Annotated in this window: 50 protein-coding genes (1 of these 50 cut by a window edge); 13 read left to right on the top strand and 37 right to left on the bottom strand. The window is 42.2% G+C overall.

Annotated elements, in window-relative coordinates; genetic code table 11:
- From B2863_RS03620 to B2863_RS03630, 3 genes are all read right to left on the bottom strand, one after another.
- The coding region (locus B2863_RS03620; RefSeq protein ID WP_296207573.1) for an ESPR-type extended signal peptide-containing protein at nt 1–2,301 on the bottom strand (2,301 nt) is incomplete at its 3' end.
- A 629-nt stretch (nt 2,302–2,930) separates the two neighbouring features.
- Complete coding sequence (pssA, locus tag B2863_RS03625; protein WP_296207575.1) at nt 2,931–3,845, bottom strand: CDP-diacylglycerol--serine O-phosphatidyltransferase; 915 nt, start codon at nt 3,843–3,845, stop codon at nt 2,931–2,933.
- Nucleotides 3,846–3,871: 26 nt separating this feature from the next.
- Nucleotides 3,872–4,759 (bottom strand): 23S rRNA (adenine(2030)-N(6))-methyltransferase RlmJ, encoded by an 888-nt coding sequence (locus B2863_RS03630; protein ID WP_296207577.1) that lies wholly within the window; start codon nt 4,757–4,759, stop codon nt 3,872–3,874.
- 141 nt (nt 4,760–4,900) lie between these two features.
- Here B2863_RS03630 and B2863_RS03635 point away from each other — a divergent pair, with 141 nt between their 5' ends.
- The 3 genes from B2863_RS03635 (at nt 4,901) to dapE (ending at nt 7,509) form a co-directional block, all read left to right on the top strand.
- Nucleotides 4,901–5,653 carry a 2OG-Fe(II) oxygenase gene (locus B2863_RS03635; RefSeq protein ID WP_296207579.1) on the top strand — a complete coding sequence of 251 codons (753 nt, stop codon included), beginning with the start codon at nt 4,901–4,903 and terminating at the stop codon, nt 5,651–5,653.
- Nucleotides 5,654–5,710: 57 nt separating this feature from the next.
- A complete protein-coding gene (locus B2863_RS03640; protein ID WP_296207581.1) occupies nt 5,711–6,175 on the top strand; it encodes a hypothetical protein in 465 nt (154 codons plus the stop codon).
- A gap of 134 nt (nt 6,176–6,309) precedes the next feature.
- Entirely contained in the window at nt 6,310–7,509 is a 1,200-nt protein-coding gene (gene dapE, locus B2863_RS03645) for a succinyl-diaminopimelate desuccinylase (protein WP_296207583.1), read from the top strand.
- Nucleotides 7,510–7,650: 141 nt separating this feature from the next.
- On the opposite strand, the gene B2863_RS03650 is transcribed toward dapE, so the two are convergent.
- The 6 genes from B2863_RS03650 to B2863_RS03675 all read right to left on the bottom strand — a co-directional run bounded on the left by B2863_RS03650 (nt 7,651) and on the right by B2863_RS03675 (nt 12,425).
- Entirely contained in the window at nt 7,651–8,154 is a 504-nt protein-coding gene (locus tag B2863_RS03650; protein WP_296207585.1) for a GyrI-like domain-containing protein, read from the bottom strand.
- A gap of 65 nt (nt 8,155–8,219) precedes the next feature.
- A complete protein-coding gene (iscX, locus tag B2863_RS03655; protein ID WP_021812734.1) occupies nt 8,220–8,429 on the bottom strand; it encodes a Fe-S cluster assembly protein IscX in 210 nt (69 codons plus the stop codon).
- Nucleotides 8,430–8,606: 177 nt separating this feature from the next.
- Nucleotides 8,607–9,143: an acyl-CoA thioesterase gene (locus B2863_RS03660; protein WP_296207586.1), complete on the bottom strand. Its 537-nt coding sequence runs from the start codon at nt 9,141–9,143 to the stop codon at nt 8,607–8,609.
- 279 nt (nt 9,144–9,422) lie between these two features.
- Nucleotides 9,423–10,823, bottom strand: coding sequence for an NAD(P)(+) transhydrogenase (Re/Si-specific) subunit beta (locus B2863_RS03665; protein WP_101204835.1), 1,401 nt, complete (start codon nt 10,821–10,823; stop codon nt 9,423–9,425).
- Nucleotides 10,820–11,158: a proton-translocating transhydrogenase family protein gene (locus B2863_RS03670; RefSeq protein ID WP_197707696.1), complete on the bottom strand. Its 339-nt coding sequence runs from the start codon at nt 11,156–11,158 to the stop codon at nt 10,820–10,822. The genes B2863_RS03665 and B2863_RS03670 overlap by 4 nt, the downstream gene beginning before the upstream one ends.
- 115 nt (nt 11,159–11,273) lie before the next feature.
- A complete protein-coding gene (locus tag B2863_RS03675; protein WP_296207588.1) occupies nt 11,274–12,425 on the bottom strand; it encodes a Re/Si-specific NAD(P)(+) transhydrogenase subunit alpha in 1,152 nt (383 codons plus the stop codon).
- 497 nt (nt 12,426–12,922) lie between these two features.
- Between B2863_RS03675 and yaaA the strand changes: the two genes are divergently transcribed.
- Nucleotides 12,923–13,735 (top strand): peroxide stress protein YaaA, encoded by an 813-nt coding sequence (gene yaaA, locus B2863_RS03680; protein WP_296207590.1) that lies wholly within the window; start codon nt 12,923–12,925, stop codon nt 13,733–13,735.
- Nucleotides 13,736–13,829: 94 nt separating this feature from the next.
- Here the strand turns inward: yaaA and B2863_RS03685 are convergent, their stop codons facing one another.
- The 4 genes from B2863_RS03685 to B2863_RS03700 form a co-directional block, all read right to left on the bottom strand.
- Entirely contained in the window at nt 13,830–15,434 is a 1,605-nt protein-coding gene (locus B2863_RS03685) for a glucosamine inositolphosphorylceramide transferase family protein (protein WP_296207591.1), read from the bottom strand.
- A gap of 487 nt (nt 15,435–15,921) precedes the next feature.
- Nucleotides 15,922–16,590: a glutathione S-transferase family protein gene (locus tag B2863_RS03690; protein WP_296207593.1), complete on the bottom strand. Its 669-nt coding sequence runs from the start codon at nt 16,588–16,590 to the stop codon at nt 15,922–15,924.
- A gap of 25 nt (nt 16,591–16,615) precedes the next feature.
- Nucleotides 16,616–17,794 (bottom strand): aromatic amino acid transaminase, encoded by a 1,179-nt coding sequence (locus tag B2863_RS03695; protein WP_296207596.1) that lies wholly within the window; start codon nt 17,792–17,794, stop codon nt 16,616–16,618.
- Between the two features lie 18 nt (nt 17,795–17,812).
- Nucleotides 17,813–18,730 carry a DMT family transporter gene (locus B2863_RS03700; protein ID WP_296207598.1) on the bottom strand — a complete coding sequence of 306 codons (918 nt, stop codon included), beginning with the start codon at nt 18,728–18,730 and terminating at the stop codon, nt 17,813–17,815.
- 147 nt (nt 18,731–18,877) lie between these two features.
- On the opposite strand from B2863_RS03700, the gene B2863_RS03705 reads away from it, so the two are divergent.
- The gene (locus tag B2863_RS03705; protein ID WP_057758867.1) at nt 18,878–19,333 is read left to right on the top strand and encodes an Lrp/AsnC family transcriptional regulator; all 456 of its coding nucleotides are present in this window, start codon (nt 18,878–18,880) and stop codon (nt 19,331–19,333) included.
- 250 nt (nt 19,334–19,583) lie between these two features.
- Here the strand turns inward: B2863_RS03705 and B2863_RS03710 are convergent, their stop codons facing one another.
- The 6 genes from B2863_RS03710 to groES all read right to left on the bottom strand — a co-directional run bounded on the left by B2863_RS03710 (nt 19,584) and on the right by groES (nt 29,948).
- Nucleotides 19,584–20,291, bottom strand: a complete 708-nt coding sequence (locus B2863_RS03710) for a M48 family metallopeptidase (RefSeq protein ID WP_296207602.1) — start codon at nt 20,289–20,291, stop codon at nt 19,584–19,586.
- Entirely contained in the window at nt 20,281–23,553 is a 3,273-nt protein-coding gene (locus B2863_RS03715) for a type I restriction endonuclease subunit R (protein WP_296207604.1), read from the bottom strand. The genes B2863_RS03710 and B2863_RS03715 overlap by 11 nt, the downstream gene beginning before the upstream one ends.
- The gene (locus B2863_RS03720) at nt 23,540–24,826 is read right to left on the bottom strand and encodes a restriction endonuclease subunit S (protein ID WP_296207606.1); all 1,287 of its coding nucleotides are present in this window, start codon (nt 24,824–24,826) and stop codon (nt 23,540–23,542) included. Before B2863_RS03720 ends, B2863_RS03715 begins: the two co-directional genes overlap by 14 nt.
- Nucleotides 24,819–27,593 carry a type I restriction-modification system subunit M gene (locus B2863_RS03725; RefSeq protein ID WP_296207608.1) on the bottom strand — a complete coding sequence of 925 codons (2,775 nt, stop codon included), beginning with the start codon at nt 27,591–27,593 and terminating at the stop codon, nt 24,819–24,821. The genes B2863_RS03720 and B2863_RS03725 overlap by 8 nt, the downstream gene beginning before the upstream one ends.
- A 291-nt stretch (nt 27,594–27,884) precedes the next feature.
- Nucleotides 27,885–29,534 (bottom strand): chaperonin GroEL, encoded by a 1,650-nt coding sequence (groL, locus tag B2863_RS03730; RefSeq protein WP_101204842.1) that lies wholly within the window; start codon nt 29,532–29,534, stop codon nt 27,885–27,887.
- Between the two features lie 123 nt (nt 29,535–29,657).
- The gene (gene groES / locus B2863_RS03735; RefSeq protein ID WP_057758860.1) at nt 29,658–29,948 is read right to left on the bottom strand and encodes a co-chaperone GroES; all 291 of its coding nucleotides are present in this window, start codon (nt 29,946–29,948) and stop codon (nt 29,658–29,660) included.
- A gap of 477 nt (nt 29,949–30,425) precedes the next feature.
- Between groES and B2863_RS03740 the strand changes: the two genes are divergently transcribed.
- Nucleotides 30,426–31,205 carry a DUF3108 domain-containing protein gene (locus B2863_RS03740; RefSeq protein ID WP_296207610.1) on the top strand — a complete coding sequence of 260 codons (780 nt, stop codon included), beginning with the start codon at nt 30,426–30,428 and terminating at the stop codon, nt 31,203–31,205.
- A gap of 110 nt (nt 31,206–31,315) precedes the next feature.
- On the opposite strand, the gene B2863_RS03745 is transcribed toward B2863_RS03740, so the two are convergent.
- Both B2863_RS03745 and wrbA read right to left on the bottom strand, forming a co-directional pair.
- On the bottom strand, nt 31,316–31,765 hold the full coding sequence (locus B2863_RS03745; protein WP_296207612.1) for a hypothetical protein: 450 nt from the start codon (nt 31,763–31,765) through the stop codon (nt 31,316–31,318).
- Between the two features lie 154 nt (nt 31,766–31,919).
- The gene (gene wrbA / locus B2863_RS03750) at nt 31,920–32,537 is read right to left on the bottom strand and encodes an NAD(P)H:quinone oxidoreductase (protein ID WP_057758854.1); all 618 of its coding nucleotides are present in this window, start codon (nt 32,535–32,537) and stop codon (nt 31,920–31,922) included.
- Nucleotides 32,538–32,793: 256 nt separating this feature from the next.
- Between wrbA and B2863_RS03755 the strand changes: the two genes are divergently transcribed.
- The 3 genes from B2863_RS03755 to B2863_RS03765 all read left to right on the top strand — a co-directional run bounded on the left by B2863_RS03755 (nt 32,794) and on the right by B2863_RS03765 (nt 37,414).
- The gene (locus B2863_RS03755; RefSeq protein ID WP_296207614.1) at nt 32,794–34,377 is read left to right on the top strand and encodes a YihY/virulence factor BrkB family protein; all 1,584 of its coding nucleotides are present in this window, start codon (nt 32,794–32,796) and stop codon (nt 34,375–34,377) included.
- Nucleotides 34,370–35,986, top strand: a complete 1,617-nt coding sequence (locus B2863_RS03760) for a DUF2254 domain-containing protein (protein ID WP_296207616.1) — start codon at nt 34,370–34,372, stop codon at nt 35,984–35,986. The genes B2863_RS03755 and B2863_RS03760 overlap by 8 nt, the downstream gene beginning before the upstream one ends.
- Nucleotides 35,987–36,139: 153 nt before the next feature.
- The gene (locus tag B2863_RS03765; RefSeq protein ID WP_160022600.1) at nt 36,140–37,414 is read left to right on the top strand and encodes a cation:proton antiporter; all 1,275 of its coding nucleotides are present in this window, start codon (nt 36,140–36,142) and stop codon (nt 37,412–37,414) included.
- Nucleotides 37,415–37,492: 78 nt separating this feature from the next.
- Here B2863_RS03765 and B2863_RS03770 read toward each other — a convergent pair whose 3' ends face one another.
- From B2863_RS03770 to B2863_RS03780, 3 genes are read right to left on the bottom strand one after another with little or no spacing between them, the layout of a single operon-like run.
- Nucleotides 37,493–37,978, bottom strand: coding sequence for a DUF2127 domain-containing protein (locus B2863_RS03770; protein WP_414706879.1), 486 nt, complete (start codon nt 37,976–37,978; stop codon nt 37,493–37,495).
- A gap of 55 nt (nt 37,979–38,033) precedes the next feature.
- Nucleotides 38,034–39,245, bottom strand: coding sequence for a dihydroorotase (locus tag B2863_RS03775; protein WP_179799546.1), 1,212 nt, complete (start codon nt 39,243–39,245; stop codon nt 38,034–38,036).
- Between the two features lie 58 nt (nt 39,246–39,303).
- A complete protein-coding gene (locus B2863_RS03780; protein ID WP_296207622.1) occupies nt 39,304–40,377 on the bottom strand; it encodes an aspartate carbamoyltransferase catalytic subunit in 1,074 nt (357 codons plus the stop codon).
- A 389-nt stretch (nt 40,378–40,766) separates the two neighbouring features.
- Here B2863_RS03780 and B2863_RS03785 point away from each other — a divergent pair, with 389 nt between their 5' ends.
- Both B2863_RS03785 and B2863_RS03790 read left to right on the top strand, forming a co-directional pair.
- Nucleotides 40,767–41,750: a class 1 fructose-bisphosphatase gene (locus B2863_RS03785; RefSeq protein WP_296207623.1), complete on the top strand. Its 984-nt coding sequence runs from the start codon at nt 40,767–40,769 to the stop codon at nt 41,748–41,750.
- A 105-nt stretch (nt 41,751–41,855) separates the two neighbouring features.
- Entirely contained in the window at nt 41,856–42,650 is a 795-nt protein-coding gene (locus B2863_RS03790; RefSeq protein WP_296207625.1) for a TrmH family RNA methyltransferase, read from the top strand.
- A gap of 206 nt (nt 42,651–42,856) precedes the next feature.
- Here the strand turns inward: B2863_RS03790 and B2863_RS03795 are convergent, their stop codons facing one another.
- The 8 genes from B2863_RS03795 to B2863_RS03830 all read right to left on the bottom strand — a co-directional run bounded on the left by B2863_RS03795 (nt 42,857) and on the right by B2863_RS03830 (nt 50,643).
- Complete coding sequence (locus B2863_RS03795) at nt 42,857–43,789, bottom strand: electron transfer flavoprotein subunit alpha/FixB family protein (RefSeq protein ID WP_057758839.1); 933 nt, start codon at nt 43,787–43,789, stop codon at nt 42,857–42,859.
- A 152-nt stretch (nt 43,790–43,941) separates the two neighbouring features.
- A complete protein-coding gene (locus B2863_RS03800) occupies nt 43,942–44,691 on the bottom strand; it encodes an electron transfer flavoprotein subunit beta/FixA family protein (protein WP_057758837.1) in 750 nt (249 codons plus the stop codon).
- A 449-nt stretch (nt 44,692–45,140) separates the two neighbouring features.
- Complete coding sequence (locus B2863_RS03805) at nt 45,141–45,710, bottom strand: DUF421 domain-containing protein (protein WP_296207628.1); 570 nt, start codon at nt 45,708–45,710, stop codon at nt 45,141–45,143.
- A gap of 267 nt (nt 45,711–45,977) precedes the next feature.
- Nucleotides 45,978–46,190, bottom strand: a complete 213-nt coding sequence (locus tag B2863_RS03810) for a cold-shock protein (protein ID WP_057758834.1) — start codon at nt 46,188–46,190, stop codon at nt 45,978–45,980.
- A 363-nt stretch (nt 46,191–46,553) separates the two neighbouring features.
- Nucleotides 46,554–46,985: a hypothetical protein gene (locus B2863_RS03815; protein ID WP_101204855.1), complete on the bottom strand. Its 432-nt coding sequence runs from the start codon at nt 46,983–46,985 to the stop codon at nt 46,554–46,556.
- Nucleotides 46,986–47,282: 297 nt separating this feature from the next.
- Nucleotides 47,283–48,299 carry a ketol-acid reductoisomerase gene (gene ilvC / locus B2863_RS03820; protein ID WP_101204856.1) on the bottom strand — a complete coding sequence of 339 codons (1,017 nt, stop codon included), beginning with the start codon at nt 48,297–48,299 and terminating at the stop codon, nt 47,283–47,285.
- A gap of 134 nt (nt 48,300–48,433) precedes the next feature.
- Entirely contained in the window at nt 48,434–48,931 is a 498-nt protein-coding gene (gene ilvN, locus B2863_RS03825) for an acetolactate synthase small subunit (RefSeq protein WP_057758828.1), read from the bottom strand.
- Nucleotides 48,931–50,643, bottom strand: a complete 1,713-nt coding sequence (locus B2863_RS03830) for an acetolactate synthase 3 large subunit (RefSeq protein ID WP_296207644.1) — start codon at nt 50,641–50,643, stop codon at nt 48,931–48,933. Before B2863_RS03830 ends, ilvN begins: the two co-directional genes overlap by 1 nt.
- 989 nt (nt 50,644–51,632) lie before the next feature.
- Here B2863_RS03830 and B2863_RS03835 point away from each other — a divergent pair.
- Complete coding sequence (locus B2863_RS03835) at nt 51,633–52,130, top strand: DUF4124 domain-containing protein (RefSeq protein ID WP_296207630.1); 498 nt, start codon at nt 51,633–51,635, stop codon at nt 52,128–52,130.
- A gap of 21 nt (nt 52,131–52,151) precedes the next feature.
- Here the strand turns inward: B2863_RS03835 and B2863_RS03840 are convergent, their stop codons facing one another.
- Entirely contained in the window at nt 52,152–53,984 is a 1,833-nt protein-coding gene (locus B2863_RS03840) for an NAD(P)H-hydrate dehydratase (protein WP_296207632.1), read from the bottom strand.
- A 243-nt stretch (nt 53,985–54,227) separates the two neighbouring features.
- Here B2863_RS03840 and queG point away from each other — a divergent pair, with 243 nt between their 5' ends.
- Nucleotides 54,228–55,385, top strand: a complete 1,158-nt coding sequence (queG, locus tag B2863_RS03845) for a tRNA epoxyqueuosine(34) reductase QueG (protein WP_296207634.1) — start codon at nt 54,228–54,230, stop codon at nt 55,383–55,385.
- A gap of 146 nt (nt 55,386–55,531) precedes the next feature.
- Here queG and lysM read toward each other — a convergent pair whose 3' ends face one another.
- From lysM to fabD, 4 genes are all read right to left on the bottom strand, one after another.
- Nucleotides 55,532–56,041: a peptidoglycan-binding protein LysM gene (gene lysM, locus B2863_RS03850; RefSeq protein ID WP_296207637.1), complete on the bottom strand. Its 510-nt coding sequence runs from the start codon at nt 56,039–56,041 to the stop codon at nt 55,532–55,534.
- Between the two features lie 282 nt (nt 56,042–56,323).
- Nucleotides 56,324–56,560: an acyl carrier protein gene (gene acpP, locus B2863_RS03855; RefSeq protein ID WP_057758815.1), complete on the bottom strand. Its 237-nt coding sequence runs from the start codon at nt 56,558–56,560 to the stop codon at nt 56,324–56,326.
- A gap of 270 nt (nt 56,561–56,830) precedes the next feature.
- On the bottom strand, nt 56,831–57,559 hold the full coding sequence (gene fabG / locus B2863_RS03860; protein ID WP_057758813.1) for a 3-oxoacyl-ACP reductase FabG: 729 nt from the start codon (nt 57,557–57,559) through the stop codon (nt 56,831–56,833).
- Nucleotides 57,556–57,671, bottom strand: partial view of an ACP S-malonyltransferase gene (gene fabD / locus B2863_RS03865; RefSeq protein ID WP_191114795.1) — the 3' end only. It continues 853 nt past the right edge of the window; only the last 116 of its 969 coding nucleotides appear in the window; its start codon lies off the right edge, out of view; it ends in the stop codon at nt 57,556–57,558. Before fabD ends, fabG begins: the two co-directional genes overlap by 4 nt.

Genomic DNA, 57,671 nt, shown 5'->3' on the forward strand with positions numbered 1-57,671 from the left:
TGGACCTTGCGGACCGATTGCTCCTGTATCACCTTGTTCGCCTTTAGGTCCGGGTGTTAGCTCAATCGTATTTATCTGTGTTTGCAAATCTGTCAGCTTGCTATCAACTGCAGTAAATGCAGCACCCACGTTATTGTAGTTCGCATTGCTTATTTTATATGTGGGTGCTTGGAATACACCTGTATTACTGAACTGTGCACCCCCACCTAAAGTGGTTGCTACATTACTGAAATAAGAAATACCTGTTGTTTCTAACTTTTTTAACTGAGCAATATTCACTGCATCAGTATCGGATGTACCTGCTGCAACACCCGTAATTTGGCGAGTTTTCCAATTATTTGAGTCAACACTAGACGTATCGCCAACACTAAGTGCTGCCAAAGTAGATTGCCACGTTGAACCAGTATTACCGTCAGCTGAATAACCTGCTACACCTGCGTCAACTGATGTTTTGCTTTGTGTGCCTAGAGCAATACTGTTACGAATATTAGCCGTTGATTCCGTACCCATCGCTACGCTGTCACGACCACTCGCCACTGATGTATTACCGATAGCGGTTGCTCGGATGCCGCTTGCTGTTGCGCCATTACCTAGAGCTTCATAGTCACTGTCCGCAAACTCAAAGATCTGACCACCATTACCATCATCTTTAAAACGTCGACCATCATTATCAGTCTGAACAGGGGTAACAGCGGCAGTAAAGTCCGCTTGTTCAGTAGCCCCCTCGATAGCAACCACTACAAACTCAAAGCCACTACCTATAGCAGTAGACCCGCTAGCCGTCGCTCTACTAAAACCACCTAGTGCGGAACTAACGTTACCTGAAGCTTCGTTACCAGCACCTACTGATGAGCTAGCGATACCTGAAGCCGTGTTACTTAAACCCATTGCTGAGCTAGCGACACCTGAAGCTGTGTTATAGCTACCTATTGCTAAACTAACTTCAGCTTGGGCAGCGTTATAACTTCCCATAGCAGTACTATTTTGAGCTGATGCTTCGTTATAAGCGCCGATCGCTGAGCTATCACCTCCTGAAACAGTATTATCGTAACCCAGTGCTGAACTACGTTCGCCACTTGCTTCATTGGTATGACCAACCGCAGCGCTTGCAATACCTGATGCGATGTTAGTAAAACCCAATGCTGAACTATTAAGACCTGTAGCAGAGTTGGCACGGCCCATCGCTGAGCTGTCACTGCCTAAAGCTCTATTTCCCGTACCCAACGCTGAGCTATTGTTAGATGAAGATTGATTAGCAACACCTATCGCTGTGCTAGCAATACCAGAAGCTGTGTTACTACGGCCGAAAGCTGAGCTGTCTACTCCGGTTGATCTATTATTAGAGCCTACTGCTGAACTATCGTTACTTGATGCAGTATTACCATACCCCACTGCTGAGCTACGTTCTCCCGAAGCAGTATTATTAGAACCTAGCGCTGAACTACGCAACTTAGAAGCTACGTTTAGACTACCGACTGCGGTACTACGCTCCTCAGCGGTTGAGTTGTCGCTACCTATTGCCAAGCTACGAACTCCGGAGGCTGTATTTTCGTTACCTATTGCGGAGCTGGCTTGACCAATTGCCTTATTACTAAAACCTACAGCAGTACCAACATAGCCTTCAACCTGATTAAGGCGACCTGCTGCCAATCCAAAACCTTCTGTTATTCTATTTTCGTTACCAAATGCTGAGCTTCTAAAACCTACAACATAATTTTCTGAACCTATAGCTGAACTGGAATTCCCTAATGCTCTATTGTAAGCACCTATCGCTGAGCTACTTTCACCAGAGGCAGTATTAGTGTTGCCTACCGCTGAGCTATATAGACTTGATGCTTCATTTCTATGGCCCATTGCTGAGCTAAAAGGACCTGAAGCAACATTGTCATAACCTATTGCTGTTGCATTAGTATTCAAAGCTCTATTTTGGAAACCTACTGCTGAGCTAGAAGGAGCTGAAGCAACATTGACATAACCTATTGCTGTTGAATTGGTATTCAAAGCTTGGTTTTGAAATCCACAAGCTATAGATGTATTTTGTGGGGCGGTACTGCCATTTGTTCCACTGGGTTGCGTTATACACACTTCCGCTTGGCTACTCATTGCCGTCAATCCTAGCACGCCAGCAATAGCAACCCCTATAGCACTCCGGCGTAGTGAGTTGCCTAGTTTCGCAGCTGGCACTGTGCCCACTTGACCTGATCTATTATTAGACTTTCCACCCGACTTGCTGATTTCACTAACGGCGGTATAGCAACCCGTAGAACGATTAAAAACAACGCGGTAAACATGGTTTAACATGAGAGTATCCTGTATATATAAAGTCGCTATTAAAGCAACTATATGATGGCTATATAAATAGACTGATAGTTAAGCTATCGCTATTAGACATAGACGTTAGTGTTGATAAATAGTTAAACAAGGAAGCTATTGGTTGAGTGTTTCTATGAACAGCCTGTCCACTAGAAAATTGAAATATTATTCTTAAAGTTTTGAGAGCTAAAACTCTCATCTCTAGAAATATTTCTGTGTAATTTTGATATAAAAGAGAACACTACAGATACATAATGAAATATTATATGTTAATTGTAAAGTTCTTGTTTTGAATTTGTAACTTAGAAATATATTCTTTAAAGAATATATTATGAGGCTGGAACAGAAAATACTGGCTGATATATGTGTTTGACGAGTATTAGTTTGATGGAGTTATCTATCACATGTAAATGAGATTACTCATTAACCTATGTATGACAGTATGCAAGTCATTAAGAGAATAATGATTTTTTATCAGACACAAAAAAGCCGCTTATCAATAGATAAGCGGCTCTTGTAAGATATACTTAGAGTTAGTTTAGTATTAACTAACTTAAATGGTTAAAATTTGAAAATAACTCATAGCAATCTAAAATAGCATATGGAAGACATTAAATTTAGTGTTTAAAATTTGCTTTTATCGTAGTCACGATACCTGATAACGCATAGATAATGCCGATGGCTAAGATACCAACAGGAATATCATAGAGCACGATGCTCATGACTAGCACCCCAATGATAAGCACTACAAAAGGTACTTTCTTTTTATCAAATTCTTTAAAGCTATAGTATTTGACATTGCTGACCATCAGTAGACCGCAAGTCACGACCCAAGCTGCAAACAGTAGCATGACGGCTGTATCGTATTGACCAATCCACTCGTTATGATCGACTGCAACCATCACAGCAGATGTCACCAATATAGCAGCAAGCGGACTGGCCAAGCCAACAAAGTACTTTTTATCGACGATGCCAACCTGAACATTAAAGCGTGCAAGACGAAAAGCAGCACAAGCGGTAAAGACAAACGCACAGCCAATGCCGATACGACCCAAAGCTTCTAAAGCGAAACTATAAATCAAAATAGCAGGGGCAACACCAAACGCTAACATATCTGCTAAAGAGTCGTACTGCTCACCAAATGGACTTTGCGCATTGAGCATACGTGCGACACGTCCATCTGCGCCATCAAGAATAGCGGATAAAAAGATAGCCAAAGCTGCTTTATAGAACTCGCCTTGCGTACTCGCCAAAATCGAGTAAAAGCCTGACAGTAGCGATAAGGTAGTGATCAGATTGGGTGCCAAATAGACACCGCGACTAACCACTCGCTTACCTTCGGCTACTTCAGCTTCAATCACCTCAAATGTCAAACCATCATAGCTGTCGTTATCCGCTAGGCGGATATTAAACTCGTGCTCATCAATAAACGGCGGCTGAGTCGCTGCATTATCTTGCAGCGAGCCGTCGTTTAAGGACGCATTGTTCAAAGGTGCATTATTCGGCTGGCCGATAGGTGGCTGAGTCGTCATCTTAATATCCTTATTGGCCGTTATTGCTATTCGCCGACGAGCCAGCGCACATTGGTCGCACTATCAGGCGTCAAGTTTGGCGCGTCTTCTACTTTTAGTACTGGTTGTAAGAAACGTAATATCTCACGCGCATGATTATCAAACTGCCATGGCGGATTGATAACCAGTAGACCTGTGCCGTTCAGACCAACCGCAACATCATTAGGATAAATGTTTAGCTCACAAACTAGCTGACGTCTCATTTCAGTACGTTTGAGCTTTTTATAGAAGAGCTCTACGGCTTCGATATTTTTGATTGGGAACCAAAGCGCATAAGTTCCTTGTGGCCATTTGGTATAAGCCGCGACTAATAAATCGATCAGGCGCGTAAAATCTTTGTGCTCTTGCTCATAAGGAGGATCAAGGAAAATCAAACCGCGCTTTTCTTTTGGTGGAATAACAGCGGTGATACCTTCAAAAGCATCACGATGCTGAATACCAATTGGCAACTTATGTAGCTGATAGTTCAACGCATCGTATTCAGTCGCTTTGGCTTCAAAAGCCTCAGCACGCACGCCAGCATCAGGCTTTTTGGCGGCGGTTTTTTCGACGTGATGGGCTACCCACCATGGCGAACCAGGGTAGACTTTATTGTCGTAAGTGAATTTGGCTTGCTTAATGCCTTCCATATAATCTTTGACAGCAGCTGGCGCCTTTTCGGTATCTGCTTTTAGAAAAGCTTGAATACCGCCTTTGGCCTCACCTGTTTTGCGCGCTTCTTCACTGCTTAGTGAATACAGTCCACGACCGCCATAAGCGTCAAGCACATAAAAAGGTTTGTTTTTCTGCCCCAGTTGATTAAGCAGTTGTACCAATAAAATGTGTTTAACCACATCAGCAAAGTTACCAGCGTGGTAGGCGTGTTTATAGTTCATAATCTCAAAAGTTTAAATAAGAAAAATTGCATCTATGGTAGCATAGGCAGAGTAAAAGATAATGTGGTTTTAGTAAGTGCTTTCAATAAAAACGTATTGAATGACGGTATATTGACAGCTGATTGATAATAATGAGATGAAATGACGCAGATTATTAGCAACCTTAACAAGACAGCGTTGGTCATTGATCATCCGATAGGTCAGGATAATCCACCATTACTGCTGCCAGATACTCATAATGATAGCCAAGAAATTCCTACTCAGCACGTATTGCAGATGTCTGACTTTGCAGTGAACTGGGAAGATAAGCTGACGGATAAACAGCTTGATACCTTTGTCACTGACGGCTGGCTCATCATTGATGACGTATTCAATAGTACTGCCTTATTAGCACTACAAGCAGAAAGCGGTTTTATTGACTATCGTGATGCAGAGCTGACCGCTGGTGTTCGCATCAGTGATATTCGCGGTGATAGAATACGCTGGATTACCGAAGACTTTTTTGCAGGCTATTACTATCTACAAAGCATCAATGCTTTGGCTTCTATATTCAATCGTAGTTTATTTGCTGGTATTCGCCATAGCGAAGCGCATTATGCGTGCTATCCGACTGGCTTTGGCTATCAATGGCACAGTGACAACCCTGCTGGACGTAATGAACGTGTTATCTCGGCAGTGTTTTATCTTAATGATGATTGGGAAGCAGCCGATGGCGGTGCACTAGAGGTCGTTGACAAACATGGCACGCACCATGAAGTGATGCCAGTCGCCAATAGACTGATTATTTTCGATAGCGATTTACGTCATCAAGTACAAACTGCGCATCGCCAACGCTACTCTATCGCCACTTGGCTAAGACGTGATGATGCTGTAGTTTTGTTTGCTGCGCCCTGAGTATATCTATCATTTGCCACGGCTCTAAGTAAGCTTTGTTAATTAAGGACAATAATAATGCGTAAGAATCTATTCAGATATTCTATTTTAGTTATTATGTTACCTTTGCTTGCAAGCTGCACGGCTATTAATCATCAAGCCTCAACTCAACAAATCAGTGAGCCTTTCTTTACCTATCACCTACCAAAATCCACCTCTGAAAAATCTGTGATAGTTACACCAACTGCTATCACGACTGAGTTCAAGTATGAGAACGGGTGTCTGCTTGCATTTGATAGAACAAGATGGATGACGCCAGTATTTCCAGAAGGACATGCCACTTTCGATATTAGTAATAAAACTTTAAAATTATTAGGAACAAGTTATCAAATGGGCGAAGTTGTTTTTGCTGGTGGCAATATCAGTAATTATGACAGAGACAAAGCTAAAACTTATAGCAATACTCTAGCCGAAAAATGTATTACAGAGTATTTAGCAAAATTTTATGGTGATTATGAAAAAATTTACTTAGACAGAGACTAAGATTTTTTTAACTATAGCAATTGATTAACCTTTATATATTTGCAACGCATAAATAATTAGTACCAAATAGACCTGATAAAAAATAAGCTATCTTTTATAGCAAAAAACATTAACTCAACTTACCTAGGACTGTCATGAGTTCAGAAAATAATAGCAAAACCCACCAGCAAGAAACCTTAGATTTAAGTATTGCACTGTTAGAGCGCCCTTCAGTGACGCCCGATGACGATGGTTGCCAAGATATATTGTCAGCACGGTTAGAACAAGCAGGCTTTGATTGCGAGTTTATGTATTTTGGTGATAGAAAACAAAGCGGCGAACATGCCGAAGTCAAAAACTTATGGGCACGCCGCGGTACTACCGATCCAGTGATTTGCTTTGCCGGTCATACCGATGTAGTACCAACAGGTGATGAAAAAAACTGGACCTACCCTCCGTTTACTCCAACTATCGCTGATGGGTATTTATGGGCACGCGGTGCCGCCGATATGAAAACGGGTATTGCAGCTTTTACTGTTGCAGCCGAACGTTTCGTCGCCACTCATCCTGAGCACAACGGCTCAATTGCTTTTTTAATCACTTCAGATGAAGAAGGCCCGTCAATTAATGGTACGGTCAAAGTGATCGAGACTTTAGAAGCTCGTCAAGAAAAAATCACCTACTGTCTCGTTGGCGAGCCGTCAAGTACCGATACGTTAGGTGATATCATCAAAAACGGTCGTCGTGGCTCGCTAGGTGCAGAGCTTACCGTTACAGGTAAACAAGGCCATGTCGCCTATCCACATCTCGCATCTAATCCAATTCATGCGGCGATGTCTGCCCTTGCTGAATTGACGTCTACCGCATGGGACAATGGCAATGACTATTTCCCAGCCACATCATTGCAAATATCAAATATCAACGGTGGCACTGGCGCAACCAATGTCATTCCTGAAACGCTAAACGTGGTCTTTAACTTCCGTTTCTCAACTGAAACGACTGAAGATGAGCTAAAGGCAAAGACGCATGCTATCTTTGATAAATACTTTGCCAACAGTAAAGCGAGCTACGATATTCATTGGAAATTATCGGGTCAACCATTCTTGACCCCTGAAGGAAAACTGGTCTCATCATGTCAAAATGCCATCAAAAAAGTGACCGATGTCGACACCACCCTATCTACATCTGGTGGTACGTCCGATGGACGTTTCATCGCGCCAACTGGTGCCCAAGTCGTCGAACTGGGTGTGCGTAATGCAACGATTCATCAAGTAGATGAAAAAGTAGAAGTCGATGATCTAGGAAAGCTTGCCCAAATTTACGAAGGCATTTTGGAAAATTTATTGTTGGATTAATTATAAGATTAATTACGCCTGACTAATTGATTATATCTATCCAAAGAAAAAGCGCTACCTAATTTAGGTTAGCGCTTTTTTTGTCATTGTTTTATCGACAATGAATTGAGTGGCTTAAATTACTTAAGCCACTTACTAGATCTACTCGATACCAATATAGACATCAACTTGACCGTATTCTAAGTTACCACCGATATAATGCTCAAAGTCTACATTAAACGTTCGGGTATGCTCGCAATCTGCCGCATTGAAATACTCCCAAGCACTTTCCCATGCATTCATCACAGTGTTGGGCATATAACCTTCTTCAGAAAATACCAAGTACTTTCCTGCAGGAATATCAACCGTCACTACGTTACTAGCACTGGCTACACTGTCGCTTTCTGACTGAGCATCTTGCTCGCTGGCTACTTTCCAACTGGCCACAACGTCAAATGCTCCTGCCAGATCATCGCTCTCGTAGTTGTGATAGACACCATAAATGTCTTCACCTTCAGGGAGTTCACCCGCGTGATTTTGATAAAACTTCTGCCATAATCTACCAAGTTTGGCAGTGTCATGGCTTACCTCAGCGTTATTAGTGGTACGAACGCTGATACCGCGACAAGCGATCGCTTCTGGTAGCTCTTTGATTTGTGATGTCATGATGCGGCCTTTTCTATCTGTTTATTTAGTTTTCTGTTTATAGTAATGCTGGCAGACTGAATCGATTAATCTGCTTCATCAATCCAGTTCATTTGAATGGCTTCTAGGATGCCTTCATTTGATTTTTGTGGATCATCATCAAAGCCTTCAAGCTCAGTTACCCAGCGGTGCAAATCAGTAAAGCGAATGTACTGTGGGTCTGTTTCTGGAAATTTCTCATAAAGCTCAATCGCGATATCTAAGCTGTCTGTCCATTTTAATTTTTGTGGTGTCATAGTGGTACCTTATTTTTAGTCGTTTTGAGAAACATCATCTTAAAAAACGATGCCATCGTCCTAATACTGACGACTTGATGGGCTCTATCCTACCAAAATTCAGCGAATGATTATAGCCAAGTTACTTTACGATGTTGTTTTCCAATACTGGGTTTCAAGACTGTTTTGCGATATGGCTTAGGCTGATTTAGTCGATTTTACTGCGACTTGGTGCTGATTCCATGTGTTAATGGTATCCGTCAAATGCTCGCCCATCATATCTAATACTTCTGGTGTGCGCATACCTTTACTATCTGTAAAAACAAACTTAGTCATACCAACGCCCATCAGCTGATTTTTGACAAAAAACCGATGCTCAAAATACACATATTTATGATCCCATCCTGCGACTGCACTACTAAGCGTCATTTTATCCAAAAATTTAATTTGCTTCAGATAAATCATCTCTTGCATGGCAATCACCCAATTGAGCGACTTGATGCCTTTTTCGTGACAGCACGCCTTTACCCAGCGTGTCACGTTTAGCTCAATAAATGATAAATAACGATAATTGGGTAAATGATCGCGAAATCCCATATCGTGGGGCAAAATTCGATAATGACGGACGGTCGGTGCAGTCAATGTCTCTAGACTGATATTCTCACTCGTCGATTGATGCTTGAGCTGTTGTTTAAGTAAACTAACCATAATAAAAAAACGCAGTAGCATATTCATAAATCTTTCTCTTATTTCATCGTATTTATAATTGTTAATCGTCTATCGTTAAAGCCGTTCAGATGGGTTAAAAGGTTAATCAGGCGCATACCGTATAGTGAGTACATAAAGCGCAGCTAATATTGTGATCATTAAAAACTGACCATAATTGGAAATAACCTCAGTCCATAGTCGGCTTATAAATGTCGCCCACTTTAACGCAAAAAAAGCCACCTCAGTGACTTTCGTTATCTAAAAACTTATCTGCAAATAATCATGGTTAAAAACATAGCTTAGAGATTAATGACCGCCACCATTGATAGTACGTACCATCTCTTCTACCATTTTCTTAGCATCACCAAAGATCATCATCGTTTTGTCCATGTAGAACAAGCTGTTATCCAAACCTGCATAACCGGTACTCATTGAACGCTTGATAACCATAACCGTCTGGGCTTTGCTGACTTCTAGAATCGGCATACCGAAGATTGGAGAAGTAGGATCATCTTTCGCAGATGGATTCACGACGTCATTTGCACCGATAACCAAGACCACATCTGTACTTGCGAAATCTGAGTTAATCTCGTCCATTTCTAAAATATCATCATAAGGTACATCAGCTTCAGCCAATAGGACGTTCATATGACCTGGCATACGACCAGCAACTGGATGAATGGCAAAGCGAACGTTAACGCCTTCTTCTTTTAATAGCTCATATAGCTCTTTTACCGCATTCTGTGCACGGCCTTGTGCCATACCATAACCTGGTACAATGACCACGCTGCTAGCATTAGACATGAGGAACCCTGCGTCTTCTGCTGAGCCCGCTTTGTAGTTCTTCGGTGCACCATCATCGCCGCCTGCGGCAACAGCTGACGTACCCATGCCACCGAACAATACATTAAGTAGTGAGCGGTTCATGGCTTTACACATGATGTAAGACAAGATCGCACCTGATGAACCGACCAGCGAACCCGCGATAATCAGCATTGAGTTGCCAAGCGTAAAACCAATGCCTGCTGCCGCCCAACCTGAGAATGAGTTCAGTAGTGATACAACTACTGGCATGTCACCGCCACCGATTGGCGCAATCCACATCCAACCAAAGATAACGGCAATCACTGCCATCGCATAAAATGCGGGTAATGAATCAGTGACGAAATACACCCCACCGAAACCAATCATCGCAATGAATAGTAGCGCTTGAACCGGTTTTACCCAGCCGCCAACCAATGTTTTCGCCCAGCTTTTCGCTGCCAATTTACCAAAGGCAAAGACTGAGGCTGAGAACGTAATCGCACCGATGAAGCAACCGATAAATAGCTCGATGCGAGCAACGGCACCATGCTGCTGTTCAGTGTGTAATACCGTCGCAAGTGCAATCGCAACCGCTGCCAAACCGACGAATGAATGCATCAAAGCAACCGTTTCTGGCATTTGCGTCATCGCGACCGTTTTTGCCTTCCACATACCAACAAGAGCACCCAATACCATCGCACCGATGATCAACCAAAGCACAGGGCCTTCTGCTAAGAAGAACGTCGTGACGACAGCAATTGCCATCGCTGCCATACCAAAACGGTTACCGCGAATCGCTGTCTTTGGGCTAGACAAACCACGTAACGTTAAGACAAAGAGGATAGCGCCGACTAGATAGAACCAATCTGCATTTGCCGCAATCATTGCTGAGAAATCGTTCATGCGTCACCTCCGGCATCAGTGGTTGCTACTGGTGCTTTTTTCACTTTCGGTTTAAACATCGCAAGCATACGCTCAGTCACAGCAAAGCCACCGAAAATATTGATACTGGCTAAAAATACCGCAAAGGCACCAAGCAAACTGGTCGGTGTAAACATTGAACCATCAATCGTGACAGTCTGTAGCATCGCACCCACGATGACGATACTTGATAGAGCGTTGGTTACCGCCATCAATGGCGTATGTAATGCAGGCGTCACGCCCCAAACCACGTAGTATCCGACAAAAATAGCGAGCACAAATACAGTGAAAATCGCTACAAATGGTGTGCTACTCATGGCCGCACCGGCTGGCGCTGCAGCTAAAATAGTGGCAATCATCTAATCCTCCTAAAAATTTATTCATTACTGGCAAATGTGTAGTGACAAAATATGTGGTGATAGACTATTCAAACTAGCGTTTGGCCAGTCGTACCTGACCGTCATGCGTCACTGCCAGTGCGCCCTGAATCTCGTCTTCCATGTCTAAGTTAAGTGCTAAGCTAGCTGATGCTTCATCGCCAGCAGGTGCAATCAATGTCGTAATAAAGTTAACAAGGTTATTGGCATACAAATCTGAAGACTGTGCGGCTAGCATAGATGGGATATTGGCGGCGCCAACGATACGTACGCCGTTGTCTGTGGTGATGGTTTCGTTAGGCACACTGCCTTCGACGTTACCACCGGTACCAGCCGCCATATCGATCAGTACAGAACCTGCCTTCATTTTGGCAAGCGTTGCGCCATGTACCAAGCGCGGAGCGTTACGACCAGGAATCTGCGCCGTAGTAATAACGATGTCAGCGTTGCTCAATGCTTTGTCCACGACAGCCGCTTGATCTTTGACATATTGCTCTGATGGCGTCCATGCATAACCACCGGTAGACTTAGCTGTTTCAGCCTCCTCTGCGCTCATCGGCACATCAAGCCATTTACCACCGAGTGACTCTACTTGCTCGCGAGCGGTTGGACGTAGGTCACTGGCTTCTACCACTGCACCCAAACGCTTTGCTGTCGCAATCGCCTGTAAACCTGCAACACCAACACCTAGGATAACGACTTTGGCTGGCTTAACCGTACCTGCCGACGTCATAAACATCGGGAAAGGACGTGAATACTCATTGGCCGCGAGCAATACGGCTTTATAACCAGCAAGGTTGGCTTGTGATGACAATACATCCATATTTTGTGCACGTGACAGTGTACGAGGCAATAACTCCATCGCAAAGACTGTCGCGCCTTTGGCTGCATAAGTGTCAAGCTGAGTGTTGCGATACGGGTCAAGCATGCCAATGACGATCTGACCAGACGATAAGCTTTCAGTGGCTTCCGCTGGTAGGTCATTGACGGTGGTAATAATCTTAGACTGGGTGATCACCTCGGTGAGACTACTGGCAATGTCGGCACCCGCAGCCTGATACAACTCATCAGCATAGTATGCTGCTTGGCCTGCACCTGACTGAATGACGACTTCAAACCCAAGTTTACGCAATTTTTTGACTGCGTCTGGGGTTATGGCTACACGGCTCTCGCTCGTGATATCTGCACTGATTACACCGATTTTCATACCGTCTCCTTACTTACGTCCAATGACTATATTTACGTCTCACGACTACCTTTAATACCCTCAACGCACATCTAAAAAGCACAGGGGACAAAACCCATTGATCATGATTAATCCATTACAGCGATCAAAGGTTATCAATTTAATAAATGACAGCTACTTTACCATCATGCCTTTTTATTATAGAGATATCGTTCGTCAAGTTTCATTGTCTAATGATGACCCACAAGTAAAATAAAAATTTAGGTATTTACACCATTGGCATACTTTTTGTTGGTATATTAAAGCCTTTTATTTTTCTAAAAAACGCTTAACCCTTATAGATAAAGGCCTAACTCCATTTATTTCCTAATGTTAAATCCGTTCTTTTATTAAACAAATAACGTCAATAAACACAAAATAAGCAAGGTTAAGTCAAGTTCCACCCATGCATACCGTATAATAAGAATACTTGACACTCGAAAAAACCCGTCATCGATTCATTATAATAAGGAATAACTATGTATTTTTTGCTCTCCCCTGCCAAATCCTTGAACGAAACAGACGCTATACCACTAAATTTAGGTAATTATTATAGTCAACCCGAGCTAATCGAACGCTCACAAGAACTGATGAAAGTACTGAAGTCAAAAGAGCCTGTTGACCTACAAGAGCTGATGAGCATATCTGACGATTTGGCTCAGCTTAATGCCACGCGCAATCAACAATGGCATTGGAGCGAAGAGCAGCCATTTACTAACGATGCCTCTGATAACGCCGCCAAACCTGCAGGCTATTTATTCGATGGTGATGTCTATACTGGACTTGATATGTATCATATGGACAAAGATACTGCTACTTATGTAAATGAGCACTTAGGCATTTTGTCTGGACTGTATGGAGTACTAAAGCCACTCGATCTTATCCAGCCATATCGCTTAGAGATGGGTACCAAGCTAAAAAATGAGCGGGGTGACAATCTTTATGAGTTTTGGGACGAGGAAGTGACTAACGTTATCAATGCACGTATGGCTGACAGCGATGACAAAACATTGGTTAATTTAGCTTCCAATGAATACTTTAAGGCGGTAAAGAAAAAAGCACTAAAGGCAGACATTATCACGCCACGATTTGAAGACCAGAAAAATGGTCGATATAAAGTGATTAGCTTTTATGCCAAAAAAGCCCGTGGACTGATGGTGAAATATGCTGCTGATAATAAGCTGACCAATGCTGAACAGCTAAAGCAGTTTGATTTGGCAGGATATTACTATTGTGAAGAAGCGTCCGATAATAAGACGTGGACGTTTAGACGAGATGCGGTGGATCAGTAGATTGATATAATACGAGTCACAATTATAAAAAACCCATCATAAGCCGAAACTTATGATGGGTTTTTTATTCTCCAACCACTAAATGTTTTAGTACCTATACTCTAAAACGCAACTTATCTCTTGATACATCAAGTACCACTGTTTCATTATAAACGTTATAGGTATGGAGACGATCAATGTCAGTCTCCCAATTCGGTTCAATATAACGTACGAAGGTTTCTTTATAAGAGGTCGGTGTTAGCTCTTCTACTAGGTACAAAGCAATCCTACGTCCGTATCTAATGGTTCCATCTTGAGCAGTACGAAATAATTGACCATTTCTCCGAAATAGTGCTCCCGCTAGTCGTGAGCCACGCACATCAATTTTAAAAGGTGCACAAGGATGAATGACCCAGTTATCTGATTCTAAGCTATCAGAAGTATAGATATGCAGCTCTAAATCTATTGTCATATTTGAAACTGAACCATGCGTTGTAAAAAGATACCATAATCCATTGTGCTCTATGACTGCACTATCTGCTGCCTGAATGCCCGAAACCAACTCATTAACTTTCTTCCACTTTCGGGGAAAATCTACTGCCTTCAATAAGTTGATACACTGAGTATCTGCAGCTTCTGGAATCATATATACCGCACCTTTATGCTCAAACACATTGGGAAAGCTTAAATGCGTGCTAATACCTAAATCTGCGGGGCCAGTGTCAATAATTTGACGGTTTTTATTTAGTTCTATCCACTCTATTCGACCAATATTCTCTTTATAGTTCAGACTCTCAAAAAATATGTAACGTCTTGAGTCGTGTTCAATATAAAAAGGATCAGCCCAAAAGCAGCCTTTCGCAGGCAGTATCTCTGTGTATGTGTGTATTGGTTGATCAACAGATCCAATAAAGAGGCTCCACTGATTGAGATAAAAGCTTTTATAAAAAGTTTTGACAGTATAATATTTTAAGAATCTAGGTAAGTGTTTGATGGTCATTGATAAGTCGGGTTTGCGATGAACCGTGTGTTCGTCAGTTGTCTTAATAGACTTTCCGGTATTAACTCCAACTCTATTCCTGTGGAAGTACCAATATAATATCGATGCTGCTATCCCATTTGACTTACGCTTAGTTAAGTTATAATCCCAATAAAATAGCGTGCCATAACCTTCCCCTACTACTTTATCTACATTAAGATATTCATTTAATAATTGCAAAGTAACGACACTACTTTCCCATTGTTCAGCAAACTGCCAATATAACGTAGGCTTATCATGTTGTATTGCATTGTTGCCATAATGAAAAAAAAGCACACCGTTTCTTGTAATACTTAAGATTTTTCCTGTCAGCGCTCTGAAACCAATATTAAGCAGGTAATCTAAATCCGCAGCTTCGATTTTCTCAATCACTGAATCTTCAATTTCTTCAGTGTACTCACCCTGCTTCGGTATAGACATGATAGTAGGCATTGAGCCATGTTTTGATAAGTTGTGGATAGAATAATGTTTAGCATTACTCTTAGTTCTAGAAAGAGAAGAGAATATTTTTTGATTAATTAGGGGAATTGACTTTAGTACACTGCGTTTCTGTTTTATATTTCGTTGAATAGCGATACAAACCTCGACAACTCCTTCATCCACTAATGACTTAAGTGGTTCAAAGTTGTACCACGCCAAGGTCTTATCTTCTACAAGGATTCCAAGCCTAATCTTCTTCATCGTGATCACATTAAATGGCACACGATATTTTGCGCATTCTGACCCGCAATACGTGTCCAAACTCCTTTTAAGTAAAGTGTCATTCCATTATATATTTAAATATTAACATATATAATAGTACATGTTAAAAGAAACTCACCATAAATTAGACACAAAAAAGCCCTGCTATCTTTCGATAAAGAGCTTTTAGTAGTCAAATAGGTTTTATGACAAAATCATACTTTTAGCGAAACACGATTCATCGAGAAAGGTCAGAAAATGGTCAATATCAAATGAAGTGCTGAACAGCTAAAGCAGTTTGATTTGGCAGGATATTATTACTGTGAAGATGCGTCCGATAATAAGATGTGGACGTTTAGACGAGATGCGGCGGATCAGTAGCTTGATATAAAATACATTCACTACAATCGCTAGAAGCCACTAGAAACATTGCATTCAGTGCTCCTAGCCCAGTCATCAGAATCCTTTAGTTAAACATATAAACAGATTACAACAATCCTTCTTGTGCCATCATTTCTTGTACCGAGGCGCGGTTTAGCATGGATTGATAGTGTGCATTTAGGTGTGTCCAGTCTTGTGCTCGACTCGCATATCGCTGACTCCAGTGAGCAATCATAAATAAATGAAAATCAGCCCCACTTAATTTATCGCCTAACAACCATGGACCATGACTCGCCAATCCCTTTTCAACAATATCCCAGCAGTGGGTTAGCACATCATTCGCTTTATTTTTCACTTGCTGCAAATTGTGCTCGTCACTGATGTACTGCTCGGGATGCGCCCAGCGATTAGCAGTTTCTTGCAGTGTAGAAGACATCCAAAACAAATACTGGTAATAGACACCGCGCCTAGAGCATCCTATATCAGGTGCTAGCCCAGACTCTGGGTGTTGATCTAACACATACATTAAAATTGCAGCAGACTCATAAATAACCTGTCCCTGATGCACCAACGTAGGTACTTTGCCATTTGGATTAATGGCTAGATACTCAGCTGATTTTTGCATGTTTTTAGACAGGTCTATTTCTATCATTTCATAAGACGCGCCTAGCTCTTCAAAGACAGCATGGGTAGCCATATTGGCGCCACCCTTATCCCAATATAAAGTATAAATAGTCGTGTCCTTCTTGCTGTTGCGATTGATGGCTAGAACCATTACCTTGAGCGATAAGAATTATTCTTTAACGTGAAATAATCGACATGATAGCATCAGCCAGTTGAGGGATTTCCGTCATTTTCAAACCGGCAATATTGATTCTGCCATTTGCCATACCATAAATCGCGAACTCATCTTGCAACATGAGCATTTGACTCTCTGTTAGCGGTAATAGAGAAAACATGCCTTTTTGATGCGAAATATCCAAAAACTCTGCAGGTGCACCTCTATCTTTTAATGCTGCGCCCAATGCTTGGCGAATAGTATCTACCCTACTACGGTAGCTTGCCAGCTCGACTAGCCAATCGTCTGGTTTGTCTAGTAAATAAGAAGCCACTGTGGCACCGTGATTGGGCGGCATAGAGTAGTTGGCACGTGTGATGGTTTCTAAAAGTGTCTGTATATCTGCGTGACGCTCATGGTTCGTCGTTACCACCGTGGCAATACCCGTCCGCTCATTGTATAGTCCCATGTTTTTTGAACAGCTGGCGGCGATAAATGCAAAATCAGCGTCTTCAATGATTAGACGAAGCCCTGCAGCATCTGTATCAGGATCATCTCCAAAACCTTGATACGCCATATCAATAAATGGGACAATATTTTTCTGTTTACACCTATCAGAAAACAGTTGCCACTGCTCTAAAGAAGGATCTATACCGGTAGGATTATGGCAGCACGCATGTAATAACAGCACGTCTCCTTCTTTTGCTTTTTCTAGCGCAGCAAAACACGCATCAATATCTAACTGACCATTTTTATTTTGCCATGGATACGTATTAATCGTTAACCCAGCACCTTCCATCAGCGGACGATGATTGATATAGCCAGGGTTACTGATCCAAACGGTTGAATCTGGAGAGAGCGTGGCGATCAAATCAGCAATGAGTCGTAACGCCCCTGACGCTCCAACCGTTTGAATCGTGCATTGGTTGTTTAGACTTGGACTGTTACCCAGTACAAATTTTGCCATTTGCTGGTTAAAATTAGCGTTACCCGATAACATGCCATAAGCCTTCGAATGAGCTTGATGAGCAAGATGTATTTCTGCGTCTTGCACGGTTTTCATCACAGGTGTATGGCCATGCTCATCTCGATAGACACCAACCAATAGGTCTATTTTATGTTTACGCTGGTCAGCGCGAAACCTACCTAACAATGCCCATAGTGGATCACCATTGATAACAGGCATATTATCTAACATCATGATACTTCCTTAATTAGTTTATTTCGCTCGATTGGACAAAATGACACCAATGGTACTTAGTACGATGCCGCATATCATAATAACTGATAGAGACTCATTGAGTATCAGCGTAGCCAGTATAGCGGTTAATCCTGGGGATAAAGATCCAAGTAATAAGGTACGAATGGAGCCCAGTTGTTTGACTGCATAAGAAAACGCAATGGTTGATACCACCCCTACACCAAGTCCTTGTACTAGGATAAATGGAAGCGCTTCATCAAAAGATACAGAACCTATATTGGTCTCTACAACTCCAGAAAGAACCATCATCAATGTCAGAAAAAACGAGGTATATGAGAGTACGATAGCGATAGCTATTGGACTCAATTTGGTGCTTTTTAACCCTAAGGTATAACCCGCCCAAATCAGGCTTGCCATCAACAATAACCCCACACCGTACAGAAGACTATTAGGTATTGACTGCGTGTGCCCGCCAATCATCGTAGCGACACCAAAGAGAATAAGGATTAATGCGACAAATTTTCTTAATGATATTCGTTGACGATAAAAAACAAAAGACAATATTGCGGCAAAGAAAACTGGCGTGCCTGTCAAAATAGTACCAACATAAGCTGCTGGTACCGTACTTGCGCCAAAAGCAGCCAATAAAAGAAAAGGCACGCCACCAAGTAAAACAAACATGATATCTGGCAGTCTTATGTTTTTGACTTCATGCCAACTAGAGAGTACCCAAGGAGTCAATAAGACCAGCGGTACACTGAAGCGAATGAGCATGACATCCGCAATACTTAGCGACGATGCTCCAACCGCTCGCACAGTCAACGCAAAGCCTGACCAAATCAATAAGACAACGCTCATCGCCACATAGCCTTTGGTTAGTGGCGACATTACAAACAAAGGATTTTTGCGCGATGAGGGGTGGAATATCGTATTCATAGTCGTGTCTTATGCTGGTATACAAAGACCAATTATCAATTAAAATACGCGCTTTTATCTCTATTTATTCATTGCAATTTTGCAAATATTTGGTGGATAATGCTAATTAAATCAAAATTATTGGCTTAAGAAGCCAAAAGGTAAATTATGGACAAAATCGATCGCCATATCTTGGAAGTGCTCCAGAAAGAAGCGCGCTTATCTACGGCGGAACTGTCCGAACGTATAGGGCTGTCGCCGTCTCCTTGCGCGCGACGCCTAAAGCGTTTGGAGGACGAAGGTTATATAGAAAACTATCAAGCGAACGTCAACAAAGCCAAAGCGGGTATTGCGATGAGTTTCTTTGTGGAAGTCAGTCTCAACAGCCACCAAGAAGAATCTATTGCAGCCTTCGAACGCGCTCTGTCCAACATGGACGAAGTGATTAATGGACATGTGGTATCGGGTTCTTATGATTATTTGTTAGAAGTGGTGAGCCCCAATCTCGATGGTTATGAGCGGTTCACACGTAAGCTGCACAAGCTTGCTAGCGTAAAAGACATACACACTCATTTATCGGTGAGAAAGGTAATCAATAAGACGACTCTACCTATTTTTGTGTGAGATTTTTTTATACCGACTAGCAGTACAATGTCTCGCTCGATCATTCGTGAGTAGCAAGACCCATAATAAGTTCATTTGAACTTGATAGAATCTTGCTATGATAAAGAAGTGTCTGATGATAAGACTTGGACGTTTAGACGGGATGCGGCGGATCAATAGGTAGTTTTTATTATTTACAAATGAATTTATAAATAAAGAAGTATTCAGCTTTATGTTATTAAACTGAATACTTATGGAAGGCTTTAAATTATTATAATGTCAGTCCTGCACCATTCTTTCTTAACCACTCTTTACGCTCTTGGTAATCTGGCATTACTTTATCAACTTCATTCCAAAATGCTTCCGAGTGGTTACGACAGTGCATGTGGCATAGCTCATGGACGATTATGTAGTCGATAATTTTTGCTGGTGCCATCATGCACTTCCAATGAAAGTTAAGTGCACCTGAGACACTACAACTGGCCCAACGAAAACCCATGTCTCTTACTTTGACTGAAGAGGCTTGTACGCCAGTCTTAGGAGCATAGTAATTTACTCGCTCGGATATACGCTGTAAGCCTTTCTCTACATAATAAGCTTCGAATGCTTTTTTGGCGGCATCTGCTCCGCCTCCATCGATTATTTTTCGATTTAAGCAAAAACGACCTTCTTTAAGCTTTAATGACTCAGTTTGCTGATTTACTAGTGATAAACGGTAAGAGCGACCCAAGTATAAAAATGTCTCACCATTAACCCATTCACGAATAACAGATGTCGCATTTAGATCACGCCATTCTGCAAGGTTGCGATAAATCCATAGGCGTTTGCTTTCGACAATCGCATCGACTTGCTCAGGGCTATAATTGAGCGGAGGACGAACCACAATAATGCCATTGCGCTCAATCACGATATCTGTGGTTTTTCTATCTGCTCCAGGTAGTAACTGATAATCTATATCTCGGACTCTTCTAGCATTCACTATTCATCTCCTCCTTGATACTATTGACTAAAGAATCATGTCTATTTTTAGCCAGCTTCATGATTTCGATGGTAAGGCGTTCTCGGTTTTCTTTTAGTTCTTGGATACCCGTTAGTGTTAATGCCGTTTTGATTTTGCTACGAGTTTTTTTTTGTTTATTGGGATTATTCCAATAATCGATACTACCGACACTCGATTGTAAGGTTTCCACAATAGCTTCCATCACTACTCTCATTTTAGCCTTGTCATCATTGGGGACCTCACCATCTATAAAAGCTTGATTGGCAACATGCTCATAAAAAGTAGTCGCCTCTCGACTCATACCCTCTTCGCCTTGCTTGCGCCCCTGTATTGTTTCTGTACGCAGTTTTTCAAGCTCTTCAGCGAGCTTTTCCCAATGCTCTTGATATTGATCAATTAAGCGCTCGACCTTTTCAGATAAGCTTTTATAAAAACTAGGATCTTCATCGTGGTGCACGGTGCAATGCTTACGAATAGCATGCTCCATCTCACTGGCTTTAGCTTCAGCATTATCACCTGCATTTTTGTTAAGCTTTTCAATAAAATCATCTGCAAATAACTCAACAGGAGCCACTTTGGGGTTGATACCTAGATTCACTAGATGCTCGTTAATCAAATCTTTTACTTTGGCACCAGCATCACCCAAGCTTAGACTAGTATCTTTATAGCGCTCCTTGGTGACATTCAATATATACCCTAAACGCTTGGCAGGTACGCGGTATTTATGAGCCGATTTATGAGGCAAAATAATATCTAAGCTCAGCAAAAACTTCTTTAAATACACTTCAAAGTCAGCACGAATTTTTTCGTCTTTTAATAATTTGACTGCCTCATGTACTACTGCAGCATCTGTTTGTACATCTGGTAACTCACCTTCAATAAACTCACGAATTCTTTTTACTTTATACTGCTCAAACAACTGTAAAAGTCGTAGATAACGCTCTTCTAATATAGGCATCTCAGAGGTAATACTTTTTAAGCCATTAGTCAGTTCTTGTTCCTCGCCAGCTGCTGCATACAAAGTTAAGGCATCTGTTAGATTTTCTGTCAGACCAATATAGTCAACAATATAACCTCTACTTTTCCCTTTTTTCACGCGGTTAGTACGAGCGATAGCCTGTAATAAAGTATGCTCTCTAAGCTTTTTATCGATATACATGACTTGCTCAATCGGGGCATCAAATCCAGTCAGTAGCATGTCACAGACAATCAAGAAGGCAATACCTGAATTGGCTTTATCAGGATCTTCCATATCAAATGGTTTACAGAAGTTTTCAACGGCATTCATTACGCGCGCTTGTTTGCGCGCTTTGGTGATATAAGAGGCTTCATTGGTACCATCACCTGAAATAACTACTGCTGCTTTTAAAAACTCAACTCGTTTAACCTGCTCAAAATCGGGCTCCTCTTTCGCTTTCAACATTTCTACATGGGCTTTGAGTGCGGCATGAATAGCCTCTTGATAACGCACGGCGGCAAGCTTTGAGGAACAGACGACCTGCGCTTTGAATTGGTTAGGGTAAATATGCTCAAGATAATGTTTCACCATGTCTTTAGCAATGGCATTGATACGATTTTCAGCCTCTAGTATATCGCCTGTTGCGCCATATTTCTTCTTAATGGCGAGCAGCTCCTCGTCAGTACGGTCTTTGAATAGGTTCTCAAAGCTAGTCTCAAACCCATGCTTATCGTTGAGCGCATCATCAGAAGTTCGACCTTCATAGAGTATCTGTAATGTAGTGCCATCTCTGACAGCATCCATGAGTTTGTATTGATCTATGTAACTACCAAAACGCTTATGAGTTTTTTTGGCACCATGTCGGTCTGTGATTAGCGGCGTTCCAGTAAAGGCAATACGAGCCGCATTGGGAAATGCTTCAAATACATTGTCGCCTAGATCTGAGCCTTGGGTACGATGAGCCTCATCTATCATCAATAAAATACGTGATGAGTCATTGACGACGCCAAAGGTTTGACTGGTCGGGATCGCTTGATAGGTGCTTAGCGCCTCTGATACACAGTTAGGCATTGCGGTATCACGTAACTGAAACTTATGTACCATCACCATATTGATATCGGAGCTGTCCGTCGCTAATTGTTCTCGCAATGCTTTGTTGTTTTCTATAGTGTTTACTCGACCACCGATGATGGTCGCTGTGACGGCAAGCTGATCTTCAAGGTCGACACGATCATTGATTAAAAGTATTTTGTAATCGTTTAAATCACGCGAAGCTCTGAGCATGCGCGCTACAAAAACCATAGTCAGACTCTTACCTGAGCCCTGAGTGTGCCAAACCACGCCACTTTTATCTTCAGCCGTTTCTCCATCGCGCAGGCGCGCAATAATCTTGTTAGCAGCACGGAACTGCTGATAACGACTGACGACTTTGATACGCGGTCCAGCATCGGTATCCATAAACACCGAACAGTTACGCAGCATTGCCAGTAAGTTCGTTTTATTGAGCATACCATTGATCAGTTGCTGCTGTTGATTCCAACCTTGGGCGACTTTATCGGGTTGCGGCCATTGGGTTTTCCAAGGGTAAAAATGCTCCTCCCCTGAGGTAATGGTGCCATAGTCAGCTTCAATACCGCAGCTACGAATGAGCAGCATTGAAGTGTGAAACAGTCGCGGTTCGCCTTCTTTAAGTCCGTGATCCTTTGTCGCTTTGCGTTTATTCATATAGCGTTGTAGCTGTACAAAGGCTTCAGCCATAGGATTGGCGCAGGTCGGTCCACCCTTTTTACATTCGATGACGATTAGCGGAATACCATTAACGAATAGCACAATATCAGGGACGATAAACTGCTTCACACAGCCTGGAGTATCGATACGAAACTGATTGATAGCATGAAAGGTATTATTCTCTGGATAAGCAAAATCAATGAGCTTAACGATTGGGTCTTGCTCACCCGTTATCTCGTTGACATCGACTTGTGATTTGAACAATAGCTTTTGAATGGCTTCATTGGCCTCAAGCAAGGTGCGATTGGGCTGGCGCAATATCTGATCTTGCAAGTCTTGCAACTGCTTATCCGTGAGCCAAGGCTGCCCGTCAGCAGTGGTATTGATAGCGGCTACGCTTTTAGCAAAGACCTCAGGCAATAACCACTCACGAAAGTTATAACGCAAACTCTTGCTAGGGTCTCGCGGGATGCCTTCGCCTTGGTCGATACTTAACCAACCTAATTCCGTCAATTGCTCAAGAAAAGGCTGTTCCACTTCGCTATATTCCGACATGATCAGCCTCGACTTCGTCAACTGTTACTCGTTTTTTACCGGTCAGTAGATCGTGCATTAGGCCTTGCTTTTGTTTATTCAACTTTTTGTTTTCTGCGTTTAGCGTATCAATTCTACTATTAGCTGCTTTTATTCTAGTTTCTATTTCTAGTTGTTCATCGATTGAAGGAACTCCTATCGGGTAAGCTTTTAACTGAGTAGAATTTATAGAGGCAAGATTAGTAGATTGTTTTGAGCTTAATATAAAATACTTTTTACCAAAATTAGATTCAGACCAAAATGCCAAAAAATAAGGTCGTAAAACATCTCTATCAACACGTACTCTGAACACATGGTTTTGATGTATGCAGCAGTCAATTTCTCCTTGCCAAACGGTTCCTCGACCAAGTTTATCAAAGTCGCCACCTTCATTCATAAGCACGTCACCAGAAATCAGCATTAATTTAGATATTGCTGTTTGACTCACTGTCACTTCTTTTACTTCTGTTAAGTCTAGATAACCATCTTGTACATTGGCAACACGTAAATATGGCACAACAATATTTTGATCTGGAGATAACTTTGAATTAAGCGTTATGCCCGACGCTATATCTGAGATATCACCTAGGTTTATAACATCCCATTCCTTAGGAATCCAACCAATCTGAGTTTCCTGATAAAGCTCAGGCGCTTGGTCACGAGTAGGACGCAGTTTGCCATCAGCTCCAATACCACGAGTAAACAAATCCTGCATTAGCCCTGCTTTAATAAGCTGATACTTGGCAATCAAAGCTTCAGTTTTTTCGATGTTTTTATCTATAGATTGTAAAATTGTGGCAATCTTTTTTTGTTCTGGTAACTTATGAAATTTAAAAGCAAACCTCCCAAACTCAGATTTGTTTAATATCGGGATTGTTGTTTGTGGTGCTAGATTTTTGAATTTCTCTATATTGTTCAAAATTAAGTAGTAAATGTACTTAAATTCAAAGTTTTCAAATGGCACTAATGAATTAATTTGCTGGTTGGTTAAACCTGACTTTTCACTAATAGACATTTTCCCTATAGAACCAATGCAAGTTACCATTATCGAGTTCTTAGGAATAAGCCTTCCGTATATTAAAGCTTCTTCAGAAACAGTTCTTTCAGTATTTTCACAATATACACTTCCATTGAAATCAGCTGGTGAGTAAAAAGGAATTTCTCCAATCCAGAATGCATTATTTTTTGTACTCGGTGTATTGCCTGTAACTATAGAACCTACTTGAGATAAGGTGTATGTATTCCAATCACTCATAACCCAACTCCATCAAAAACGCTTGCAGTTGCTCAGACGCGGCATCTCGCTCTTGCTCGATAGTCTTTGCCGTCGTTGCGTACTTTGACCATAAGTTCTCAATCGCTTTGACACAGGCGCGTTGATCTGCTTTTAGATAAGCCTGATAGGTATTCATCAAGGTCCGACGTAAGCGCTCGATAATCACTATCCGCGCCTCATCCGCTAATATCTTGGCTTTGGCACTGTTGACCAGCTCATCACGGTTAGACTCTATACCTTTGATACTCGCTCTAATCTCACGTACCTCATCTTCTAGCGCTTTATGACGCTCAAGGCTGTTTGTCATCTGCTGACTGCGCTCATAAGCAAACTGACCTTGATTCATAGCTTCGGTCAGTAGTGGCGCATACTCTGAGACATGACCGACCTCTGCCGCCAAATCCAGAATCCGCTGACCATTCGCGAATACCGGAACCGTTTGGGTCATGCCTTCGCTACTGTAGTAGCTCTTTTTACTACCTTTAGGGATTAAATCAGCGACTTTTAATTCATTGTATATATTACCCGCCAGCGCTTTTAGCTCCTTTAGATACGCTTTCCATTGCGCATTGATGTCCTTTAGCTCCTCTTTTTTCTGCTTCACCTCATCTGAAGGCAATACACCGCTATCGTCGGTATCCTCAAAATCCTCCTCATCAGCCGCCACAAACAGCGCTTGTAGCTCTGCTAGTCGAGATTGCGAAGTTTCTAACTCTGCTAGCACCTCAGGGAATTGGCTTTGCAAAATCTCTTGATCGGGAATCAGCTCAGCGCTCCAACCACTAGCAGCGATAGACTTAAAGTCCGCTTTTAACTCGTCGACATACTTAGCAAAGGCACCGCGTACTTGGAATGTGGTCAATAAATCTTGATTGGCTAATTCTTGTTCGATGCTCTCTAATAACTGACTACGCATGACATAGACATTATTACCTTGGACGTCATGTTGGTTCTCAGGATCAGGAGCTAGTGCTTCGACTACTGGCAAATTAACGTGCCACCATACTTCTAGTTGAGCCATAAACTGAGCGTGTTTAGCAGTGACACTCTGATGACTAGTAATGACATCAGCTATCTCACGTTTGTCAGCTATTACTGGCGCTAGATCAATATAAACATCATCTCGCGGGATAAAAATATCATCGCGGAGCTGCGTATAGTTGGACCAATAGTGCTGTAAGCTGTCTACCTCAGTTATCGGCACGCCGCCATGTAGATGTGCGCGCACATCGTGAGGCTCAGGAGCTGGTGCGTTATCGACATAACGACGAATGTTGCAGTTATAATCCTCCGCTGCGATTTCTGTATGAGGTACTAATCGCGCATAAGCAGGAATGTCATCACCTGAACGATAAGCGTGAATGATCTTATCGATATCTTCAGGGCGTAGATGATTCTGTGCCTTACCTTCACGATACTCACGATCTGCATTAATAAATAACACATGATCCCGATCTACAGCACCTGCTTTGTTTATCACCAAAATACAGGCGGGAATACCGGTACCATAGAACAAATTGCTTGGCAAACCGATGACCGCTTCTAAATAACCATTATTAATAAAGTGCTTACGAGCTTCACGTTCTTCAGCGCCTCTAAACAATACGCCATGTGGCATAACCGTCGCCACTCGGCCATCATGCTTTAGAACAGCTATCATATGCTGAACAAACATTAAGTCTGCTTTTTTACCTTTTTCAGGCAACATCACAGGAAAACGACCAGGAAACTTAAGGTTCTTTTTAATGTAGTTTTGACTAAATGGAGGATTGGCAACCACCCGATCAAAGCGTTTTAGCTCATTGTCTTCGCCTAAATGCTGTGGTTCACGCAACGTATCCTCTTGACGAATATCAGCATGAGAAATCCCATGTAACAGCATATTCATCTTACAGATTGACCATGTAGTACCAATCTTTTCTTGGCCATTCAAAGCTATTTCATCGGCGCTGCCACCATTTTCACGCAAGTAATCGCGCATTTGAATCAGCATGCCACCAGAACCTACCGTCGGATCGTAGACACTCATGCCTTCTTTAGGATCACATATCTCCACACAAAGTCGCACTACTTCAGCTGGAGTATAGAATTCACCTGCCTTTTTTCCAGCCGAATCAGCGAAGTATTTGATCAGCCACTCATAGGCAGCTCCTAATAAATCAGGAAACTCAAAATCTTCGTCTTTTAACGGAATCGCTTCAAAGTTCTGTACGAAGTCAGCTAGAGTATCGTCGTCTAGTGTTCGTGAACCGATCTTGCGGTTAAAGTTAATACTTTTTAACACGTCTTGTAACGCTTCAGGATTGGCATCTTCAATCGATTCTAAGGCTTTGTTTAAGGTAGTACCGACATTCTCTTTTACGTGCTTTAAGGCAGGATGTTGAATGGTTACTTTTTTCGGATGACCGTCTATGTCTAAAAGAATATTACCCTCTCGATCCTTTCGAATTGTCTCTTCAATCCAGCCTTCATTCCAACGCGCGCGTGGCGGCACAAAAAAATACTTGCCCGCGTAATTATCTGGATCATTGAGCTCAATCTCAATGTCTTCATCAGACATGCCTTGCGTTTTATATACTGCTCTGAGTTCAACTCTACGTTGATCAAACAAATCACTAGCCCGCTTCAAAAACAGCATACCAAAGATATATTCTTTATATTCACTAGCATCCATGCTTCCACGTAAATCATCACAGGCGGTAAGTAACAGATATTCAAGGCGCGATAAGGTAAGTTTCTGTGTCATTTGATAGTCTCTAGTTATTGCTTTCTTTAAGTTAAATCTAAAAATTAAAATATTCCAATTTGCATGATAAAACTCTAATATCTTAAAATTGGTTCGCTTTTTTAGTAGCTGTACTATAGGCTTTTTCCTCGACCAATTTCAACCATCGTTCTACTTATTTGGAGATTAGATCGATTAATAATAGAACAATAAAAAAGCCCCGACTCAATGAGTTGGGACTTTTTTATACTTCATCACCTACAACCATCATAGATGGTTTTAAGCTAATGGGACTATCTTAGTAAGTGCAGCTTACATCATGCCGCCCATTCCACCCATACCGCCCATTCCAGCACCGCCGCCCATAGCAGCCATACCGTCATCACCTTGCGGTAAATCAGTGATCATAACTTCAGTCGTTAGCATTAGGCCTGCAACAGATGCGGCATTTTCTAGTGCTGAGCGAGCAACTTTAGCTGGATCAAGGATACCCATCTCTAGCATATCGCCATATTCGCCAGTCGCTGCGTTGTAACCGTAGTTACCACTGCCACTCTTCACTTCGTTAACCACAACTGAAGCTTCTTCGCCAGCGTTAGTTACGATTTGACGTAGTGGTGCTTCCATCGCGCGACGTAGGATGTTCATACCCGCGTTTTGATCATCGTTATCACCGCGTAGTTCAGACAATGCATTCATCGCACGAACTAAGGCAACACCGCCACCAGGTACAACGCCTTCTTCGACCGCTGCACGAGTTGCATGTAGCGCATCGTCAACACGGTCTTTCTTCTCTTTCATTTCAGTTTCAGTTGCTGCGCCGACTTTGATAACTGCTACGCCGCCTGCTAGTTTAGCAACACGTTCTTGTAGCTTTTCTTTATCATAGTCAGAAGTAGACTCTTCGATTTGACGGTTGATAGACTCAACACGGTTTTCGATGTCAGCTTTGTTGCCAGCGCCATCAACGATAACGGTGTTTTCTTTACCGACAGTCACTTTCTTAGCAGTACCAAGTTGCTCTAGAGTAGCAGTCTCTAAGCTTAGGCCAATCTCTTCAGAGATTACAGTACCGCCAGTTAGTGTTGCGATGTCTTCTAGCATTGCTTTACGACGATCGCCGAAACCTGGTGCTTTAACAGCACAAGTTTTCAAGCCGCCACGCATGTTGTTCACAACTAGTGTTGCTAGTGCTTCGTTTTCTACATCTTCAGCGATGATTAGCAACGGCTTGCTCTGCTGCATTACTTGCTCAAGTAATGGCACGATCTCACGGATGTTGCTGATTTTTTTGTCAACGAGCAAGATATATGGGTTTTCAAATTCAGCAGTTAGGCTGTCTTGCTTGTTAGCGAAGTACGGGCTGATATAACCACGGTCAAACTGCATACCTTCTACAACTTCTAGGGTATCTTCGAAGCTTGAACCTTCTTCAACAGTGATAACGCCTTGCTTGCCTACTTTTTCCATCGCTTGTGAGATCAGCTCACCGATTTTGGTGTCTGAGTTTGCAGAGATAGAACCAACTTGAGCGATTGCTTTGTGATCGTCAGCTGGCGTTGATAGTTTATGGATTTCTTTAACCGCTTCACGTACCGCTTTGTCGATACCGCGCTTAAGATCCATTGGGTTCATGCCGGCAGCAACTGACTTCATGCCTTCTTGTAGGATTGACTGAGCCAATACAGTCGCAGTGGTTGTACCATCACCAGCGACATCATTAGTGCGACTAGCTACTTCACGTACCAGTTGTGCACCCATGTTTTCAAATTTGTTTTCTAGCTCGATTTCTTTGGCAACCGATACACCATCTTTAGTGATGGTAGGTGCGCCAAATGATTTGTCGATAACAACGTTACGACCTTTAGGGCCTAATGTTACACGTACTGCGTTTGCTAGAACGTTTACGCCGTCCATCATTTGTTTACGGGCATCAATGCCGAATTTTACGTCTTTTGCCATGTTAAATTACTCCACTATTATAAGTATGAGAATACAATTGATTGATTTGATAGTTGCTTATCAAAAGCGATTATTAGAAACTGCTATCAAAATGTGCTGAGTATAAAATAATACTCAAAAGGACTAGCCTTCTAGCACACCCAATACATCAGACTCTTTCATAATCAATAGTTCTTCACCGTCAACCTTTACGGTTTGACCAGCATATTGACCGAACAAAACTTTGTCGCCAGCTTTTACATCTAACGCACGAGTTTCACCGTTGTCACGAACTTGACCATTACCAACTGCAAGCACTTCACCTTGTGAAGGTTTTTCTTGTGCTGAACCAGGAAGCAAGATACCACCAGCTGTCTTTGTTTCTTCTTCTATGCGGCGGACGACAATACGGTCATGTAAAGGACGAATGTTCATCGATATGACTCCAAAAGTTGGTTAATAAAATTAAGGGTTTATTTGAATTAATGGTCTCAATACCAGTATCTATAAGGAACACTGCCAAAAACAACGCTTTATAGATAAGCCTTGAGCTTGTAACAAAAAGTGGGGGCAAGGTGAGTTCGGTTCAAGTGTAAAGCCCAAAAATTTACAAGATTATTTTACAAAAATTTATCAACCAACATCTCATATCGATGCTTTACGTTTAGTAAGGCCAATATGCTAATCAAATAAGGACAAGAAGTAGGAATATCTAAAGATATTGACGAGCTGAATTTATATTTTGACCAATACCAAATCAACTATAGAAACATTTGCTACAAGCACTACACGAAGCGGTATGACACCACGCTTGAAAATGTAACAGCGTATGACCATTATAGGTCTGGTAAACATAATAAGAACGAACGAAAAAAATTGCTATATCGGCAATAAATTAATGAAGGGGTATCTATGAGTTTTTCATCAATGCACAAAAAGTCATCAAGCGACAATGTTGATAATGCTAATAACGCAAAACGCAGTCCATCTAAATTTTTATCTGCCTTAGTAACAGGCATCAGTATCTCTACCGTTGGAGCTTTGAGTATGACCGCACCTACCCTTGCCAGCGCAAAAACCGTCCAACCATCAACTGCCGATTATAGTTTTACCGTTGAGGACAAATACAAAGGCACAGCAACTCGTACGCTAAGCAAATCTGGTAATACGTGGAAATATAATGTCAAGGCTCGCGTCGCCGGTGTGGCTAGTGCCTCGCAAAACAGTACTTTTACGCTTAATGGTAATAATGTCAGTCCCACGCAGGCAAGCACTACGTACAAACTACTTGGCATGGGTCGCACACATAAACTAGACTTTAACCCAAGCAGCAAAAAAGTCACCAGTAACTATAAGGGCAAGTCGACGACTATGAACATGTCGCAACAAGCCTTTGATGATTTGAGCCTTGAGGTACAGATTCGTCAGGATTTATTAAACGGTAAGTTCTCTGGTAATTACTACATGGCAAAAAAAGACAAAATCGAGAAGACGCCATTTAAAAAGTCAGGCAGCACTAAAATTACCGTACCAGCGGGTACCTTTGATACGGTACGTGTTGACCGCGTCCACGATGACGATAGCCGCTCTACCAGCTTTTGGTTAGCCCCAAGCTTGGACTATATGCCAGTTAAAGTTAGCCAAATTAACGATGGTAAGAAAATGGATTTAGAATTAACTAAGATTAATTAATCTACTTATCTTGAAAGTTATAAACAAAAAAGCGGCGCTCCAGATGGGGCGCCGCTTTTTTATGGTTTTAGATTAATGGATATAATTTATTAGGCTTCAGGTAAGTTTAATTATTGACGAGGTTTCTTCACAACATTGTTCATCGAAGGCAGGCGTTTAAGCAGAATAAATAGCCAAATATTGATAGCAAGCAATAGTAAGAAATCCGCTAAGTACACAGCGATTTCTGCCCCGCTACTGCCATATATACGAGTAAACAGCACCACGCCACTCGCACCCAAATATACCAAGGTAAACATACTACTTATCAACAATGCATAAGGTGAACGACCACGCAATATCCATGGCGTCAGAATCAACGCGGGCACTAGCCATAAAGCCTGCCAAGCAATACCGCCAACGATATCAGGGCTACTAGGATTAAAAATACTAATAAAGATAGGCAATCCGAGCAGTCTATAAACGAGCCAAATTAACCACGTAACCTTCAAGCGCTGTGCAATAGGTGCGATAGGCTTAACCGTTTTAAGAGGCTTTGTATTAGAGCGGGTTGTGGCCATTAGATATTTTGATTTCCTAAATGAATAATATACTGCTGAAGATGAATAAGTAGCTCTTTGTTATAACCACTTGCTTATAACCAAGTGATTATAGCCATTCAATCATAAACTTTGAGACTCAGACGCTTCTAAACAGCAGGTTTATAACAGTTGCTTATCGGCCCCAATTAGCCTGTGCTAATGCAGCCGCCGTAATCGCTAAACGGCGACCCTGCGCAATACCCAAATCTCGCTCGTCAGCAGATATAGGCTGATCATGCGATGCACCGCTGACATGGCTAGCACCATAAGGTGTACCGCCGCGATGCGTACGGTTCAGTGCTGGCTCTGCATAGGGCACACCTACGATGACCATACCGTGATGCATCAGTGGCAACATCATCGTCAACAACGTCGTTTCTTGGCCACCATGCATGGAACCTGTCGCCGTAAATACTGAGGCTGGTTTGTTTTGTAGGTTCCCTGCAAGCCATAAGGTCACGGTATTATCCCAAAAATACTTCATGGGTGCGGCCATATTACCAAAGTGCGTTGGGCTACCAAGCGCAAGACCGCTACAGTCTTTTAGATCATCCATCGTACAGTACAAGTCACCCTCATCAGGTATCGCAGGCTTACTCGAGGTGGTTTCAGGTGCCACTGTCGGTACCGTACGGATACGCGCGGTCATGCCAGCATCTTCAATACCTTGAGCGATAGCATATGCTAATGTCTTAGTTGTACCGTAATTAGAATAATAAAGCACCAAAACATAAGGGTCGGTCTGACTCATTAGCAAAGCTTCCTCATAAAATCGTTAGGCATACTAGCCACCAAAAATGCGGTGAAATATATGACTAACTGGCATTGTAGAATATGTGCACATTATGCCCGAGTCATTCACTGTCATGCAAATAACCATGATTGATAACCTGACTTATATTGTATCTGATGTGCTACGTGGTGCATTTTGACACAATTAAACCGCAGATGATAACCGTTCATCTTTGTTACACTATTGTCACTCTTACTTTTGCTTAATGGTCGACATGGAAAAATTATCTCAAAAACTCCCGTTTTTACAGCAGCGCTGGTTTCAGTTTTTACGGTTTTTGACTCGGCATTTTTTTGAAGATAATTGCCAGCAAAAGGCAGCTTCGCTGACATACACCACTATGCTGTCGATTGTGCCTGTATTAACGGTATTACTGATGATTTTATCATCCGTACCAGCTCTCGCATCGGTTAGAGCTCAGATATATGACGTCATCTATAGCAATCTGTTACCGCAATCGAGCATGCAAGTTAGTGAGTATATTAATAGCTTCGCCGAAAAGTCATCCAATCTAACCATCATCGGTGCCATGATTTTATTCTTTACGACTATCATGACCTTGACCACCATTGAACGCGCGTTTAACCAGATTTGGCGAGTAGAAGATCGCTCTGGTGGTATCAAAAGCATGCTGCGTTATTGGACTATTGTTACCCTAGGACCATTAGTATTGGGCACCGCTTTTATCGCTTCAAGTACTGTACAGAGTCTGAGCTTTCTCAATCGTCAAATTGCAGGCTACGGTATCGACTGGAGCTTTTGGGTACAAATGGCATCGATTGGTATTACGATGGCAGGCTTTATCGGTATGTACTGGTTTATTCCAAAGGCGCGCGTACCAGCAAAAAACGCAGCCATCGCTGGCGTGTTCGTGGCCATTGTCTTTGAATTGATGAAGCACCTGTTTGGTACAGTGATGGCTAACTTTACCAGCTACGAAGCGATTTACGGCGCTTTTGCCGCATTGCCTATCTTTCTACTATGGATTTATCTGTCGTGGAATTTGATTTTATTAGGCGTTGAGATCAGCTATACCTTGACCATCTTTGAGACAGAAGAAGTCTACCCTCGTCACCCGTTACTCAGCTTGCTAGATATGTTGAACTTGGTCTATACCCACCACTTAAAAGGTGAAGCTGTTAGCGAACAAGCACTGCGCAATGTCTTAGGTCGCAAAGAGCTGCCGAAATGGTATACCTATATCAACTACCTACAAGACAGTAATCTTATCACCATGACAGATGATGATGACTATGTGCTCAAAAGAGACCTGAGTAGGATGACGTTATGGGACTTTTATCGTACCTTGCCCTACCCACTTCCTATCAAGGACGAGTTGGATGAGATGAAATTGGAAGGTCAAAAGCCTTGGCTAAGTTTGCTAGTAAAACGTTTTGAGAATACTGAAGCGTATGCCAAACAGCAACTGCATCTGCCGCTAAATGCTATCTTTGCCAATAGTGAACCTCGTAAACAATCTACTAGCAAGCATGGCGATGACCGTAAACTATTTAGAAAAACCTCTGCCGCCACTGAAAACGTACAACGACATGATAATCTAGATGGATATAGCCAGAGTGCTTACAACGGTAATGATCCGAATCTTGAAGCCTCACCGCACCTAGAACCGATGGCTTATGACAAAGACAGCGCTATTGAATATGACGATCACGACAACGAAGCCATCATACCTCTAGGGACCAGTGATAGTCATGCTGAAACAGATATGACCAAACGTGCGCATAAAAACGCTATTATTACAGAAGCAGATAACCCTAAGGCTCATCACAGTGAATAAAAATGATGGAGACAGCATCTGGACACGTGCGATCAATGCAGGTCAAAACAGGCTTAAGCAGTTCACTAAATTGTGGTCAATACAAACGCTGACCGACTTGCCTGATCGCTTAAATAATTTGTGGCAGTGGCTGATTGGCTCCTACTGGTTTATCCCAACCGCTTGTGTCATCGTGGGTATTTTGCTTGCTCCTTTACTAGTCGCGATTGATCAGCATTTTGATCGTGAAACGGTAAAAGAGATCTCCTTTGCTTTTACTGGTGATGACGAGGCGGCGCGCGCGATTATGACAGCCATCGCTGGTGCGGTACTGGGCGTGGCCGGTACGACATTTTCGATTACGATCGCCGTCCTGTCGATGGCATCCTCACAGTTTGGCCCAAGACTGCTACGTAACTTTTTGACTGATACCCCAAACCAGTTTGTCCTTGGCGCTTTTATCGGTACATTTAGCTATAGCTTACTGGTACTAAAGTCGATCCATAAGTCTGACGTAGCTTTTGGTGTACCGCAATTGGCAGTGACTTTTGCCATTATTATGGCGATTATCTGTGCGCTGCTCTTGGTTTATTTTGTACAGCATATGGTGCATGCTATTCAGGCGTCACATGTCATTCAAAATGCTAGCAACGATGCGATTGCAAACATTTACTATTGGTATAACGATCGTTGTGATATCCAACATCAACGCGATGCTGAGCACCATGATATCGAGCAGTTCCAAAACTGGCCTGCTATGCCGATTTATTCACCAAATTCCGGTTATCTACAGCAGATTTATCTTGAGTCATTGATTGCGCTGTCACAAGACTATGGGGGCGTGGTACAAATGCATGTCAACCTCGGTAATTACGTCACTGACAAAAACGTCATTGGCTACTTTTATCAGCGACCTGCATCTCATCCAAATAATCGCCAAAGGACAGCAACACCGCATCTAGCAGTAATACCTAGAGCACCTGATGGACTGTTTTGGCAACGTCTTGCAGGTTGCCTACGACTTGAGCAACGATTGGCGCACTCTAACGACATTGCCTATAGCTTAGGTCAAATGACGGAGATTGCTGTACGCGCGTTATCCCCTGGTATCAATGATCCAAAGACTGCGGTCAATTGCGTCCAGTCTTTAACCAGCTGTCTGAGTATCATGATGCGTCGTCAGCCACCGAGCCCTTATCATTTTCACATACCGCAATCAGACACTAACGATAGCTCTGAAAATACTGTCAAACAGAAGCGACTGGCCATATTGGCACTAGTCACTCATATCCCCAAAATTTCCGACTTTATCAATGTATCACTCGGTGAGATACGTCGTTATGCAGCTGCTGACCTAATGGTCTTAAAAGCATTGTGTCAGGCAATGGTCAATTTGAACTATGCACGGGTAAACAGCGCACAGCAGCAAACGCTATTACATGAATTGCATCTGATTCAGCGCGCCGGAGAAGAGAATTTAAATTATCAGGAGCTGGTCGATGACTTGGTCGCTATGTGCGAACAAGCCAAGCAATTTATCCTTGATAACGATGCGCAGCACAAGCATTTTAATTATGTCAGTGAGTTTGAAGCGGATATTCGTCAAGCATTACAGACACAGTCTAGTTAATGACATGACCAGTTAACTGTTTAAACAAATGGCAATATCAGCCCTTATAAGCACTTTACTTATAAGCACAACACCTATAGCTAGCAACACTTATAACGTCCCTATAAGCCCTGCGCTTTAGATACTTTTATATTTATATGAGACCTACTTTTTATGGCATCTGCAACCAGCCTCACCATTCTAGAAATCAGCGCCATATTTTTGTCGATTACTGCTTCATTAACTTATATCAATCACCGCTTTATTGGTCTGCCGACCACTATCGGTGTCATGGTCATCTCTATCTTACTGTCAATCGGTGCGATATTTTTAGGCTTCTTAGGGTTTGATCAGCTGATCGATTACGAAGTCAGTTTATTGGAGCAGCTTGATTTTACCGAAGTACTTTTAGACGGTATGCTATCGATGTTGCTATTTGCAGGCGCATTACACGTCAATATTGGTGACTTAAGACGCTATAAATTACCTATCGGCATCCTTGCTGGACTTGGTACAATCATATCGGCGATGCTCATTGCGACCGCGATTTACTTTATGTTGCCGCTCTTCGGTTTCGGCCTGCCATTTCTCTGGTGCCTTTTATTTGGGGCGCTTATCTCCCCTACCGATCCTATTGCCGTCATGGGCATCCTGTCGTCAGCAGGTGCTCCAAAGAGCATCGAGACCGTCATCGCTGGCGAGTCATTGTTCAATGATGGTATCGGCGTGGTTATCTTCGTCTTACTGCTGGGGATTTTATCTAGCGGTGATATCCCTACTGCCAACTACGTCGCACATACTTTGGCGGTTGAAGCTGGTGGCGGCGTTGTATTCGGACTGGTACTTGGTGCGATTTTGTACTACTTGCTCAAGAGCATTGATAGCTATCAAGAAGAAGTACTATTAACATTAGCGGGCGTCATCGGTGGCTATGCGTTGGCCAGTCATTGGCATTTATCAGGGCCACTCGCCATGGTCATGATGGGTCTGATGGTTGGTAATCGTGGTCGAGAGCTAGCCATGAGTGATAAGACACGGCACTATATTGACTTGTTCTGGGAATTGATTGACGAGATTTTAAACGCCATTCTATTTGTGCTCATCGGTCTAGAAGTTGTGATGATTGCTTATTCAGGCAATTTATTTATTGCTAGTGGTTTGACCATTTTGATTGCGCTGATTGCTCGATTTATCGTGGTAGGTATGACGACCAAGACTTTTCATCGTCAGCTTGATTTGCCTACGGGCGCATGGAAAGTTCTGACATGGGGCGGCTTACGCGGTGGTATCTCGGTCGCGTTAGTATTACAGCTACCGATCGGGGCTGAACGAGAGATTTTATTGGCACTCACTTATGCGGTGGTGATTTTCTCCATCTTGGTACAAGGTCTAAGCGTTGGTAAAGTCGCTAAAAGCATTCGTACGGATGAAAAAACAGTAGACGTATAAGCTAAAAATATATTAGGCACAAAAAATCCAGCATCAGATACTTGTCTTATGCTGGATTTTTTAACTTAAATTTAAATGCTATATCAAGCCCTTTCGTTTCATATTACGATAAACCACAACAATGATGAGCAGATTAGAAACCAGTATCCCAAGCTTAAACCAGTCAAACGGGCTAACGATCAGATAGTAGATTTCTATAGGAATAAATACCCCGTAGCCTAGCACCCCAAACCAATACGCCCATGTTTTGTCATGCCATAAGCCATAGGCTTCGAGGAAGCGCAAACTGGCATAAGCGAATATCAATAATAAAAACATCGGCCAGTTTTTGCTTGCTTGCTGAGCAATACGTACGGCACTATCTATTTGCGGGGCAAGCATATGGCCGAAGCTGCGCTGCCAAGTAACCGTTGCTGTCGTCAGCCAATGCTCAAGATTGGTATGCCACCACCATAATGCCCCTGCTCCTAGTAACGCACCAACACCTTTCACTACCTCATAAATGGCCACTGCTTTAATAGACTCGCTCGCTGTACCGCGCGATTTTTCTTGCTGACCATTCATAGTAACCCCTTTATCCTTCAAGGATGGCGGCAGACGGTCATCCTGTCGGGGCAAATTAGCCAAAGAATGTCTCCACAACACGTCCTTGCAACTGCTGATTGAAAAACGGCGTGTTTTTACCACTCGATAGCATAGATTGCGCGGTTACTTGCCACTCAAGATTAGGATCGACCAATACTGCACCGCCGATAGCTTCATACTGCTCACTAATACCTGCGATTTTTGCAGGATTTAGGCAGATTTTGTCTACCAGTTGCGAGAGTGTTAGTACCTCATCATTTACCAGCTGGCAAGCCAACGCCATAAACGTATCGAAGTTTGAGATACCTGGCGTACTCTCAGCGAATGGTGCTTTTTTGGCCGTACTATTCAGTGGTTCGTGATGACTACAGATGGCATCGATAGTGCCATCCTTTAATCCACGGCGGATTGCCTGCTGATCAGTGTTACTACGTAGCGGTGGTAACACATATGCCTGAGCATTAAAGCCTTCAAGGTTATCATCAGTTAAGTAAAGCTGATGCATTGCAACGTCGCAAGTCACTGGCAAGCCTTTATCTTTTGCCCAGCGCATGAGCTCGATAGAGGACTTACAGGATAGTTGACTAAAATGAGCAGCGATTCCAGTCTCTTCCACCATCAGTAGCTGCGTAGACAACGCAACAGTTTCTGCAATCCAAGGAATCCCCTGCAGTCCATGATAAGAAGCAATATAGCCCTCATGTGCCACCCCATCTCCAGACAGACTTGGCTCATCAGGATAAAAGAATACTTTCATACCAAAGGTTGCTGCGTATTCTAGTGTGCGTAGCAATACTAAGTCATTGCGAAAAGGTCTACGCGCATTGGATACTGCGATACAGCCGCCCTTTTTAAGCCCTGCAATATTAGACGGTCGTTCGCCCTCTAATCCTGTGGTCAATGCACCCAAAATATGCAAATAAATCCCGCCATCACTCAAGGCGCGCTCACGTAAGCCTTTTAAGAGTGAGCCATTTTCTAAAATAGGATTGGTATCAGGCGGCGTCACCACATGCAAAAAGCCATTACCACGAGCAGCACTGCCTTCTGATTTTAGCGTACCATGTTGCTGCTGGCCTGGCTCACGCAGGCGCGCGCATAGATCTACTAGTGGTGGTAATAACCACATCTCACGGTCAGAATCGAGTGTAGATAGTTTTTCTGTTGCAGTTTGCGGCAATGCATCTTTAAATGCTTTTGGTAAATGGTCAAGAATGGGTGCATCAGTATTAAGCATGGTAGACATAACGTTATTACCGTATCAATAAAATGAAATAAATGAGAATAAGTCGCGCGGCAGGCTGTTACTTGCCAGCCGCTTGATGAGCACGCTGACCTTCCATCGCAAGCGATAAGACCGCCATACGAATGGCAATGCCGTTATTTACCTGCTTTAAGATAACGGATTGTGCGCCATCAGCCACACTAGAGGCAATCTCAACACCACGATTCATCGGCCCTGGATGCATCACCAATGCATCAGGTTTAGCGAGAGCTACCCGCTCTGGCGTGATCCCATAATGCTTGTAATATTCACTTGATGATGCCAATAGCGGCGAACCGATACGCTCATTTTGGATTCTTAATCCCATGATCACATCACAATCAGTGACACAATCATCCATATTTTCGTACACCTGCACACCAAAACGCTCAATGCCTTTAGGCAGTAGAGTACGCGGCGCACAAACACGAATATCTGTCACACCTAGTGTTTGCAGTGCACTGATATCAGAGCGTGCTACACGTGAGTGTTTAATATCACCAACGATTGCGATAGACAGCTTTTCGAATGGGCGCGGAGCTTCACGGTGAATGGTCAACATATCAAGCATTCCTTGAGTAGGATGCGCATGCCAGCCATCACCACCGTTAATGATAGCGATATCAGGCGTCACTTCTGTCGCCATAAAATGCGCGGCACCTGATGCTGAATGGCGTACCACAAAAATATCCGCGGTCATTGCCTGTAGATTCCACAATGTATCACGCAGACTCTCGCCTTTTTTGGTACTAGAACGTTCGATATCGATATTGAGTACATTGGCACCCAAGCGTTTTTCTGCCACCTCGAATGTCGTTCGTGTACGAGTCGATGGTTCGAAGAACAAATTCATGACCGTATAGCCGTCTAACTCAGGACGATTGATTAGCTGTCCATTATCATCAAAGAATGTCTCTGCTTTTGCGATAATAGCTTTGAGCTGTGCTTTATTAAGACCTTCAACACCTAAGAAATGTCTGATGCTGCCATCGGTGTTGAGCTGCGGACGACTCAATGACGTATTGAGCCTTTGATGAATCGTACTGGGATCAAATTTTGCATAATCAGTCGGTGAGACTGGTTGTGTAGCGCTACTATCGATAGAATTTGACATAATGGCGAGTCTTTATTGTGGGTTTATATGAGTCTATAGTAATCACTTATTCATCTTTGTTCGATCATTTATCACTGATAGGCATAGATACAAAGGACATTTTGACGCTTATTTGCTACAATTTACCGTAATCAAATTCGACCGAAAAATAGCCTCAGCAGACAATCAGAAAGCGTGAGTAGGCATGCTGTATTCTCATAGAGAATAATTCTGACAAAACTATAAATGAATAACAATAGATATAGTGTAGCCGATTTTGTGGTCGGGACAAAGATGCCGTATTAGCTATTTAAGAATTTACCTATTTCAGGTGTGCGAAACGCCACCTACTTCTTTACTTTGACACCTATCCGTTCTTTTACTTTCCATACCATTTATTAGGAAGCCTTATGACGACCTTAGCAGACTATCTAAACCAACATGCCACTAGCCCTGCACTTAACGACGTGATTACCACTGTCACTGATGTCGGTAAGACAATTTCACAACTGCTTAGAAAAGGCGCTTTAGCAGACATTTTGGGCGAAGCAGGTAACCAAAACGTTCAAGGCGAAGATCAGAAAAAGCTCGACGTACTGGCCAATGACTTATTGCTAGATGCATTGGCAAAAAACACGCACTGTGCAGGCGTTGCTTCAGAAGAGCTCGATGATGCCACCCCTGCTAATGATGACGGTAGTTTATTGGTTTTATTTGACCCACTAGATGGCTCATCAAATATCGATATCAATATGGCAGTAGGTACGATTTTTTCTGTTTTACCGTATGAGCGTCAAGGTCAAACCAGTGAAAACAGCGACTATTTGCAAGCAGGTAACAAACAGCTAGCAGCCGGTTATCTGCTATATGGTACGTCTACCGTACTGGCGCTGACTATCGCAGACAAGGTCGTGATGTTTAGCCTAGATCCAGAAGCTTCTGACTATGTGCTGATAGAAGACAATGTTCAAATCGATACCGATACGAGCGAGTATGCTATCAATAGCTCAAACTATCGCTACTGGCGCGCCCCGATGCAACAGTACATTGATGAGTTAATCGCTGGCGAGACAGGTGTACGTGGACGCGATTTTAATACACGCTGGGTAGCCGCCATGGTTGGTGACGTCCATCGTATCTTATGCCGAGGTGGTCTGTTCACTTATCCGTTTGATACCAAATACGCTCATAAAGCTGGCAAACTGCGTTTGATGTATGAAGCCAACCCAATGAGCTTATTGATTGAGCGCGCAGGTGGCGGTGCGACAGACGCCGTCAATCGTATCTTAGATATCGAACCGACTGATATCCATCAGCGTGTTCCTGTGGTACTCGGTAGCAAAAACGAAGTCAATTACGTGAAAGACTTACACGTAAATTATTCTGAAAAATAATTGATTGACGCACTTGTTAAGAATAGCCAGCAGAATGCTAAATCAATAATAGGCATATTGCTGGTTATTTAAACGACTCCTTTACCCTTCTCTAAGCGATCCACTATGGTATTAAATCCCACCGAGCTGATTACCTCAGATAAGAACACAACCGTGAAGCTTGTAAAAGCACTGTTGTCCCAAGCACGCCAGCGTAAAAAGAACGGTCAGACAGTCATAGAAGGCGTCCATTTAATAGATGCCGCGCTGCGTAGTGACTATCCTTTCGCTCAGATATTACTGTCTGAGTCAGCGCGTAGCCATCCTGAAGTTCAGCAGATATTGACTCGCCTGCCCACTTATACGCCTATTCTTACTTTATCAGACGCACTCTATGAGAGTATTCGTAGCTTGGGTACTGGTATCGATATTATGGCAATGATTAAAGTACCAACGCCTAGTCTATCGATGATCGATGAAGACTGCTTAATCTTGAACGACGTGCAGGACAGTGGGAATGTTGGTACCCTACTACGCACAGCAGCAGCCGTTGGTATCCGCAACATCCTATGCACCAGTGCGACCGCTCAAGCTTGGTCTCCCAAAACGCTACGAGCAGGTATGGGGGCACAGTTTGCACTGACTATTTATGAAGGCTTGAGTACGCAAGATATTTTGGATCACGTACAAGTGCCGCTTTTGGCGACTAGCTCACATACAGATACTATCATCTACGAGCACGATTTATCTGCGCCTGTAGCATGGATTATGGGTCATGAAGGCCAAGGCGTTAGCGACGATTTAATGCAATGTGCCACGCCGATAGCATTACCACAGCCAAACGGGCAAGAGAGCTTAAATGTAGCGATTGCAGGGTCTTTATGTCTGTATGAGACCTTACGCCAAAGACAGTACTCTTAGCGTCCATTTATAATTGCTATGAAAACCCTATATATCCAGCATAAAAAAACCCACTACCAATTGATAGTGGGTTTTTTATTATACGTCTACTACTGATATAGTCAAAGAAGTCTAAAACGGATACAAGGCAGCCGACTGCAGATTATACAAGTAGTACATCTAAGGAGGGTAACGCCGTAGCCGCTTAGTAGTTCTGTGACTATATATTAAACCTTGCTAGTCAGCTCAGGTAATGCTTCGAATAGATCGGCTTCCAAGAAGTAATCAGCAACGCTAGCGATAGGTGCTTCTGGGTCATTGTTGATAGCAACGATGACTTTAGAATCTTTCATACCAGCCAAATGCTGAATCGCGCCTGAGATGCCAGCTGCGATATATAGCTGCGGTGCAACGATTTTACCCGTTTGACCGACCTGCATATCGTTTGGTACATATCCTGCGTCAACAGCAGCACGTGATGCACCAACAGCAGCGCCTAGCTTATCGGCCAATGGCTCAATATACTTGGTGAAGTTTTCACCGTTTGCCAATGCACGACCACCAGAAACAACAATACCAGCTGACGTCAATTCTGGACGATCAGACTTAGCCATTTCTTCGTTAACGAAACTAGCTTTGCCAGTTTCTTGTACATTGTCGATAGTTTCAACAGTAGCTGAACCGCCTTCGCTCGCCACTGGGTCAAACGCAGTAGTACGTACTGTTAGTACCACTTTATCTTCTGTAGTTTTTACTGTCGCTGTCGCATTACCTGCATAGATAGGACGCTCAAACGTTTGCGCATCTACTACACCTGAGATTTCAGACAACATGCTGACGTCAAGTAACGCAGCAACGCGTGGCATAAAGTTTTTACCAGTCGTGGTCGCAGCCGCTAGGATATGGCTGTAATCACCAGCGATATCAGCAACCAATAGTGCCACGTTACCTGCCAATTGATGCTCATAAGCAGCATTGTCAGCCAATAGTACTTTAGTCACGCCTTCTGCTTTTGCCGCTTCATCAGCAACAGCTTGGCTACCACTACCAGCAACCAATACATGGATATCATCACCCATTTGTTTAGCAGCAGCGATCGTGTTTAAAGTTGCCTTTTTTAGACTGGCATTGTCATGTTCTGCATATACCAAAATTGCCATGGTTTTAGTCCTTTATATATTCGTATTATCTATTCATGCGGTTGTTTGTGTACAAAGCTATTTGAGCAACTATCATTTAATATAAGATAAAGCAGTCAAATTCACAGCCTTGTACAGGATATGCCGTAGCGAAGTATCCAATCATTAAAAAATTAAATGACTTTTGCTTCGTTTCTTAGCTTATCGACCAACTCATCAACTGACCCTACTGTAATACCAGCTTTACGGTCAGCAGGTGGCACGACTTTAATAATTTCTTGCTTAGATGTCATATCAACGCCGAAATCTGCTGGCGTTTTCTCATCAAGTGGCTTCTTCTTCGCTTTCATGATGTTAGGCAATTTAGCATAACGTGGCTCATTCAAACGTAAATCAGTCGTGATAACCGCTGGTAAATCAAGAGCAACAGTTTGTAGGCCGCCATCGATTTCACGCGTTACGTTTACTTTGTCGCCTTCAACTTTCACTTCTGATGCAAACGTACCCTGACCGATACCCATCAATGCCGCTAACATCTGACCAGTTTGGTTGTTGTCATCATCAATCGCTTGCTTACCTAATAAGATAATATCAGTGCTCTCAGCTTCAGCGATACTTTTTAGAATCTTAGCAACTTGTAGTGGATATGGTTTTTCGTCACTTACGACTAACACACCACGGTCAGCACCTAGCGCTAGGGCTGCACGAATCTGCTCTTGTGACTCTTTTGGACCGATTGAAGCAACAATGATCTCATCAATGACGCCAGCTTCTTTTAGACGAACCGCTTCTTCTACTGCGATTTCATCAAAAGGATTGATTGACATTTTAGTGTTTGATAAGTCAACGCCAGAGTTGTCGGCTTTTACACGAACTTTTACGTTATAATCAATGACACGCTTGACCGCTACTAATGCTTTCATACGTTCCTCGTTTATTAATGTTATGAGTTAAAAATTGTCAGTTAAGAACCAAAGGTTCGTTGTGGTTCAAATTGTCGTTCAAAATACTGCTCAAGGTTATTACTACATCAACAGAATATAGTTAACTAAGAAAGATGAGCCAATATCTAAGAGCATATTAGCATTGTATCTCTTACTAATGAAATCTGCTAAAGCTAAGCCAACCGTTATTATCAGACCTATGTATCTTGCGTCAGCAGGCAGATAAGGTCAAGACAACGCCGTGAATAATGCGTCATAAATTTGTCAACACTCTATAATAAATAGTCTATAAGCGCATCATTTCATGATTTGCGTTGTTCAACAGCTCAAAATGCTTGTACCTTTATAGCATTCTAAACCTTAGGTTTACTTAATATTTTGTTATTATTTATCTCTTCAAAGTTAACGGATAAGAATAGTTAATCGAGTCAGACCTGCGACTTACCATTCTTACTAGCACCAAGCAATAATTCACTATCACGTATATCGTCAAATAAAGACCAATCAGGTTCAACATCATTACTTTTGATGACACTCATATCACCTGTCGTCTCCATAATCACTGCAAACACTTCTGTTTTCGCTTTGATACCATTTTTACGCAGCACTTCTTGGACATCGCTGGTACTAAGGTTGGCCTCTTTTAAGTTATCTTCTAAATATTCACCATGAGCCATTAGGATAATAGCTTGATTATCTATCAAAGCTTTTAGCGGTTTTATTTTGCGTCTGATAACTGAAATAATGCCCTGAATTAAGAATAGCACTGCGACAGCAAATAACCCTTGAAGTAGAGAGGGCTTATCTGACAACACAGTTGACGCCAATATACTACCGATACCCACCGTCATGGCAAAATCATGGCTTGATAACTTGGAAAAACTGCGTAAACCCATCAATCGAGTAAAAAACATCAGCCCTACATAAAAGCCTATAGCAGATAAAGAAATCCCAAGCACTTGTTGCCAGTCAATTGAAAGCCAGTTTTCCCACTTCATAACACAACCTTATCTATTACATCTTTATTAAATTATTGTTCGCTATTACCTGATGATGTTAACCGTCAAAATCAATAGCACTTTACATTAGCAACACTTTGTCATACCAAAAAAGTCCCATAAAAAAAGCAACCTGATAAGAGGTTGCTTCTTTTTAAAGTCGATACAGTATTTTTATTGTTTTAACAAACAAAGTAATCAATGCATATTGATAATCTTATTGTCATTAAGTTTACTGACAAGCAGTTAACCTAATAATAAATGAGATTAGATAGCTTCGATTTGCTCAGCTTGTGGGCCTTTTTTGCCATCACCTAAGATGAAAGACACTTTTTGGCCTTCGGCTAGAGTTTTGAAACCGTTACCTTGGATAGCGCTGTAGTGAGCGAATACGTCTTGTCCGCCATTGTCTTGAGCGATAAAACCAAAACCTTTAGCTTCATTAAACCACTTTACAGTGCCTTCAACTTTATCTGACATAAATTTTCCTGACTCTTTAACTGTTGGCGAGACTTGTGTCATCACCGATTAATTGATATATACCCTAATATTTTTTGCTAAATGCGGCGGCCAAAAATGCTAAATAATCTTAAAGAAAATCTGGATCTTTTGCCTCAAATATTTTGAGTACAGTCTGATTATAACAGTTTTCCATGGTAGGAACAGTCTAAATTGCTGATTTTTGTAAATAAATACTAACCATTGTTGCAAGCTAACATTGATAGCAACCAGTTCCATATCTTATTGATATAAAATAGTTTTTATTTATAGATATAATACAACTTCATCAGTAAACCCCTAATGAAATAAGTCGACATAGATGATAGTAGGTTAGAATATTAGTTACTGCAATGGTGATGTCGGTAGCCATGCTGAACTCAATACGAGCAAACATAACGCAAAAAACACCAATGAAAATGACTGACTGTAGGCAATATATTTTGCTGGAATCACCAAATCTTTAGGAGAGTCAGGGATGCCTTTACGCTTCAGTAGCTTGGTACCATATATCCAGCCAAAGGTCGTGTATATGCCATATGCAGCAGGCACTGCGATAGCTAACGGGGTCAAATCAATAACGTATAAAATCACCACTGATATGAAGAACCATAGAGTATCTAACAATGAACTGACTTTGAAGAACTTAGATTGAGGCAGTTTACCATCGGTCTGTTTGAGCATCTCCCCTTCTATCCAAATTAAAACTGCTACCACAGCGCTAAGAGTAATATATACGAATTGCGGCGTTAGCCAGTCTGAATAAGATATTTGCACAGCATACAACCTATTATCTATAGAAAGTGAGAATGAAGCATCCGCCCGCTTCGAATACTTAGAAACGGGTAAGAACAATGATGAATGTTAATCGCAAAGGCGCTTTGGCCAATGTTAAGGTGCCTGCTTATATTGGGCAGCAATTAATGGTTTTCAACCGATAACCCAGATTCAAATCAAAGCAAAAAGTATCTATCAAATACTTTGCATAAAAAAACCCATGCTATCAAGTGATAACATGGGCTATTTAATCTAAATCAGATTATTATCTGAATAAGACTTTTATCTGTATAAAACTTAGTTTTTGTCTTTATCGATGATTTTGTTACCACCGATCCATGGCATCATGCCACGTAGCTTAGCACCAGTGATTTCGATTTGATGATCAGCGTTGTTACGACGACGCGCAGTCATTGATGGGTAGTTGGTTGCACCTTCAGAGATGAACATCTTCGCGTATTCACCAGACTGGATACGTTTTAATGCATTACGCATGGCTTCACGTGACTGCTCATTAATAACTTCAGGTCCAGTAACATATTCGCCGTATTCAGCGTTGTTACTGATTGAGTAGTTCATGTCAGCGATGCCGCCTTCATACATCAAGTCAACGATAAGCTTTAGCTCATGTAGACATTCGAAATAAGCCATTTCTGGTGCATAGCCCGCTTCTGTTAGCGTCTCAAAGCCCATTTTAACTAACTCTACTGCACCACCACAAAGTACAGCTTGCTCACCGAATAGATCCGTTTCCGTCTCATCTTTGAACGTTGTTTCGATGATGCCTGAACGACCACCACCAACGCCAGCAGCATACGATAATGCTAACTGTTTGGCTTGACCAGAAGCGTCTTGATAGATAGCGATAAGATCAGGGATACCACCGCCTTTAGCGAACTCTGAACGTACAGTATGACCTGGTGCTTTTGGTGCAACCATGATGACATCAAGATCGCCACGTGGTACCACTTGGTTGTAATGGATTGCAAAACCGTGAGCAAAAGCTAGTGTAGCGCCTTCTTTGATGTTTGGCTCGATCACATCATTATAAAGCTCTTTTTGGAACTCATCAGGCGTCAAAATCATGATAACGTCAGCAGCTTTTACCGCTTCTTCTACTTCAGCAACTTTTAGGCCAGCATTTTCAGCTTTTTTCCATGAGCTTGAATTTGCACGTAGACCAACAGTTACATCGACGTCTGAATCTTGTAGGTTAAGCGCGTGTGCATGGCCTTGTGAACCGTAACCGATAATGGCAACTTTTTTACCTTGGATAATAGATAGGTCACAATCTTTGTCATAATAAACGTTCATAAATAGAGTCCTTGTTCTCAATCATGGCTTGCCATGGATAGTAAACGCTTATGCTGTAGTCAATATAATAACTAAGATAAGCGCTTTGTTGATTAGATAAATAAATATTGGTTGAAACTGGTTTTGATAAATATTTAGATGCTGAGGGTTTTTTCACCGCGGGCAATACCGATAACACCTGAGCGAACTACTTCCATAATGCGCTCACGGCCAATTACATCGATAAAACCATCAAGTTTGGCTTTGTCGCCCACGATTTGAATCGTATATAAGTTCGAATTTACATCGACGATTTGTGCGCGGAAAATATCTGCGCTACGTTTAATCTCTTCACGCACACCGCCTGTTGCACGGACTTTAATAAGCATCAATTCACGCTCAACGTGTACATTCTCTGTCAGATTAAGCACTTTAACCACTTCAATCAATTTATGCAATTGTTTGGTGATTTGCTCAATTCTTTCAGGTGACGTAATGGTCGTAACCGTTAGACGTGAGATACTTGGGTCATCAGTAGGTGCGACGTTCAAAGTTTCGATATTATAACCACGTTGTGAGAACAAGCCGACTAACCGCGACAACGAACCCGCTTCGTTTTCCATCAATACCGAAATCAGATGTTGTTGTTGCATTAGGTACGCTCCCCTTTTGTTAACCACATATCACGCATGGCCTGTCCAGCGATTTGCATTGGATATACATGCTCATTACGATCGACGTAAACATCGATAAATACCAGTTTGTCTTTCATCGCCATTGCTTCAGCCAATTGTGCTTCCATGGTCGCAGGGTCAGTAATTTTGATACCGACGTGACCATAGCTTTCAGCCAATTTGACAAAATCTGGTAAGGAGTTCATATAAGACTGGGCATGACGACCTTCATACAGCATATCTTGCCACTGCTTCACCATACCAAGCTGCGCATTGTTAATGTTCAGAATTTTAACTGGTAAGTTATATTGCAAACAGGTCGATAGCTCTTGGATATTCATCTGAATAGAGCCTTCACCAGTAATACAAACCACATCACGCTCAGGATTGGCAAGTTTGGCAGCCATTGCATACGGCAGACCAACACCCATGGTACCAAGGCCACCTGAATTCAGCCATTGACGTGGCTCATTGTAAGTATAGTAAAGTGCCGCAAACATTTGATGCTGACCGACGTCACTTGTGATAATAGCGTTACTATTAGTCACTTTATCTAGAGCTTGTACAACACTTTGTGGCTTAATGCCATTATCTGTGCTGGTGTCATAACGTAAGCCATGACGCTTACGCCACTCATTAATTTGTGACCACCAATCGAGCAATGCGTGCTGCTCTAACTGCTTGTCTTGACCAACAATCTCTAGCATGTCCGTTAAGACAGATTTCACATCACCTACGATAGGAATGTGCGCAAGAATCGTTTTTGAAATTGACGCAGGATCGATGTCGATATGAATGATAGTTGCGTTAGGGCAGAATTTTTTAACGTTATTGGTCACACGATCATCGAAACGCGCGCCGACAGCCAAAATCACATCAGCATGGTGCATACTCATATTGGCTTCGTAAGTACCGTGCATGCCAAGCATACCTAAGAACTGACGATCAGAGCCAGGGAATGTACCAAGACCCATCAAAGTATTAGTCACTGGTAAATTCAGACGATGTGCAAGATCTGTTAACTCTTCGTGCGCATTGCTCCAAATCACACCGCCGCCTGCATATACAACAGGACGCTGCGCTGCTAATAGCGTTTCAATGGCTTTTTTGATTTGACCGCTGTGACCTTTGAGTGACGGCTGATACGAGCGTATAAATACTTCTTCTGGATATTCGTAAGCAAATTTTTCGCTAGGCGCCGTCATGTCTTTTGGCACATCAATGACGACAGGACCTGGGCGACCAGTCTGGGCAATATAAAACGCCTTTTTTACAATCATTGGAATTTCGCTAGCATGGCGTACTTGGAAGCTATGCTTAACGATAGGACGAGATACGCCTACCATATCTGTTTCTTGGAAAGCATCTTCACCAATTAGGCTGCTTGGCACCTGACCTGCGATCACAACCATTGGTACAGAATCCATAAAAGCAGTAGCAATAGCTGTCACGGTATTGGTCGCACCAGGGCCTGATGTGGCCAACACGACGCCAGTATGACCAGTCACTCGCGAATAAGCATCGGCCATGTGGCCTGCTGCTTGCTCGTGACGTACTAAGATATGCTCAATATTTTCTTGCTGAAACAGCGCATCATAAATGTGTAAGACCGCGCCACCTGGATAGCCAAAGATGTATTCGACACCTTCGTCAGTCAGTGCTTGCACCAGCATTTCAGCGCCCGATAGCATCACAGGCTGTGCACTACCTTCTGCAAGACGTTGTTGCTTTTGTTCAAAATTTTTGGCGGCATTACCCGTTTGGGTATGTCCCGTCATGTTCGGACTTTGCGTGGTTTGCGTCACTGTCATCACCTTTTTTTGCGGCGAGAATTTGCGGGATTCTACGAGTAAAAATAATTACTTACCGTCGTTATTTTTACTTATTGAATGATCGCTAATTCTTGTCCATATCAAGAATATCTGCCTAATAGGTTTAATTAAAACTGTCTCATAGGACAATACTAATCAAACATAGCAGTGTATTTTAGGTCAGCTTTGTGATGGATGTTTATCGATATACAGTGACAAGATGCGAGTGCATCTATAAAAGAGAGGCTTATTATTGAGGTTCGATACTAGCAAGTACCTATTGTAACTTTATTTGTGTGACTTTATTTGTACAGATGCATCGATATACACAAGTAAAAAAACTTCATAGCCAATGCTAAATTATAAGATCTTTAGAACTTACAATAGGCTTTGGTGAAACCTCTTAACGGCATACTATATCGCGTTTGATACAACTGCTAAAAACACATTTAGCACATTTCAAATAATAAGTTTATCTTAGTCATTGTAGACAGATAAGTCCGGAGACAATGTATCGCTATCAACAGTGGTCGTTATGCCACCATACTTGCTATATCATTATCACAAAGGAAATAAAACTGCGTAAGCTACTGATAAGTAACTCGTAGTTCTCATTCTCAAGTGCCACGGCAACATCGTAAAAGCCGCTCACTGACCAATCAACTGCTATTATATTCGATGGTTTACGAGTTATTGTCAAGAAAAACTTCTAAAGCCTATCCCAAACTATTAGTTATTAAATAATATACATTAATAAGTATTATTTGCTAGAATCAGAAGTAGATACATTATTACTACTAATTAAACGCTCAAGTGTTATATTTACACCTATATACATTTGATTTTTACTACATAAGAGGATTGCTATTATGGCATATGCGTCTAAGATAAATACCGCAGCCAAATTACTAACCAGTACCGCGTGTATGCTAATGTTGTCTATGAACGCCAGTCAGGCTATTCAGGTTTATAAGTCTATCGGAGCGCATGGCGAAGTTAAATATAGTCAACATGCCCCTCAGACCGGTAAAAATATCGAACTGATTGAATTTCGTAGTGACGGTAGACAAAGTAACGCAGGCCAAATGGCAGGAAAAACAGATCCCAACCAGAGTAATAACGCCCAAACTGCAGAAGAGCAAAGAATTGCACAATTGGAAGCACGTATTAAAGAGCAAGATGCAAAAGAAAATGCTCAGCGCTGCCAATCACTACGTAACAATTTAACTAACCTCAATGTCGGCGGCCGTATCTATGAAATGGATGCCAACGGTAAGCGTCAATATCTAGATGGTCGTGAAATTGAGCTTAAGCGCGAGCGTGTACAGCAGGCGATTGATCAATACTGTGCTAACTCTTCTACTTAACTCTCTATCTCAAGCAATACATCAAACTATCATAAGCTGCATTACATGACGAATGGCTGCTAGCATATCTTGAGCTTGTAGCCCTCGTTGCCCCACTAGCAATGTATTGGTGTCGCTATAATGATTGTTCCTTTGATTTACTAATACATCTCCTGCAAACCCATGTATAAGAACCGCTTGATGTAAGCTACGCGCCTCTGCTGATAAATCTTGCTGTGCCAATAATCCAGCAGTCACCCCAGATAGCACATCACCCATGCCAGCGGTTGCCATGCCAGCATTCCCTACATCACATACGTATACGTTTTCTCTTCCCTTTTCTTGCTCTAGCACCAATGATCCTGCCCCCTTTAATACCCAGTCACCACCATATGTTGCGGCACACTGTTTTATAGCTTGCAGTCTATTGGACTCAATCTTACTTACTTTTTGCTCAAGCAATCTAGCTGCTTCACCACTATGCGGCGTCAAGCAAACCCGATGATTCGTACTGTATTTTCGTAGCTCTGTTATTAGCTCATTATTACCCATGTGCAGTGATGCCAAGTGATAAAGACCATCAGCATCGATCACGATTGATTTTTCATTCTCTATAGCAGCCTGTACATAATTAATAAATAATGCTTTAGCTTTTTCGTCACGGCCAAGCCCCATCCCAATTGCAACGATACTAGCCTGCTTAATCAGACCTTTCACGCCGCTTATGTCATGTAAATTAATAGTCATCGCATCTGGTAATGAGGTCAATAGTGACCCGTGAAAAGCCTCATGACAGGCAACTGTTATTTTACCAGCACCTGTCGCCATCGTACTGGCCGCAGACAATATGGCAGCACCGCCCATACCTTGTGAGCCATCAACACGATTTCCGCCAATGACTAGCACATGACCATAGCTGCCTTTGTAGCTGTTTTGGCGACGCGGCTGCATACTATGTGCAGCCGTCAGCAGCGTGGCAACTGGCTCAAATGCTTGAATAGTATTTTTCTCAGGTATCGTGTGATTGCTAGCTGTTTGGTGAAGCGTCATTTGATAAGGTATCAACGGTATATCGATTATGTCTCCGCTATAGTCTGTACCGTCTTTAGTGTGTAGACCAAACTTACGCGCAATCAAACATAGAGTCACGTCAGCTTGTATTGCTATGCGCTCAAACACCTCACCGGTAGAGGCCACTAACCCACTCGGAACATCAACTGCAATTGTTAGTGCGTTATTTTGCTGAGCAAGACTATTGAAGGTATTGATAGCTAATTCATAAATACCTTCTGGTGCACGATCTAAGCCAATACCAAATAATGCATCGATATAAACATCAGCTGGCAAGCTTATTTTATCCGCATCATCGTGACTAATAATGCCCTCAAATCGTTGATAGTTACAGTTGCTCGCTAAAGCTATCTGTAATGCCTTTGTCGCGTCAGTAATATTGCTACTATCGCTATCTTTATCGCTAGGAGTTTTAGAAGTTACTAATTGATCATGGAGATCAAAATCATCTTTAATAAAACCAACCGTTATTACTTCTACTTGCCAGCCAGCTTGCTGTAAATAATGAGCGATGAGCCAGCCATCACCACCATTGTTACCTTTCCCTACCCAGATACTTGCTCGACGTGGATGAGCACTACGGTGATAAACGTTAGTATTGGCAGAATGGCTGGCACTGACGGTTTTTCGCTCATAAATCTGCTCTATTTGCTGTGTCATTTGCCAAGCGGCTTGTTTCATCAAACCAAAACTATCGTATCCCTCTGCAAACCAAGCCTGTTCCATCGCATAAACCTGCTCACTACTATATAGCGCGATAGGTTTTGTATTTTTTATAGGTAATAAATTGGTATTATTTCTCATAACTTATCCTTAGTGTTTCTACTCATTTTTTATTTTATTTAAATTTGGTTGCTCATTTCTCATATCAGCTTAGCAAAAGCTTACCTCGACTTATGTATCAATATGAATGTGAGTTTATTTTCTTTTATACTTGCACTCATTGCTCACTGGCTTATCATAGCGGTATTTACATTATCTCTGGTTGTCAGATATGAATAATCTGATTAAAACAAACGAGAAAACATCTAATAAGCACCTACTCTCATGCCTACTGATAAAAACAGAATTGCCATTACGAATCCAACTGTGTTTGCAACTACAGCAGATGTTAAGCAGTGGATTACAGCACAAGCACAGGCACTAGGATTTGCTGATTGTGGGTTTTTATCTGTGCATCATCCTTTGTTTACTAAGCAGATTGAACAGCTAAAAAAGTGGCTAGATAAGGGTTATGAGGGTCAACTGCAGTTTATGCACAACAACCATGATCTGCGCGCTCATCCTGATCAGCTAGTCGAAGGCGCAAAGACCATCATCAGCGTACGTATGGACTATCTAACTCAAGCACCCACACCGCGTGCTGTCACTGATAACGATCATCCTAATAAAGGCATCATTGCGCGTTATGCAAGAGGGCGCGACTACCATAAGACAATGCGTAGCCGTTTAAAGCAATTGGCTTTAAAGATAGAAACAATGCTCCCTGAATGGCAACATTTGGATATCGGTTCAGAAAAAGAATTTGTGTTTAGACCTTTTAGCGATTCGGCACCTATCTTTGAGCGTCCGATTGCAGATGCAGCAGGTCTCGGTTGGACAGGTAAACATACATTACTTATAAATAAACAAGCTGGCTCATTTTTTGTGCTCGGTGAGCTATTTTTGAGTCTTGAGCTGCCCGATGACAAACCGGTCAAGGAGCATTGCGGTAGTTGTAGCGCTTGTATCGACATATGCCCTACTCAAGCAATTGTAGCGCCCCATGAGCTCAACGCCTCTGCTTGTATCTCCTATTTGACTATCGAGCATGATGGCGTCATCGATACCAAATATCGACGCGCAATTGGCAATCGGGTCTTTGGCTGTGATGATTGTCAGTTAATCTGTCCATGGAATCGTTATGCCAACCTTACTACTGTTGATGACTTCGCACCAAGGCATGGATTGGATAATAGTAGCTTGCTTGAACTATGGCAGTGGCAAGAAGCCGACTTTATGAAGAACACTCAAGGTAGCCCACTAAGACGCACCGGCTATGTGAATTTTTTACGTAATATCGCTATCGGACTTGGCAACGCTAATGCCAGCTTAGAAGTGGTCGAACAGTTAAAATCTAAATTGACCTTACATAATGACATGCTAGATGAGCATATCGAATGGGCTCTAGCTGAGCAGCACAATAAGCTAGACTCGACTAATTAACCAATCACTCTATGACTATCAAATATTCCTGAGATAAAATGGTTATTTGAAGTGTACAACATCAAAAAAGCCTCTTAATAATAAGAGGCTTTTTTTATTAGAATATCATATTTAAAGTATTATTTTTCTATACGCTTCTTCTAGAATTATGGCTTAGGAATGCGTAGTACTTGACCTGGATAGATTTTATCTGGATCAGATAACATTGGCTTGTTCGCTTCAAATATCTTCATGTAATCGCCAGATGAACCATAAACTTCTTTAGCAATCTTAGATAAGCTGTCACCAGATTTTACCGTATACATCGTAGATTCAGGCGCATCTTCTTCGATATCAATGTTATCAATAACTTTTGCAACGTTTTGCACATTACCGATAGCGATAATGGCTTTTTCACGATCAGCTTGAGTTTTAGCATTACCGCTAATTTCTGCAGTATCTGTAGATCCATTATATTTAATTTTTAGATTACTGATATTGAGGTTCTGCTGCTGAATACGGCGCAACAAAATATTAGCCACTGATTGTGCACTCGGCTCACTGCTTTGTACTGGTGTATTAGCATCTGCTTTCGATTCTGTCTTAGCATCATGCTTTTCGTCATCACGGTTAAAAATCTTATCACCAATATCTTTTGCAAAGCTAAACATACCCATATATCTACTCCTTGAAATATTATTATTTGTCATTCTTTTAGTAAAACACGCAATCAAACAATATTTTAAATGTCTAACTGGCATCTTTTTCTACGACTTACTATTATGAGTATAGATAAAGTGAGTCGATGTAGATAGTAATAGTATGTTGAATAATGTTGAATTGACGTAGTCAATGTTAAATTCGATTGCTGTATTTAAAGATATCAGTCACGCACACATAAAAAAACCGCCTATCTAATCAGATAAGCGGCATTATAAATCTGCTAAATAAGTAGCAGATTATAGTTGGGCTTGTACGTAATCGATTGCTTTTTGAACAGTAGTCAATTCTGCAGAATCTTCATCAGGAATAGTGATACCAAAATCACTTTCAAATGACATAACCAATTCAACTAGGTCTAAAGAATCTGCACCTAGGTCTTCCATGAATGAAGCATCGTTGTTGATGTCTTCAACATTCATACCTAGTTGCTCAGCTACTGCTGCTTTTACTCTTAGCTCGATATCATTACTCATGTAGATCACTCCGTTATCATCTATTATTTTTAATAAACTGCTATATCGCCTTATTTAACGCTATAGCATGGTATATAAAATGCGTTTGCCAGACCAGCAATGCTGTCTGAGTACTCTATGACATGTTATACAGTTTGTCTGATGTCTAATAAAGCCCTGTTATCATACAGGGCTTTGACCCAAAAGTATCCGTCATTATAGCACCCTTTATTATAGTTTACACTCGTTCACACAGTTTTTTATTATAACTATGTAACGCTCGTATATTGGCTACATATACATGCCACCATTGACAGGAATAACAGCGCCTGTGATATAGCTGGCCTCGTCGCTAGCCAAGAAATGTACCGCTGCAGCGATGTCTTCTGGCTGACCAAGACGGCTGATAGGTACAGCATCTAACATAGAGTTCAATAGGCGCTCATCAAGCTCATCTGTCATATCCGTTTCGATCAAGCCTGGTGCCACGCAGTTGATGGTCACTTGGCGTGAACCAATCTCACGTGCAAGCGTACGGCTAAACCCTTCTACGCCAGCTTTGGTCGCCGCATAGTTAGATTGACCTGCATTGCCCATTTGAGCGACGACAGAGGTAATGTTGATAATACGACCACGACGTGCTTTCATCATACCGCGTACAGCACGTTTGCTCATGCGATATACTGAGGTCAAATTGGTATCGATGACATTTTCCCAATCTTCATCTTTCATGCGCATCAGTAGACCATCTTGAGTGATACCTGCATTGTTAACCAATACTTGTACCGCGCCATAAACGCTTTCGATCTCTTCAAATAATTTGTCAATTTGAGCAGTATCACGTACGTCTAAAACGCGACCAATACCGCCAGTATCATGAAGGTAATCATCAATAAGCTCTGCGCCCTTTTCAGTGGTCGCAGTTCCAATAACAAAATGTCCTTCTTTAGCAAAACGCTTGGCCACTGCCTTGCCAATACCTCGGCTAGCGCCAGTCACTAATGTAATCGTACGGCTCATGATAACACCTCCAATAATTTTTCTAGACGGGCAGGCTTGTCAGTAGGATAGCTAGCGATTGGCTGCGCCTGACGCTTCGCCAAATTGCTCAGTACATTACCACTGCCGCATT

It is taken from the genome of Psychrobacter sp. UBA3480, from assembly GCF_002377945.1.
Classification (GTDB): domain Bacteria; phylum Pseudomonadota; class Gammaproteobacteria; order Pseudomonadales; family Moraxellaceae; genus Psychrobacter.

Coding starts and splice junctions, on each gene's coding strand:
- B2863_RS03660 (WP_296207586.1), bottom strand. CDS start 9,143: ATGAATATGCTACTGCGTTTTTTTATTATGGTTAGTTTACTTAAACAA.
- B2863_RS03635 (WP_296207579.1), top strand. CDS start 4,901: ATGACGCAGATTATTAGCAACCTTAACAAGACAGCGTTGGTCATTGAT.
- B2863_RS03630 (WP_296207577.1), bottom strand. CDS start 4,759: ATGAACTATAAACACGCCTACCACGCTGGTAACTTTGCTGATGTGGTT.
- queG (WP_296207634.1), top strand. CDS start 54,228: ATGCCTACTGATAAAAACAGAATTGCCATTACGAATCCAACTGTGTTT.
- wrbA (WP_057758854.1), bottom strand. CDS start 32,537: ATGAGTCAGACCGACCCTTATGTTTTGGTGCTTTATTATTCTAATTAC.
- groL (WP_101204842.1), bottom strand. CDS start 29,534: ATGGCAAAAGACGTAAAATTCGGCATTGATGCCCGTAAACAAATGATG.
- B2863_RS03770 (WP_414706879.1), bottom strand. CDS start 37,978: ATGAATGGTCAGCAAGAAAAATCGCGCGGTACAGCGAGCGAGTCTATT.
- B2863_RS03705 (WP_057758867.1), top strand. CDS start 18,878: ATGGACAAAATCGATCGCCATATCTTGGAAGTGCTCCAGAAAGAAGCG.
- B2863_RS03830 (WP_296207644.1), bottom strand. CDS start 50,643: ATGCTATCGGGCGCTGAAATGCTGGTGCAAGCACTGACTGACGAAGGT.
- ilvN (WP_057758828.1), bottom strand. CDS start 48,931: ATGCAACAACAACATCTGATTTCGGTATTGATGGAAAACGAAGCGGGT.
- B2863_RS03685 (WP_296207591.1), bottom strand. CDS start 15,434: ATGAAGAAGATTAGGCTTGGAATCCTTGTAGAAGATAAGACCTTGGCG.
- B2863_RS03780 (WP_296207622.1), bottom strand. CDS start 40,377: ATGTCAAATTCTATCGATAGTAGCGCTACACAACCAGTCTCACCGACT.
- groES (WP_057758860.1), bottom strand. CDS start 29,948: ATGAACATTCGTCCTTTACATGACCGTATTGTCGTCCGCCGCATAGAA.
- B2863_RS03670 (WP_197707696.1), bottom strand. CDS start 11,158: ATGAGTAGCACACCATTTGTAGCGATTTTCACTGTATTTGTGCTCGCT.
- B2863_RS03640 (WP_296207581.1), top strand. CDS start 5,711: ATGCGTAAGAATCTATTCAGATATTCTATTTTAGTTATTATGTTACCT.
- fabG (WP_057758813.1), bottom strand. CDS start 57,559: ATGAGCCGTACGATTACATTAGTGACTGGCGCTAGCCGAGGTATTGGC.
- B2863_RS03725 (WP_296207608.1), bottom strand. CDS start 27,593: ATGACACAGAAACTTACCTTATCGCGCCTTGAATATCTGTTACTTACC.
- ilvC (WP_101204856.1), bottom strand. CDS start 48,299: ATGAACGTTTATTATGACAAAGATTGTGACCTATCTATTATCCAAGGT.
- B2863_RS03805 (WP_296207628.1), bottom strand. CDS start 45,710: ATGAAGTGGGAAAACTGGCTTTCAATTGACTGGCAACAAGTGCTTGGG.
- pssA (WP_296207575.1), bottom strand. CDS start 3,845: ATGACGACTCAGCCACCTATCGGCCAGCCGAATAATGCACCTTTGAAC.
- B2863_RS03785 (WP_296207623.1), top strand. CDS start 40,767: ATGACGACCTTAGCAGACTATCTAAACCAACATGCCACTAGCCCTGCA.
- B2863_RS03695 (WP_296207596.1), bottom strand. CDS start 17,794: ATGATGTTAGATAATATGCCTGTTATCAATGGTGATCCACTATGGGCA.
- acpP (WP_057758815.1), bottom strand. CDS start 56,560: ATGAGTAATGATATCGAGCTAAGAGTAAAAGCAGCAGTAGCTGAGCAA.
- B2863_RS03800 (WP_057758837.1), bottom strand. CDS start 44,691: ATGAAAGCATTAGTAGCGGTCAAGCGTGTCATTGATTATAACGTAAAA.
- B2863_RS03745 (WP_296207612.1), bottom strand. CDS start 31,765: ATGGCCACAACCCGCTCTAATACAAAGCCTCTTAAAACGGTTAAGCCT.
- B2863_RS03715 (WP_296207604.1), bottom strand. CDS start 23,553: ATGTCGGAATATAGCGAAGTGGAACAGCCTTTTCTTGAGCAATTGACG.
- B2863_RS03720 (WP_296207606.1), bottom strand. CDS start 24,826: ATGAGTGATTGGAATACATACACCTTATCTCAAGTAGGTTCTATAGTT.
- iscX (WP_021812734.1), bottom strand. CDS start 8,429: ATGACACCACAAAAATTAAAATGGACAGACAGCTTAGATATCGCGATT.
- B2863_RS03690 (WP_296207593.1), bottom strand. CDS start 16,590: ATGGTTCTAGCCATCAATCGCAACAGCAAGAAGGACACGACTATTTAT.
- B2863_RS03795 (WP_057758839.1), bottom strand. CDS start 43,789: ATGGCAATTTTGGTATATGCAGAACATGACAATGCCAGTCTAAAAAAG.
- B2863_RS03665 (WP_101204835.1), bottom strand. CDS start 10,823: ATGAACGATTTCTCAGCAATGATTGCGGCAAATGCAGATTGGTTCTAT.
- B2863_RS03740 (WP_296207610.1), top strand. CDS start 30,426: ATGAGTTTTTCATCAATGCACAAAAAGTCATCAAGCGACAATGTTGAT.
- yaaA (WP_296207590.1), top strand. CDS start 12,923: ATGTATTTTTTGCTCTCCCCTGCCAAATCCTTGAACGAAACAGACGCT.
- B2863_RS03790 (WP_296207625.1), top strand. CDS start 41,856: ATGGTATTAAATCCCACCGAGCTGATTACCTCAGATAAGAACACAACC.
- B2863_RS03775 (WP_179799546.1), bottom strand. CDS start 39,245: ATGTCTACCATGCTTAATACTGATGCACCCATTCTTGACCATTTACCA.
- B2863_RS03755 (WP_296207614.1), top strand. CDS start 32,794: ATGGAAAAATTATCTCAAAAACTCCCGTTTTTACAGCAGCGCTGGTTT.
- B2863_RS03650 (WP_296207585.1), bottom strand. CDS start 8,154: ATGACATCACAAATCAAAGAGCTACCAGAAGCGATCGCTTGTCGCGGT.
- B2863_RS03840 (WP_296207632.1), bottom strand. CDS start 53,984: ATGAGAAATAATACCAATTTATTACCTATAAAAAATACAAAACCTATC.
- B2863_RS03765 (WP_160022600.1), top strand. CDS start 36,140: ATGGCATCTGCAACCAGCCTCACCATTCTAGAAATCAGCGCCATATTT.
- B2863_RS03810 (WP_057758834.1), bottom strand. CDS start 46,190: ATGTCAGATAAAGTTGAAGGCACTGTAAAGTGGTTTAATGAAGCTAAA.
- B2863_RS03700 (WP_296207598.1), bottom strand. CDS start 18,730: ATGAATACGATATTCCACCCCTCATCGCGCAAAAATCCTTTGTTTGTA.
- dapE (WP_296207583.1), top strand. CDS start 6,310: ATGAGTTCAGAAAATAATAGCAAAACCCACCAGCAAGAAACCTTAGAT.
- B2863_RS03835 (WP_296207630.1), top strand. CDS start 51,633: ATGGCATATGCGTCTAAGATAAATACCGCAGCCAAATTACTAACCAGT.
- lysM (WP_296207637.1), bottom strand. CDS start 56,041: ATGGGTATGTTTAGCTTTGCAAAAGATATTGGTGATAAGATTTTTAAC.
- B2863_RS03675 (WP_296207588.1), bottom strand. CDS start 12,425: ATGAAAATCGGTGTAATCAGTGCAGATATCACGAGCGAGAGCCGTGTA.